The sequence below is a fragment of the Phragmitibacter flavus genome (assembly GCF_005780165.1).
Lineage (GTDB): Bacteria > Verrucomicrobiota > Verrucomicrobiia > Verrucomicrobiales > Verrucomicrobiaceae > Phragmitibacter > Phragmitibacter flavus.
On the sequence record NZ_VAUV01000004.1, the window covers coordinates 57672 to 115342 of the forward strand.

The following is a 57671-nucleotide window of genomic DNA, read 5'->3' on the forward strand; positions in this document are numbered from 1 at the left end:
ATGGGGTCAATGAAAGGGTAAGGGATCAGACCGGAAGACGGCACCTTTGTTGCCATTTTCACAAGGGTTTGCTTGCGATGGCGGGAAACAACGGTAGACGCAGGGGAATTCGTTTAACGCTAGAGTTTTGTTTTTTCCATGGCTATTCCTGTATTGATCAATCCCGCAGCCAACAGCACGAAGGCGGCGGGTCAGGTGGAACGTGTTCGAAGATTGTCGCCCGCAGCGGAGGTGTTGATGACGGAGGGCGTGGGTTCCGCGACGCGGATGGCGCTGGATTTGGCGCAGCAAGGGCATCGTCTGGTGGTGGCGGCCGGGGGCGATGGCACGGTGAATGAAGTCATCAACGGCTTGGCGGCGTTCAATGCAAAGGAACCTGATGCGGAGAAGCAGGTGAAGATCGGCATTCTACCGGTCGGGACGATGAACGTGATGGCTTTTGAGCTGGGACTGCCGGGGCGTGACCTGGAGGCTTGTTGGAAAGTCATTCAGGAGGGCAAGGTGCGTGAGGTGGATTTGTGGATGGCGAATGACCAGTATTTTGCTCAACTTGCCGGGGTGGGTCTGGATGCGGAGATCGTGCAGCAGACGCCGTGGGAGATGAAGCGCAAGTTTGGTCCGTTGAGTTATGTGATGACGGCGGCACGCGTGCTGGGTCAGGAGGCGCCTTTGTTGTCAGTGGAGATTGAGGGACGACCGCCGTTGTTTGGATCGATCGTTTTGGTGGGCAATGGCCGGCATTATGGGGGGCCGGTGCCGGTGTTTCGGCAGGCGAACAATGCCGATGGTTTGCTCGACATTGTGATTTTTCACAAACGCCGCCCGCTGGAGGTGTTTCAGTTTCTGAGCGCCATGGCGTTTGACGGGTATGAAGCTTGTGAAGACCTGGATTATTTGCAGGCGCGTGAGTTCCGGGTGCTATCGCAGCAGAAGCAAGAGGTGCCCTATGAGCTGGATGGAGAGCTGGGCAAAACGACGCCCGTAGTTTTCAAGCCGGCAGGGTTTCCGCTTCGGGTGGTGGTGTGAGTTAGGATGGATCGATGCGGTCTTCGCGCTCCAGGCGAAAGACGAAACAATCATCCTGTCCGAACTGGCGTCGCTCGACAAATTGGAAGCCGAAGCGTTCGTAAAAGCGATGGGCACGGGTGTTGTTGGCGAGAGGGTCAATGAGAATGGCAGTGACGGATGGGTCGGCGAAACAACGGGCGATGGCGGCGTTCATCATTTGGGTGCCATAACCTTGATTGAGATGGGTGGCTTCGCCGATCCAGATGTCGATGGCACGCAGGTTGGGCGCGGCATCGCCCCAGTAGTGCGAGTCTTCAAGAGCGGGGTCGATGATCTGGATGAAGCCAATCGGTTTGCCGTCGATCTCGGCGATGAGTTGTTCGCGCCAGGTGGGGTTGCGTTTCAATTCCGTTTCCCAGCCCCAGTCATCATGGGGATCGGCGTTGATGACATGGTCCTGGGTGTCCAGTGATTGAGCAGGTCGAGGTCAGCAATGGTGGCGGGTCGGAGATGCATGCCTTTTTATGGGAAGGATAGAACAACGCTGGAAAGTCTCGAAATTTTTCGATGCCCATTCAGTGTCATCGTTTGGGTTCATCAACCTATTCAACACACGGCGGAACCCAAATGACGCTGCTCCCTTCATTCCCGCTGACCTTCAGCACAAGGTTGATCTTAAGGACCTAGTGACTTATGGCGCGGCGGATTTGATCGAAGAAGTCGGAGTCGAGAGAATGGGGCAACAGCCAGGCAGCCACCATGCATCCAGAAGCGGTAACATATAACAGACCAATGATCCCCCATTTTTCAAACAAATGGTTGATGAGCAGGCGTGGTTTTGCGGAGGAATTGAAATGGACTTTTATGCGCTGGCCAACGGCAAAAGCCGGAGGCGACGACGCAAAAGTGCTACGCATCGTTTCCTCCGTTCCATCTGGAAGGGATACTTTGACCCACGCATAGACAGGATCTTCGTCTGAGGATTCAAGTTCGATCACCTCGCCTTCAACTACTTCTGATGTGCGCAAATGGAGGATTCTCGCACGATGTTTGTGGATAGCGATCACAAGGGTTGCGATGCCGATGATGGGCGAAAGGCGAAGACTCCACTCCATCAGGACGGCCAACCAATTCAGGATCAGACCGATCCATTCAAACAAAAAGTCCATGACATATTACTCAATCATGGAGCGCGCAATTTTGCACAGGTTTTCTTGGAATCGGTATATAAAACGCCGGACAAATTGAAGCCCTGTTTAGTATTTGGCATTTGTCCATTTCTGCACATTTTTCCTGAACACCTTTTTTCCAGAGGAACCCGAAAGGAACCCCTATGCTACTGGCTTCGCGCTTCTTCTATCATCAAACGCGCAAACATCTCGGCGTGGGGTTTGGGTCGCAAGACAGGAAGACCAATCACCACCGGGAAGCTGGCCAACTTCGGCGTAAATGGCATTACGACCAGTGTCTGCGGCAGGATACCGACGATGCCCTCGACTAAAATGGCGGCGGCATTTTGAGCTTCCAATTCGACGAAAAGAGTGGAAAAGCTATCGTTCACCAATGAAACAAATCGTGGCGTGATTCCAAAGGGTTTAAGCAGCTCACGGGCGCTCGTGACATATTCGGGAGAATTGTCCTTCGCCAGACCAATCAGTGGTAAACCATCCAGTCGCGCGACAGGGATTCGTTTCAGCTTCGCTAACGGGTGCCGCGCCGTCAGGACCAGCACCGGCTGCCAGCGATGTAGCTCGGTCCATTGAAATCCCGGAATCCCCTTCGCGACGGAAATTCGAGGAGTGATCACAAGGTCGAGCCGTCCCTCGCCAGCCATTTCATTGATCTCCCGCGATGACAGATCCGACAACTCGATGCGCACGCGTGGCGCGGCTGCCTGGAATTTTGCCAGCACAGTGGCAATGATGCCCGTGGTGATCGAAGAGGAGTAGCCCACACGCAAAATCTCTTTGCCCGTTTCCCCACGCACACGGCGAACTGCGTCGTCCGCGCGAGCGAGCACTTCCCGCGCTTCTTCATAAAACAGCTCACCCGCTTCCGTGAGCTTTACCGAGTTGGATCCGCGCACAAGGAGGGTTACACCCAGTTCATCTTCGAGATCCTTCACCTGCCTGCTGAGCGGTGGTTGGGTGAGGTGCAGAATCTCCGCCGCACGATTGAACGATCCATGGGAAGCGACAGCGACAAAGTAGCGCAGGTGGCGAAGGTCCATGGGCAAAAGGTAGCTCAACCTAAAAGGATGAGCGAGCCAAGAAACAAGGCATTGGGCGGTTTCCCGTTGATGTCTTATCCTCAACCTGTGCATCCGGAGCATCTAACTCGGGTGAGTATCCCACTGTCCGGAGGCACCCGAAATCACCACCCGCCATCCAAAAGGAAACACGATCATGAATAACAACAAGACCGGCATCAAAGCCCTCCTCCGCCCCGAAGACAGCATCCTTGTGTTGATCGATCATCAGCCCTACCAGTTCACCAACCTGAACAGCCACGAGCCGACCATGATCATCAACAATGTCATTGGCCTCGCCAAGTCCGCGAAGGTTTTCGAAGTCCCCACCATTCTCACCACCGTGATTGAGGAGCGCGGCGGTTATCTCATCAAGGGACTGCAGGATGTTTTCCCCGAGCAAAAGCCGATTGACCGCACTTTCATCAACACCTGGGAAGATCCGAAGGTCACAGATCTGGTGAAGAAGAGCGGGCGCAAGCAGCTCGTTCTCGCCGCGCTGTGGACCGAGGTCTGCCTCGCGATGCCGGCGATCCAGGCGCTCGGCGAAGGCTACGACGTTTTTATTGTCACCGACGCCTCGGGCGGCGTCAGCGCGGAAGCCCATGACATGGCCGTGCGCCGCATGGTTCAGGCCGGTGCGGTGCCGATCACATGGATGGCCGTGGCCGCTGAATGGCAGCGCGATTGGGCGCGCGAGAATACCGCCGCCGGACTTTCCAATGTCCTCCTTGAGCATGGCGGTGGCAGCGGGGTCGCCCTCGCCTGGGAAATTCAGCTCCTGGCCAGCGCCCAACAGGCAAGCAAGTGAATTGAAGGGTCGATGGAATGGCGAACCCGGTTCACGAGCATCTGGCATCAAGAGTGATGGAGGCGAACCTAACTCGCGCCTTGTTCAGCGAACAGGACGTGGGTTGACGCCTTATCAATTCGCACACTCGTTCATGAGTCTGTTTCTGTGATTCAGGGCAAAATACGAAGGGCATCTTTGCCTAACAAAGCTGTCACGCTTTTGCAAACTTCTCTGAATTCACTCCCCATTCCCTGAATCGTGGCCATGGCGCGGAGAAGTCCACGAACTTAAGCTGTTGAGGCGATCCCAAAAAATCAACGGTAGGGATGCGCTGTGTCGCGTCCCAAAATAAGTGGGCGGAGGAGGTGCGGAGCTTTGTAGTTTTGATGGGCATCGACCGTCGAAGGTCACTTCCGTCCCACCGCCTCCGTCCGTCCCCTGACAAATGGGAAACGACACAGCGCGTCCCTACCGTTGAAGGTGAAAGTGAGGATGATGTGGGCGGCAGGTGAAGATCGACAAATTGTCAATTTTTTGCACACTGACGTCATTTTTCTCGTCATTTTTCTCCAAATTGTCAATTTTTTGCACACTGACGTCATTTTTCTCACGGTCAAGGTAGCAATCGATGGCGTCAAAGCTGATGGCACTCTAATTGAGGCCAAGGGAAGTTACACTGACCAGTTCAAATACGGTTTCAAGAATGCAATGGACGGGCTAATCATCCAGGCTAGAAAGCAGATTATGGTAGCTGAATCAGCTGGCGTTAGGCTTGAATATCATTGGAAGAATGCATCAGAAGCGGATTCTTTTAGAGAATTATTGATAGAGAATGGTATAGACCCTTCTAAGATTGACATCATTCACACGCCAGCGGAATGGAAGTTTATGTCTAATATTTACATCGGGGTCTATTGGGGTAGTCGCCTCGAAACCGACGAAGCTATCGCTGCTAAAATTAAAAATGTGTTAACTGGTGTGGCCAGTATTAACCCACGCATTCACCAGTGGTTTGAATTGGATACACACAAGGGTAAACCGCCAATTCCTCTTGCCGTCGATATCGAAAACCTTCAGCGTATTTTACGTAAGAGGAGAGGAGGCAATGATTGCAAGGGTATCCAAGAAACGTTTAAATCAGATATTCAGTGGAATAAGAGCATCTCTGTTTCATTTGCTATGGGTCATCATAATGTGAGCGCAGGTCCTAATTCATGTGTTGTCAAGGCAAACGGCCAACGTGAAATTGTCGAGCCTCTATCCATGGAAGGACTTTGGGATGTTCTAAAATTATTAGTTGCTGTGATGTCGCCAGACGACGGTTTTGTTCAAGACCGGATATTCATTAATTCAATCGAGCATCTACGAAATAAACTTGCGTTTTTTGGATGGATTACATATAAGAAAGATATAGACTGCATCAAGCCACTACTGGGAAACGATCTCTCCCTGAGTGAGGGGAACTATCTTTTATTGGGTTGTGGACTTCCGCCCAAATCATGCGATGGGATGGATATTAATTTTCTGATGAAATTTCACGATGCCATGGCCCGTCGTGATTAGACACCGCCTCCAAGTTTCATTGAAAAAGTGATTGATTTGCCAGTTTCATAGTTTCAAAATTGATATCATGCATACATTTATAGAATAAACTGATGGCTAATATCTACACAACAGTAGTATGGTCTGCAAGGATGGAGACAGACGAAGAAATTGCTCTGAGTGTAAGGAAGACATTTGATGGGCTATATCATCTTAACCATGATCTGGATAAATGGTTCTCAAAAGAACGCCCAAAGAAGGGAGAAAAAATTAAGCCTCGAAGCCTCGAAGTGGAGTTTTTGAAAGACATTATTTCGAAAGATCGCGCGGAACTTAAATTCATAACTGAAGAATATGCAGAACCCCTTGAGAACCGCGGTGTCAATGTGGGTTTCAAATCAAATATTGACTGGCAAAAAAGTGTGGGCGTTAGCTTCAACATGGGATACACACAAGGCGCTATCTGCAATTCATGCACCATTGACTCTAGAGGAGATAATCATATTGTTGAACCGCTAAACATGGAGCATTTGTTCGCCGTTCTAAAGTTGATGGTTGAGGTGTTAGGGCCGGATTACGGTTTTGTGCAGGGTTCTTCATTTCGGGATTCCATCAAGCCTAAACCCAACTTTAACATTAATTTTGGATGGCTTACTTATGTGAAAGACATTAATCGAGTTAAGCATTTGGTTGGTGATAACTTGTCGTTGCTCGATGAATACTATCTATCTTTAGGACCAGGCTTGCCACCTAAATCATGCGAAGGCATGGATTTGGATTTTTTGATGGAGCTGAACTCTGCCATGGATCACCGCAAGTAATTACCAATCGATAAAACCAATAAAATTTTAGTTAACTTTTTTCCTGTTTGAATTTAGAATGGTTTGTCTGTCCCTTTATTGTATCCCGAACGGTGTCCAATTTTGGGAACGATTTTTCCTGCCAACCGGGGGTTTTTGAGGACTCTTGAAGGCGCAGGCGGGTCGCTGCATCAGGGATTCAAAACACTCCAACTAACTGAGGCGATGCCGTGCAGCACACTTAGTTGATGTTATCACTTGACGGTGTGGCAAGGAGGCCAAATTTTTTTATGCCCACTACCGCTACTCTCGCCAACGCCTTCTTTGCGCCACTTCATCTCGCTCTTCAGGCAAGCTCGTCCTCTCGTAGCTGCCCGTCACTTTCCGATCAAGACTGGCTCAGCATTGGCACTTTGCGCGTTCTCCAGGATCATCCCTCAGGTAGAGCTTTTCTTCTCCACCTCGCCTCTTCAAATTCATTGAAACCCATCGCCTCTTCCCTCTTCTTCGCCGGTCTGGCAAGCCGCCGTCGCGGCCTCCTCTGCGCTGAAGTTAACACTCACTTATGTTCCATTCTTGCACGTCAACTGCCTGATGAGCTGGCAGATTGCCCCTCGCTGGCTGGTTTCGATATTTATGCCGGGGATGGTCATTACCATGCCGCCGCCTGCCATGACATTACTGATGCGAAGAGCCAGAACCGACGAGCGGTGGGACATTTTTTTACGCTCAACCTGCGCAGCCATGCCCTGAGTTACCTCACCGGAGCAGATGCCGTCGGCCGCAAGCGTGAACATGACATGCGAGCCCTCAAACGCATGGACAAAGAGACGCTTCGCCACGACGCGCCTAAAGGACGAAATGTGATTTATGTCTGGGACAAAGCAGGTATTGACTTCAGGGCCTGGTATAACTGGAAACAGTCCGCTGGCATCTATTTTATCAGTCGAGAGAAGGATAACATGAAGTTAACGGTGAACGCCGTGCGTCCGTGGGATACCTCGTCCAGCATGAATGCCGGAGTGCAGGCTGATGAGTTGGCGGGCAGCTCCAACGGCGTTCAACTGCGTCGAGTGACTTATCAGGATGCGATGCAGGGAACGACTTACACATTTATCACCAATGAGATGACATTGGAACCCGGCGTGATAGCCCATCTCTACAAGATGCGTTGGGATATTGAGAAAGTCTTTGATGAGCTTAAGAACAAGTTACAGGAACGCAAAGCGTGGGCAAGCAGTGCGGTGGCAAAGGCTATGCAGGCACAGTTCTTGTGCATCACTCATAATCTTCTGATGTTATATGAGCAGCAGGTGGAACAGGAGCATGGCATCACCAATGAAGCGGAGCAGTCGAGGCGTGCAAAGCGGCTGGAGGAGGTGAAATCGAGTTTGCAAAACCGAGGTCTCAGTCTGCCTGCGTTGCAACAAAGCATCCAGCGCTTCACGCAGAGGAGTGTAAAGTTCATTCGTTGGATACGATGTTATCTGTTTTTCACGGGTTGTTATCAACAAGCTCTAAGCCATTTAAGGCGCGTCTATGCTACTCTGTGAAGCTGATTGTTGGACACCGTTCTGTATCCCTTAGAATTTAGAATGGTTTGTCTGTCCCTTTATTGTATCCCTTAGAACGAATCTTGTTAGCCGAACCGAATTAGGGTAGTTCGTCACCCTCTTGAACCGGTCCTTGTGGCACAAGAGACATCGCTTGGAGAAAGGCGTCTCTGGAGGATCCTTTTGCTCGCTCGGCGATAATGTCGTAGGTCTGCAGAGCGGAAAGCTTTTCTGCTACGGCCAAACTGATAAATTGATTGATGGAAATGCCATCGGCTTCCGCTGCGCTTTTAAGATTGCGGTGAAGTGAATCAGGGAGTCTCAAAGGTTGCCCATGGAAGTAGCTCGGAAGATTATTTTTCTTAGCAAATGGGAAGATTATTTTTTTGTCTCTCAACACGTGAAATTTATACAGCAATTATTTTCGCCTGATAATCCGCTCGTCTGGCGGTCGATTTTTGGCGTAGGACGACAGAATCAATTGGAAACGAGAATCTGCATTGTTAGAGAGCTCACAATGGAGTTGGTGTTTAGGTCCGTATATCGCTGCCTCTCCGCATCCAAAACATAAATGGAGCTGGTGCCTTTCTCCACTGGGTGACTCCCATTCAATCAACCAATCAGCATGAAATCCGCCGCAGAGCTTAGGGCCTTGATGCTTTACGAAAGACTGTGGATTGAGGATAAGGGTGTTTAGTATGGAGGCGTCGGTTTTTGAAGGAGTCAGTTTGTCGGCGTAAAAATGGTTCTCTTGGACCTTTCGAACGTTGGCGGTTGTCCGCTGCTGCTCATAGCTGTCAGTCTCCCAAAAGGAGTGAGGAAGGCCTTCGTAAATTTCGATCCGCGTCGATGTCGATTGCGCTTTTCTAAACTCGAGGAGAGCAGCTATCTCGGCCGCTTCGAATACGGGCACCTGGTTTTCGCGATCTTCTGGATGGTAGAACTGCGGAAAAGCAAAATACCAACACACACTCGCGACCAGAAGACCGGCGATGATCCACGTCACTGGGAGATTGCTGCGATTCATGACGGTAAAGCATTTCTAGCAAACCACCGTTGATGTGGAAGGGAAAACTATTTAAGAGTATCAAAGACCTTTTTCTTTGAAGTCCCACATGAGTTTCACTTTTCTTCACACGGCAGACTGGCAATTGGGGAAACCTTTTGCTTCGATGCGGGATGAGGCGAAGCGGCATCGGGTGCAGGAGGAACGGGTGGAGGCGGTGCGGAGATTGGGGAAGGTGGTGCAGGAGACGGGGGCGCGGATGGTGATGGTGGCGGGGGATTTGTTTGATTCTTCGAAAGCGACCAAAGCGACGGTTTCGGCGGCTTGTGCGGCAATTGGATCGCTGAAGGTGCCGGTGGTGGTGATTCCGGGAAATCATGATCATGGCGGGCCGGGGAGCATTTGGGATCAGGCGTTTTTTCTGCGTGAACAACGGGAGCTGGCACCGAATTTAACGGTGCTGTTGAAGGCGGAACCGGTGGTTTTTGAGGAGGTTGGCGTGGTGGTTTTGCCAGCGCCGTTGTTGAGGAGATTTGAGTCGGGTGATCCGACGGGGTGGTTGAGGTCGTTTGATTTTGACGGGATGGAGTTGCCGCGGGTGGTGCTGGCGCATGGGACGGTGCAGGGTTTTGGGTCCGCGCAGCAGCAGGAGGATGAAGAGGAAATGGGAGGATCGGTGGCTAACTGGATTGAGGTGTCGAGATTGCCGTTGGAGGCGCTGGATTATGTGGCGCTGGGGGACTGGCACGGAGCGAAGAAGATTGGCGACAAGGTCTGGTATGCGGGGACGCCGGAGGTGGATCGGTTTCCGCGTGGTGAAGGGAATGATCCGGGGAATGTGTTGAAGGTGACGGTGGCACGTGGGGATCTGCCGGTGGTGGAGAAGGTGGCGACTGCGAAGTTGCAGTGGCGGGAGATGGCGATGGCGTTTTCCGAGGATGCGGGGCTGGATTTGTTGGGGTCGCGGTTGGAAGAGATGGTGGGGACGCGCGGGGCGGAGTTTTTGCTGCGGTTAACGGTGGAAGGGGTGCTGGGGATCGAAGCGGCGGGGAGGCTGGAGCAGATGCTGGAGTCTTGGGAGTCGCGGTTGCTGCGGCTGAAGCTGGAGAACCGGGTAATGATGGCTCCGTCGGAGGAGGAGCTGGAGGGGTTGACGCGACGGGCGGATGATCCGTTGGTGGCGGCGGTGGCGGGTCAGTTGGTGGAGCAACTGGCGGGTGGCGATGAAGTGGCGCGAGTGGCGTTAAGGGAACTGCATGCGGCTTGTGTGGCGGTGCGGGGTTGAGGTGATTTTGACAATATGAGGCTGCTTTCGATCACGGTTAAAAATTATCGGATTCACCAGGAGGTGAAGGTCGATTTTGATGCGGCGCGGACGTTGATCGGCGGGGCGAATGAGTCGGGGAAAAGCACGCTGGTGGAGGCGGCGCACCGGGTGTTGTTTTTGAAGGCGAAGGTAACAGGAAAAGTGTTGCAGGGCATGAAGTCGACACTGCATACGGATCATCCGAAGGTGCTGTTGTCGTTTGAAGCAGGGGGAAAGGTTTGGGAGGTGGAGAAACGGTTCAGCGGGGCGTCGGGTCAGGCGCGGTTGAGTATCTTAGGGGGACAGTCGTGGCATGGGGAGGAGGCGGAGTCGAAGCTGGCGGAGGTGCTGGGGACGGACGGGAGTGTGAGCCGGGAGAAAGATTTATTGATGTTGTGGCCGCATCTTTGGGTGTGGCAGGGTCGGAGTGGGGATGATCCAGCAGATCAGGCGACGGAGCATCGGGATGCGCTGGTGCAGCGATTGCAGAGCGAGGGACTGGCGGCGGTGATGCAGTCGGACTTTGACCAGCGGGTGAAGGATCGGATCGCAGCAGCGTATGAGGAGTTGTTTACGGCGACTGGCAAGGCGAAAGCGGGGTCGAAGCCGGAGGTGGCGAGGTTGCGATTGGAAGAGATGGAAGCGGCGCTGTTGGGGGCCCAAGAGGCGGCGGGTCGACTTGAGGAGGCGGTGGGGGCGTTTGGTGTGGCGGAGTCGGTTTTGAAAGGGGTGGATGCGGTGTTGCCGGGTTTGCTGAAGGAGTTGAAGGCGACTCAGGAGAAGCTGGTGAAGGTGGGCGATTTGCGCGGGTTGGAGAAGGAGCAATGGCGGGTGGTGAAAGATGCGGAGCTGGCGCTGATGCAACTGCGCAAGGAGGAGGAGGGATTGCGGGAGCTGCGGCGTCAGGTGATGGAGACGGAGACGGTGTTGAAGCCGTTGGAGGAGCGGTTGCAGGAGCTCGAGGGGGCGTTGAAGGAGGCGGGAGAAGCGCGACAGCGGAGTGAGGTGAGGCATCGCGAGCTAGCGGAGGCGCTGCGGTCGGGACGGGCGCGATTGGATCTGGCGGTGGCGTTGGTGGCGGTGTTTGAGAAGGGCGAGGCGCGTGAGATTTTGGCCAAACGGGCGGCGGAGGCGGGTCAGGTGGCGGCGGAGATGAATGGGTTGCGCGAGGCGCTGGCGAGCTTGCCGAATCTGGCGGCGGCGGAGGTGGCGAAGCTGCGGAGTTTGGAGACCGATTGGCAAAAGGCGATGGTGGTGCGCGATGCGACGGCGGCAGAGTTAATGGTGTTGGTGTCGGACGCGGAGGAGGTGCGGGTGGATGGGGATTTGTTGAAGGCGGGCGAAGCCAAGGTGTTGGCCGAGGAGGTGGAGATTTCGATTGGGAAGGGCACGCGATTGCGTTTGAGACCGGGGGGCGGGACGTCGCTGGCGGCGGCGCGCTCGAACGTAGAGGAGGCGGAGAGGAAGTTGCGCGAGGCCTTGGGCAAATGGTCGGCGCGAGATGTGGAACAGGCGGTGCAGTGGTTTGAAAAAGCGGAGTCGTTGCGTCATGATGGCAAGCGCTTGCGGGAACGCTGGAATGGACTCGGCGGGGAAAAGGTGGCGGCGGATTTGGAAGCGGCGGAGATGGCGTGTCGGACCGCAGAGGCGGAGATGCTTCGGAGAAAGGAGGGGCTGACGATGGATGGGGAGACGTTGCCGGATTCGTTGTTGTCGGCGCGGTTGTGGGTGAAGGAGATGGAGGGGATGTTGTCGGAGAATGACAAGGCCGAGCGGGAGGCGCGGGCAATGGCGGATGAGGCGCGGGTGCAGTTGGAAAAGGTGGAGACGGGGCGCGGCAAGCAGTTGGAGATGTTGACCGAGAAACGTCAGCTTTTGGGGGAGTTGCGGTTAAGGATGCGGGTGGTCGAGGAGAAGTATGCGGACTCGGCGGCCCGTGAGGAGGCGATGTCGATGGCGGTGCGCGCGGCGGAAAGTTCGCAGTCGATGTTGGAGGGAACCCGGCGGTTGTTGGCGGAGTTGCAGCCGGAGTTGCTGGAGCGGGATGGGGAACGACTGGGGCGCTCGGTGGCGAATCAGGAACAGCAGCGGCGGACGGCGGAGACGCAGATGGCGGTGGCGCGGAGTCAGCTGGTTTTGGATGGTCGGGTGGACCCGGAGTCGGACGTGCAGCAGGCGCGGGCGCGGGTGGCGGAGGCGCGTGAGGTTTTTATGATGGAACAACGTCGGGCCAAGGCGGTGGAGCGGTTGTTCCAGCTTTTCGCGGAGTCGCGCGGGGCAATTGACCGTCGGTTGGTGCAGCCGCTGGCGAATCGGGTTTCGGGGTATTTGCAGTGTGTTTTTGGGCCCGGGGCGGAGTTGCGGGTGTTGGTGGCGGAAGACGGAAAGTTGGGATTTGAGATAAGCCGGTCGGGTGGCGGTGGGGCGTTTGGGTTTGAGTCGTTGAGTGGAGGAGCGAAGGAGCAGGTGGCGGCGGCGGTGCGGCTGGCGATGGCGGAGATTTTGGCGACGCAACACGACGGTTGTTTGCCTTTGGTGTTCGATGATGCGTTCGCTTATGCCGATCCGCTGCGGGTGCAGCAGATGCAACGGATGCTGGATCTGGCGGCGACGCGGGGATTGCAGGTGGTGGTGCTGACCTGCAATCCGGGGGATTATGCGGGGTTTGGCGGTGTGGAAGTGCGGATTGGATGATTGAAGCGGCGTGGGCGGAAGGGCGTCGAGAAGAGAGCCTCCTCACGTCGGCTGCTACGGGGAAATTATTCCAAAACCCGGGGAGGCGGTGAAGGAGGTGAGGAGTTTTTTCTCCTGGAGGTCGATGAGGTGGACCTTGCCGTTGGCTCCGGCAATGGCGAGCTTTTTGCCTTCGGGATGAAGGGCGAGGGCGTCGATGCGTTGGCCAAACGGGGGAAGGTCGAGGGGTTTATCGTCTTTCTTTTTGGTGATGTCGAAGGAGCGAACGCGGCCATCAATGGAGGCGAGAATGAGGCGGTTGTCGGCAAAGGCGAGTCGGGTGGCTTCGACGCGGCGACCAGTGATGACGGCGGTGCCGAGCTGGCCTTCGGGGTTGAGGGCGGCGGCGCGAACTTCGCCATTGTTGGCGGCGGTGAAGAGGCGTTTGCTGTCGGCGGAGTAGATGACTGAGGTGACCGGATTGCCGTGGGTGGTTTGAGTGTGAAGGACGTCGCCGTTACTTGCCTGGAAGGAGCGGGCGGTGCGGTCACGACTGGCGCTGGCGAGGAGTTTGCTGTCTGGAGAAAAGGCGAGCTGGGTGATCCAATCGGCATGGGCTTCAACCTGCCAGGCGGGAATCCAGCCTTTTGTTTTGATGACGTGGACGGTGTTGCTGGTGCCAGCGTAGGCGAGGAGTTCGCCGTTGGGGGAAAAGGCAACGGCGAGTTGGGTATCGCTGCCGGGGGGAAGGGTGTTGATGGGTTTGCCGGTGTTGAGATCGATGATGACGAGTTCACCGGATCGACCGGGGACACCACCGGCGACGGCGAGGGTTTTGCCATCGGGATGAAGGGCAAGGGCGAAAATGCGTTCAGGAAGTCCGGGGATGCGTTTTTTGAGTTTTCCGGTGTTGCTGTCCCACAGGGTGACTTCGTGATAGCCGCTGACGAGGAGCGTGGTTTGATCGGGCAGCCAGGCGAGGGCGGTGATGGGCAACGGTTGTGGGTATTGATCCGGGGCGCTGACGGCGGGCTTTTTCGGCATCAATGATGCGAGGGACTGCTGGGGATCTTTGCCGTCGAATTTGGCGCCCTCTGCGATCCAGCGTTTGAAAAGTTCGATCTGGGCGGCGGGAAGAGGGTCGTCCTTTTGCGGCATGCGATCATCTTCGTCATCAGTGATGAGGCGGTGGAAGAACAAGCCGGAGTCGGGTTTGCCGGGAGTGACCGGGGTTTCGTCGCTGTCGCCAGGTTGGAGCAAGGCATGGAAGGTGTCGACGCGGTAACCACCTTTGTCGTTATCCTCTTCGTGACAGCCGAGGCATTTGTCGGCGAGGATGGGGGCGAGGTCTTTGCTGAAGGAAACGGGGGCGGCGGTGAGTGGGATGGAGGTGGCGAAGTAGAGCAGGATGATGAGGGCGATTTTTGTCATGGACGAGGAGTTCTACGCTTGAAAGGGGGCCTCATCTGTCACAATAAGAGGCATGCCCACCCTTCCTGAAGCCACTGAGTTGTTGCGCGAGTTGTTGTTGAAAAAGTCGGTGATGCGCGGCGATTTCACGCTGGCATCGGGAGCGAAGAGCGATCTGTATGTCGACTGCCGGCTGACGACATTGGATGCGGCGGGCGGATGTTTGGTGGGCCAGGTGATGCATGCCCTGTTGCGCAAGGCGGAGGAAGAGACAGGGGTTAAGGTGGCGGCGGTCGGTGGTTTGACGATGGGTGCGGACCCGGTGGCGCTGAGTGCAGCGATGTTCTCGCACTTGAGCGACGATTCGGTGCCCGTGCCAGCCTACAGCGTGCGCAAGGCGGCGAAGGACCACGGTCGCAAAAAGCTGGTGGAAGGAAATTTCAAGGCCGGGGATGTGGTGGCGGTGGTGGATGACGTCATTACGACTGGTGGATCGACCATCAAGGCGATTGAGCAGGTCGAGGCCGAGGGTGGCAAGATTGGTTTTGTGCTGGTGCTGCTGGATCGCGAAGAAGGCGGCAAGGCGAACATTGAGGCGCGCGGGGTGAAGGTGTTCTCAGCGTTTACGCGATCGAGTTTACTGGGGTGAGTGAACGGTCGAACCGACCATGAGGCCGCGCTCTCGTTTTTGATGGCTACGACTGCCGCTGGTGGTGTCGGAATGTCGCGCTCTGAAGGGCTCGATGTTTCCAGGGAACACCAAATCTGATGACCAAATGCCGGGGCTGCCAGCGACCTGGTCAGAATCAAATCAATCCGGCTGGCCTGAACCCAAGTCGTAAACCATGCCCCAAAGCCGATCTATTTCACCCACTTCGATGACTTGGAGGGGTGTCATGCCTTCAAAAAAGGTGTTGCTTTCGTGCATCCAAACAGGGAGGCGTTCGAGGTGGATGACTTCCGCTAGTGCATCGAGCAGGCGGCGGATTTCATGGAGCCGACGTTTGGCGGGCTGGCTGGGAAGTTTACCGGAGGCCCATTGGGCAAGGGCACGAAGGGAGAATCCGGTGAGACGGCCGAGTTCCTCACGGGTGAGGCCATAGGTGTCGCAGAGGGTGGCGACGTCTGAACTGGTGCTGTCGACCTCACGAATCAATTTTGAGGCGAGCCGCCTCTCTTCTTCCACTTCAGGGGAAGGTTTGGGATTGCCTATGGATTTACGGTGTCGAAGGAAGGCTTTTTTAGCGGCTCTGTTGCGGCTGGTTTTGGAAATCGTGGATGACGTGACGGTGACGGTGTTTCCAGGCATGATGGGGGGCAGGATAATGGGGGAGAGAAGGTTGTCCAGCACATATGCATGCAAATGTGCACTTTATAAGCCGTGAACGAATGGGATGTTCGCTTCGTCCAGGGTTTGAATGAGACTGCCATCGCGTCGATGGCAGGGAAAATAGACGACGTTAACGCCGTTGCGGCGTCGGGCGGAAGGAACAACGAGTCCTTCGACGAGATGCTCGAAGGCGGCTCTTGCGATGGCCTGAGTGATGGGCTCGATGCCAGATTTTTGAGCGTCTTCCCAATTGCAACTGACGATTTGGGTGTGGGACACTCCGAGAAGGTCGAGGATGGTGGGCTGGGTGAGGTCAAGCACGGCCTGGAGCTCCCAGTGCATGCCGGCCCTGAGCTGGGCTTTGAAATCGGCGTCGGTGAATCCGTAACGCGTGCCTTTGTAGTAGAGTTCTTCGTTGAGGGTGATGGGATCCGTGCTTGCGTAGACGGAGGGCATGAGACGTTGAACGGTCCAGCGTCCGCCGGAGTGAACAGCACCTGCTCCTGTGAAGCGGTAGGGGCGAGCCATCCAGCGCGGGGCTGTCTGGCGGACGACGTTGCCATTCCAAGACGTGAAAGCATTGGCGTTGGACAATGCTTGGTAAAACTTGGAAAATTCGGGGTTGGGGCGTGTCATCGGCGGTGCGGAGTGGAGCTTTGATGGGGAAGGGGTTTCTAGCTCAGGAAGGGGCAAAGTAGAGCTTGCGGGGGCGGAGACAGGCTTTCATGCATAGATGGGAATAGTCTTAGTAAGTTGTAGGGCAAAAACTGAGCCAAAAAGCTCCTGTTTGTGCGATGGGAAATGCGAAGCCATCCTTGGGTCTGCAACCTTGGTGCTGCGTCTCGCGTCGGAACAACGTGCCCATGTGGAGGACTAGAAGTCGTTCCCGATGGCGCAGAGTGGGCCTGACAAACAAGGTCTGCAAGACCCGGCTCGAGCCTTCTACTCTAAGATTACTTTTTCTGCCAGAGGAGGGCGAGGAAGAGGGGGAATTCGTTCCGGGCACGGTTTTCAGCGCGGGCCTTGGGGCCGGGTTCGCTGGTTTTGTTGGAGTGCCATTCTTCCAAGCCGGTGAGGCTTAGACCGCTTTGAAAGCCGGGAAGAAGAAGGTTCTGCAGGCTGTGGTGGAAACTGACGGTGCTCTCGCTCTTTTCCTGCCCGGGGTGCATGAGGATGGGGATCTCCATTTCGGAACTGTAGGCGTCGAGTCGGCGGTATTGGATCTTGCGGTCGTCTTCCCAGCCCCAGGAGGACTGGCGGGGGATGCGGAAGGCGGGATGATTGAGGACCCACAGCATGCGGCCGCCGGGCTTGAGGATGCGGGCGCAGGCGCTGCTGACTTTGTCCAGATGGGGCATGTTCTGGATGCAGAGGATGGCGGAGATGGCATCGAATTCGCCGAGTCCATCGAGACTGGCGGCGTCGCGGGCGAAATATCGGATGTCTTTGGCACCGGGGTAGCTTTTCGCTTTGGCGATGAGGGTGGGTGAAAGATCGACGCCGGTGAGCTGGGTGCCGGGCGGTGTGGTAGATTGAATGGCGCGGGTGAAGACGCCTTGTCCGCAGCCGAGATCGAGAATGGATTCCGATTCGGATTTGCCTTTGGTTTGGCCGGGTTTGAGAAGTTTTAAGGCGCCGGGGATGACGACGTTTTGGTAGAGCTCGGACCCTTGGGCACCGATGAGTCGGTCATACCAATCGGCAGATTTTTCCCACGAGGTGTTTTGCGATGCTGGGTCGCCTTCGGGACGGGTGGTTTTTTTGGCGGATGGCTTGGGTTTACGCCAGGATGGTGCGGGCATGGGTTGAGGATACGGGGAGAGGCCGGATTGGCAAATGGAGGCTGTGGGAGAGAACGGAACGCCGGGCTTGGATCGGGCGAGGAGCCGTTCGGGCAGGCAAAATGCCTGCTTCACCCACAGGCTGCAAGCCTGTGTCACGGGGTTATTTTTTGCACATGGCGACGAGGGTGATGTCGTCGGTTTGAGGGTCGCCGCCCATGAATTTGGTGACGGCGTCGCAGAGGGCGTCGATGACGGCCTGAGCACCGTTCGGGGCGGCGAGACTAAGGACGGTTTTGATGCGGTCGACTCCAAAAAGGAGGCCTTTGTGGTCGGTGGCTTCGTCGACGCCATCGGTGTAGAAAAGCAGGACATCGCCGTGGTCCATGGGGACGCTGACATCGCGGGTGATGCGGTCAAAGACGTTGCCTTTGTCGACGCCGACGGCGAGGCCCGGGGCCTTGACTTCCTCGACCTGGCCGGTGGCGTGTTTCCAGAGGAGAGGACTGGTGTGACCGGCGCGGGCGAGCATGACGCTGTTGCCATCGGCGGAGAGGACGGCGTAGGCGGCGGTGATGAACATGTCTTCACGGATGTCCGGGAAGAGGTTGCGGTTCACCAGGCTCATGACTGCCGCAGGGCTGAGGATTTCACGGGCGTTGGCCCGCAGCACGCTGCGACACATGGCGGTCAGCAGGGCGGCGGGAATCCCTTTGCCACAGACGTCGGCGATGGCGACGCCGACGTGATCGGTGCCGATGGGGAAAAAGTCAAAATAATCGCCGCTGACGAGTCGGGCGGGAACGTTGCGGGCGGCGATGTCGAAGCCGGGGATGTCGGGAGCTTTTTCGGGAAGAAGAATGCGCTGGATTTCGCTGGCGTTGCGGAGTTCGGCCTCAAGGGCTTTTTTGGCGTTGGCCTCCTGGTGGGCCTGGGCGTTGCCTAGGGCGAATCCGCATTGCCGGGCCAGGGCGACGAACATTTCTAGTTCGTGTTCGCTGAAGGGAGTGGTGGTGTCGGAGGCGGCGGCGAGGACGCCGAGATGTCGACCGCCGTGATTGAGGGGTGCGATGAGGGCGGCGACGTGGCTTTGGAAGGGGTTGCTGGCACCTTGAAACTTGGGATGGTGGCGGAGATCAGGGATGTTTTCTTCGCGTTGTTCGGCCAGAACGGAGCCAATGACACCTTCGCCAGGTGCGATGCTGTGGAGGCGGAGAAAGCTGGGGAGGGTGCCGACGTTGCTGCGGGCCTGGTCGATGATGCGCTCGGGAAGCGAGATCAGCGGAGGGCAGTCCTTGGTGCAGTGGCGGGGCACGAGCGATTTGCCTTTTTCATCAAGGAGATAGAGGATGGCACCTTGGGATTGCACCACACGAACGGCACCTTCGGCAATGAGTCGATGGAGGGTGGTGTCGGACTGGCCGTGAAGAATGGCGTTTCCGAGGGTGTGCAGGACATCAAAAACGCGGCGGCGACGGCCGGCACGCTCGGTGTCGTCCTGGAGAAAATCTTTTAAGTCTTTGCGGGAGGCCTTGAGCGCCTTGTAGAGGGGCCAGCCGACGCCTGCCATGATGAGCAGGAGGATTGCGGCGATGATCCATCCGATCATAACAAGCAGCTGGGCGTGGGGTCAGCAACCACACCGGAAAAGGTTGAATCCAGAAGGATGTTCATGCCGTGGCACCGGATTTGGCGCGAAGTTCTTTTTCGAGAAATTCGATGACGTCCTTGAAGCGGCTGGCGTTTTCTTCGTTCGCCTGGGTGAGGGCTTCATGGGCGGCAAGGACGTGCTCGGCCTGTTCGGTTTTGTCGGGAGCGCCTCCTTCTTGCGGAATGGTGCTCAGGTCGGCACGGACAAGTTCGCGTTCTTCGCGATAGCGTTCGCCTTCGGTGTCGACTTCGAGAATGTGATCAAGGCCGAGGCTGGTCAGGAGTTGGTGGTTGCGGGCGTTGGCATTGATGATGCAGACTTCGCCTTCGCCTTTGCTTTGGAGATTGAGCGCGGCTCCGGTGAGGGTGCCAAGAAAGGTGCTGTCCATGATGGGACATCGTTCGAGATCAACGACAAAGTGGCGGCTGCCCTTCTCCATCATGGTTTGGAAACAGCGTTTTACCTGGACGCTGTTTTGGAACGAGCCTTTGCCTTCCACGCGGAGCCAGAGCAGGTTGCCAACTTGTCCTACGAGAATGGGTGCGGGTGGTGTCATGACAGGCTGAAGATCGCGGAAATGGGGCGGTGAATATTGAAATGAAATGAAGGAAAGTGTTCAAGCACAGGCGTGAATGAGGGAAATGGAGTGGAACGGCAGGCAGCCGGGAGATCCAAAAATTGATGAGGGGGACGCGCCCAGAGAGGCGTTGGATCGTGGAGTGGTTGATAATTGATTACGAACGGGTGATGGGAAAAGGTTCACATACGCAAAAAGGCGCGTGCCGGAAAGCACGCGCCCGATGGGGCAAAATTATTCCCAAAGGTAGGATTTGTATTCAACCAGGACTTCGCTCCCGCGAACGATGCTGGCACGCCAGGAAGTGACAGGTCCGTTGATCACATAATCTTCGCCGATGAAGGAAAATTCGGTGGAGTTCTTGCGACGGGGCTGCACTTCCTGCTCGACGACTTTGGTGGTCATGCCGGTGTTTTTCTGGCGATACTCAAAACGAACGGTGACTGGCTGGCTGCGGTCGCGAATTTTCCAGAAGATGTTGTAATAATTGCCCTGGCGTGCCTGACGTTCGACCGGAGAAATGGCTCCGTGAAGGCGATAGTTACGCTCGAAGGGAATGGACGGATCAGCAACCGGTTTGGAAGCGTTGACATCAGCGAGGTGGAAGGGGTTCACCTTGTAAATGGTCGCGCCGCCACCGGTGGTTTTGGTGCTGCAAGAGACGGCCACAAGAGCGAGGCCAGCCGCAAGCGACAATCGGATACATTGAGAGATACCGGTGACGTTCATAAACAGCGCAAGGTAGGGAGAAGGTGTTGGTGTGTCAACGTTGTGCGTCGGGAAATGCAAAACGTAAGACCTTGTCTATCTCACACACGCCTTGCGGTCTTGCAACGATGCCGTTGGGATTTTTTGAACGTTTTTCAAACCTCGCAGTAGAGACGTGTGACACGACGGCCAATTCCCGTGAAAATGTCCCATGCAATGGTGCCGGCTTTGTCGGCGAGCTCGACCGGCGTGATCATTTCGTCACCCTGCTGACCCAGAAGAACCACCTCGTCCCCAACGTGGGCATTCTCCGGGAGATCAGTGACGTCGACCATGATCTGATCCATGGTCACCCGGCCAAGCAGGGGACAGCGTTTGCCGTGAATGAGGACATGGGTGTCCTGATTGGAGGCTTGGCGCGGGTAGCCATCGGCATATCCACAGGCAAGCGTGGCGACCTGGCTGGGGCGTTGAAGAAGAACGCTGCGACCGTAGCTGACGCCATGTCCGGCGGGAAGCTGCCGCAGCAGGGTGATGCGGGTCTTCCATGTCAGGGTGGAGCGAAGGAGGGACTGCGATGGCGGAAGGGGCGAAACCCCGTAGAGAAGCAGACCAGGCCGGGTGAGGTTGCAAAAAGATTGTGGCTCTCTAAAACCGAGGATGCCGGCGCTGTTGCAAAGATGGGTCCAGTGCGGGCGCATGCCATGGGTTTGCGTAAGCTGCACCATCTCGCGAAAGCGGGTGATCTGCCGATGGGTGAATTCGTTGTCTTCATCCGCCACAGGCAGGTGCGAAGCAAAACCTTCCCAAGTGAGATGAGGCAGGTGGATGAGCTCGCGAATGGTGCCTTCCTGCCATTCGGTCTCCGGAAAACCCAGGCGGCCCATGCCGGTATCGACCACGGCGTGCACCTGAGCATGGATACCGATTTTCCCGGCTAGTTGATTAAGGGCATGAGCCTGGTCGAGGCTGTTGACGGTGAGATGGAATCGACCCTGCAAGGCGGATTCGTATTCCTCTTCAAGGCAGGCTCCGAGGAGGCAAATGGAGGTGTCGATCCCAGCGTCCCGCAATTCGATGGCCTCGCGAAGGTTGGCGACGCCGAACATGGCGACCTGGGGAACCAGCGCCTGGGCGACCCGCGCCACCCCGTGCCCGTAGGCGCCGGCTTTGACGATCGCCATGATCTCGGTGCCGCTTTCGCGACGCGCTACGTCGGCATTATGACGCAGGGCGTCGAGGTCCACTTCGACCCAGCTGCGCAAAACTTCGTTCTCAGTCGCGCTCATGAGGAGGCAATGCTGGTGGCTTCGCCGAGAAGGGTGCGGATGCTGGCGGCCTGCTGCTGCCAGGTGGAATCGTCGAGGACATCGGCGAGCTGGGATTCGAGTGCGATGCCTTCTTCGGGGAGGTTGACCCATGAGCGGCAGCCGCCGTAACCACGTTGATAGGGGAAGCTCCACGTTTGCGGAAGGGTGGAAACTCGCACCAGCGCAATGTGCAGGCAGCTCTCTTCGTTCCAGGCGAAACGCTCGCGCACGACCTCCTCCGTCCACACATGAAACGGGGCAAGGGCGGAGACTCGGTTCCAATCGGTGACACGCCATACCGCATGCATTTTGGCGAAATGGCGGATCTCGACCGATTCACGCATTTCATCCTGTGGAACCGTGACTTCGGCGGCGTTTGGCGGCAGCCAGTTCAGCTGGGCCTCCTGGGCATGAAACCCGGTGGGAAACAGCCAGAAGTTTTCATGGGAAAACTGAAAACCCTTTTTGCCCTCGTGAATGCCACCTTTGCGGAGGATGAGGGTTTGCACACCCTGACCAAGGGCCTCACAAACAAAGGACCATTCTTTAAAACCAACGGCGGCAGCGACAGCGGATGACATGGGAAAGGAGTGAACGGCTCGGACGGGGAATCGTCAAGGAGTGCTTGTGCCAGACTCCGGGCAGGTGGTGAGATTTGTGGATTGCACAGAAAGGTTGCTCAAAACGGGGTTCAGCCCGCGCTGATTAATGTGTAGATCCAAACCACGAGGAGGACGATGCCGGTGATCCACCAGAGAGGGCGCAGGCCACTGGGTCGCGGACTGGCTCCACCAAATTCTTCCTTGATGAATTCATCGTAGTCGAATTCCTCATCGGGAAGATTCAGACCGTCATTTTGATACGCGTCCTTTTTCCAGCCGGTGTTGTGGTCGGAACCACACTCAGGACAGGCCAGGGCTTTGGGCGGAACGTCCTCGCCACACACCGGACAAACCTTGGGATTGCGGGGTTTGCTGTTGAGGTAGGCCATGATGGTATGATGAAAACAGAAAATGGGGGCGTCAACTCAACTGGTTGAATCTTCTTGTCTGGAGGAGGGGCTTTCTCATAGGATGTCGGAAATTTCGACCTATGAGCCAGCCGCCGCCGATTCCATCCGATGTTCCTGTTGCTTCCAATCCGACGGGAAAGGTGATTCCGGGCACGGAGGGGATGTCGGTGGCAGAGGTGGAGCAGGAGGTGGCGGAGGGGGGGCGTTTTGTTCTTTTCAGTTATTGCGTGTCGATCCTGATTCTCACTTTTCGGCGCAGTTCATCGGTGCGTTTTTTGCGACGGGGTGTGGACGGCACAGGGGCGGCAGTGGGGTATAGTCTGTTGTCGTCGGTGGTGGGGTGGTGGGGTTTTCCTTGGGGGCCGATTTATACGATTGGCGCACTGATCTCCAACTTTCGTGGGGGAAAAGACGTGACCGTGCAAGTTTTGGAAGCATTGACAGGGCCGGGTCGTGCGGCGGAGGTGATGGCGACGAGACGGAAACCGGCCGCTGCGGGAACGGGGATGATGGTGTTCCGGTCTTTGATGGTGGCGGCACCGTTCGCGTTGGTGACTCCGATTGTTTTGGGGATGCTGAATGCAGAGAAACAGGATGCCTCGCGCAAAAGCGAGCCTGGGTATGCGGCGTATGATGAGGCAAACAAGAGCATTTCTGCCGATGTAAACAGCGGCAATACTTCCGAGGCGCGAAGGCTGGGAGATCAGATCAGCAGCAGCATGCAGAGGATGCTTGAATTCGCCGCGCAAGGTGAGAAGGGAAAGTCGTTGAACACGCGGTGTCCGGTGCGGTGTGATATGAATGGGGAGACCTGTATCGTGTTGATGAAGGTGCCGGATTTGCGCAAGTATGACAAGGAATCCAAGGACGCGTTGGCGGACGCCTTGTGGAAAATTTCGCAGAGTTGTCTTGAGGAGTCGGGAGTTGGAAAATCTGGGTTGAAGCTGGTGACAGGGCTGCGCGGAGTGGCGCTCTATGAGGCGGTGATGATGGGCGAGTATGGTGCCACGGGTGGCTCGGAGCCTCGTCAAAAGCTTGAACATGGTGAGGGGGTTGATCAATTGATCCAAGCGTTTCAAAAGGAGTCCTGAGGGGGAGAGGTTATTTGGTGGGCGGGGTGGTTTGTGGAAAGAGTGGGCGGAAGCGATTCGTTGCGATGGAACGATTTTGATTTATGCGCCAGACCCGCCGTTCCCACCTTCGCAGCCTCGCTCTGACTACCGGCAGCCTGATGGCCGCTCCAACCTTTGCCGCCACTTCTCCAATGCCGTTTGGAGAAGAATTCCCTGCCTTGGATTCACTGGCCGTGGGCGATTGGTGGACCAAAAAACCGAAGGGCAAATCCGCTCCACCATTGATGACCGTGCCCCGCGACAAGGTGGTGGCATTCGCCCTCTACACCCAGGATTCCGGGGTGTTGAAACTGACCGCCCAACTGTATCCGCTGAAGCCCGGCGAAGCCAGGGAGGCACGACTGGAATTTGAACGGGATGGTCAATGGACGGAAGCGGCCCGGGTGGAGGTGGTTTTTCCAGGATGGAGCGCCCATTTTCGGGTGGGAGGCTGGGATGCCTCGGTGAACGTGCCTTATCGGGTTCGGCACGGCGAGGCGGCCATGTTTACCGGGGTGATCCGTCGCGATCCGGTGGACAAGGACGAGATCGTCATCGCCAACATGTCCTGCAACTCAAGTCGCACCACCGGTTTCCGACCAGAGATCATCGACAACCTTCTGGCCCAGGACCCCGACCTGCTGTTTTTCGCCGGTGACCAGACCTACCGCCACACCGAGCACACTGCGGGATGGATCGAGTTCGGCCTGCAGTTTCGCGATGTGATGCGCGATCGTCCGACCATTTCCATTCCAGATGACCACGATGTCGGACATCCCAATTTGTGGGGTGAAAACGGCAAATTATCGACCCGTAAGGACAACGCGGACGGCGGCTATTTTTATCCGGTGGAGTATGTCAACATGGTGCAGCGTCAGCAATCCTGGCATCTGCCCGATGCTGTTGATCCCGCCCCCATTCAACGTGGCATCACCGTGTATTTCACGCGGATGCGATTGGGCGGAGTCGACTTCGCGATTCTCGAGGATCGGAAATTCAAATCCGCACCCTTTGGCAACATTCCAGCGATGGGACCGCGTCCCGATCACATCAATGACCCGAGTTATGACCCGGCCTCGATTGACCTGCCAGGCTTGCAATTGTTGGGGGATCGACAACTCAAGTTCTTAAGCGCCTGGGGCGAGGATTGGCAGGGCGCGGAGATGAAAGTCGTGTTGTCGCAAACCGCCTTTTGCGGTGCCGTTCACATGCATGGCAAACGGAACGACCGCCTTCTGGCAGATCTTGACTGCAACGGCTGGCCGCAAACGGGACGCAACCGGGCATTGGAAGCTTTGCGTCGTTGTCAGGCGGTGCATTTGTGTGGCGATCAGCATCTGGCCGTGGTGGTGAAGCACGGCATTGATGAGTGGGGCGATGCGCCTTATTCATTCACGAGTCCGGCCTTGGTGAACACGATTTACGGACGCTGGTGGCACCCATTGGACGAGAAGCCGGGCCCCAATCCCGTGCCGGACAGTCCCCTGCCCTGGACAGGCGATTTCAAGGACGGACTGGGCAACAAGATCTCCATGATGGCCTATGCAAACCCGCCCGACATTGAGGATGAACAGCAGCGCGCCGACGGCTACGGACTGGCACGGTTCGATAAGAAATCGCGTCGGGTCACCTTTGAATGCTGGCCGCGATTTGCCGATTCGAAAGATGGAGCAAATGCCCAGTTTCCGGGATGGCCAATTCAGGTGGAAATGGCGGCGAATGATGGACGCAAACCCGTCGCATGGTTGCCCGAACTGTTGTTCAAGGAGGCCAAAGATTTGGTGGTGCAGGTGCTCAAAGCCGACGGCAGCGAGATCATTTCCACCTTGCGGATTCAAGGGAACCGGTATCAAGCTCCCGTTTTCGCCGATGGCGAATACACCGTCAAAGCCGGCCAGGATCGACCCGAGAAAAGTGTGCTGGATAAGGTGAAAGCCACGCCAACAAAAGAAGCGGCCGGCACCAAGGAAATCACGCTTTGATTCAAGGCCTCACATCAGTCAGCGGAAGTCGCTTCATCGGCTTCCGATTCCGCTGCGGCGAGGGCTAAAGCTTCGCTTTCGCTGAGAACCACGATTTCATGCACATGCAGGAAACTGCCAAAAAACCCGCCTTCGCCCCACACTTCAATCTTCCAAAGAATGACCTGCTCCGGTGTCGTCTTGGATGACGGACCGTCGGAGGGGATGGTGAATTCACGCACTTCATGCCAGGTGTCGCCGCTCAGAACCCGCAAATGAAGAGCCTCCACCAAGGTTTCCGTCGAGACGATTTTCTCCGCCACTTGTTTGTATTTGTCGGTATTGCTCCCTCCGGTGGGTTTCCTCCAGGTCACATCCCGTTGCACACAAACGAGGTTGGCGCGCAGTGATCGAAGATGCGCCGGACCCGGCTGCACCAGCGCCACTTTGCATGAATGACCTTTCAAAAACGGCCTGGCCGAAACCTCGACCTGCGTGTGCGGCGTGCGGGACATCATCATCTGCTGGAACCACGACCAGATAATCAGCAACCCGACCAGCCCAAACACCCCGGCAAACACCTTGATGATCCATGCATCGTCTTCTTCTGGGTGCCGCCCGAGCATATAAAACCCCAGCCAGCAAATCCCAACAAAAAGCGCCCCCAATGCAAAGGTGCATCCCAAGTTCGGTGCCGACGAGGGAAGCCGATGCTCCAGCACGGAGGGTGGGGAAAGTTTTTGGCTCATGCGCGCTGATTGTCTCGATGATTGGAGAGGTCTCCCATGATCACCAAGGCACCACTTTACGCAAATTATTTTGTCGATGGAGCAAAAAACTCCATGCTCGCATCAAGGCGGTTAATGGTCGGCAGCCCGAACCAGATCAACTGGAATGATGATAGGTCGCCTGATCGTTTTGCTGCTGTTGCTGATAGGTCTGCGCCGCAGCCGCAGGGAGGTTGCCGACACTGCCACTCACCGATGCAATGGAAGTGACACCCGTCCCATAACCTGACATTGGATTGAACCAGCGCTCCTCTCCGGTCATTGCATCCAGGCCATACATGTAACCGTCCACCGCCACAATCAGCAGATCGCGGTCGAGGTGCAAGGTGACATATGAGGAACCCTTGGCCGCGCGCCACTCCCAGACAATGGTTCCGCTATGACGATCCAGCGCAGCGACGTTTTTGTTAAATCCGACGAAGACGAGTTGGGCGAGACTCATGATGGCGGAGTTTGACAGGGAAGTAGATGAAGAGCAACGGCGGATTTCCGGGAAGACGGAGGGTTGCTTTTTGACCCGACACTGATTTGCTGCCCAACATCAATGCCTGTCGAAATCGAACGTAAATTCCTGGTGGCCTCTGACGCATGGCGTGAGGGAGCCTCGGGAACCATGATGAAGCAGGGTTATCTGGCGCGCGACCCTGATCGCACCGTGAGAATCCGCATCGCAGGCGAAAACGCCTTCGTCACCATCAAGGGACGCCGAAGCGGACTGGCAAGGGATGAGTTTGAATATGCCATTCCACTGTCGGACGCGGAGGAGCTTCTCCGATTGTGTCTGCCACCGTTGATCGAGAAAACGCGCTTCATCGTTCTGCATGCCGGCAACCGTTGGGAGGTGGATGAATTTTATGGCGACAACGCAGGATTGATTGTCGCGGAACTTGAGCTGCCGTCAGAGGACGCCGCATTTGAAAAACCGTCATGGCTGGGCGCAGAAGTCTCGGATGATCCGCGTTATTTCAATTCACGACTGGCGCAACATCAATTCAAGGATTGGTAATCGTGACCGATTCCAAAACGCGGTAATAAAACTCCGACTCAATGCCGTTGAAGGCAGCAATTTCACGAAACAACGTCGGCGCTCGCAACATCTGGATGGCCTCCGGAAACACGCCGCTGTTGAACTGCACATGGCCATAAGCCACATACAAAGGACGCTGGGCATCTTTTGCTTCCTGCGCAAGCGCCTGTAGGTCGGCGAAAGAGTCGATCAAGCGCATGTTGGGTGCATACAGCGGCATGATTTCGCGTCCGTGTCCGAAGCAGGCGATCAACGCTTTGCCATCAGTCGCCGTGACTTTTTCGCTCATGAAGTCCGCAACATCGTGAATGGGAGCAATGGGACGCTCCATCAATACTTTCAGCTGCGCGGCCCATACCGGTGAGATCAACATCACCAGCACCATCGCCACGGGAACGATCCGCCAGTTAAAACCGGGTTTGTTCGAGCCGAGGACCAGACAGGTAAACGCCAACCAGACCGGCAACATGCTGATGACAAATCGCGGATAAAAGTAACCATCGGTAACCACCGACATCGCCACATACAACCCACTGCCAACGACCGGAGCTGCGAGCAGAAGCCAGGGGCCTTTCTTTAGTCCACCAAAGTCTTTCGGAGTAAAGAACCAAAGCGCGATAAGCAACACCGGCATCAACCAGAGAAATTCCACCGTGAGACCCCACGGCGCGGCGCTCGGATAACTCGTCGGCAACCCGGCCGCCTCCACCCCCGGCCCCCACCCATGGGCCACTCCCAAAAACAAATGGCTCAAAAGACTGTTGAACAACGACAGCGAAAATGGCTGCGAAACGGTTTCATTGCCCGCCCAACGCAAGGCCTGCATGGCATTGGGAAGGAACGCCTGGATGAACAGCGTCGCAGCCATGACATTGACCGCCACCACCCGACCCAGCATTGACCAACGCTGATCTTTCTCCACGCGCATCCACAGCAAACCAATGAGCACCAGGTTCACCATCAACAAATCAAACACCGCCTGCGGATACGCCCAAAGCCACACAAACTCTGCCAGCGCCAATCCCAGCCAGGCCCACCAACTCGTGCCCCTCGTTTGCACCAGCCGGGTGACGGCAAACAACGCAGCAATGCTCATCGGCAGAACGAACGCATAACCTCGCGCATCAACGCCATACCTCAGCGCCCAAGGATGCAGCGCCAGCAACATCGCCGCCCAAACCCCTGCCGCCGGTCGACCCCATGATCGCAACAAACACGCCAGTAACAACACCGACAGCGCCGAACTCAACAACGCTGGCACCCGAGCTGCCAGATCGCTGAACGCATGTGGCGGAGCACCAGTGAACAGACGCCATACCGACTGGCTCGATTTTTGTGCAACCGACATCGGCGCATGATTGGTCGGTTTTTGATAATACCACGCCGCACGTTTCCAGTCGTGACGTTGGAATTCCACCTTGTCAGGATCCTTGGCATCCACCTTCCACCGACCATGGCTCGCCTGCATCATCTGCCAGCTTTCATCCCACCACAAACTCTTGCTGGCCAGTGGTGCCCTCACGGCCACACCCAGCAACATCGCGAACAAAACCACCGGCCAAAACCACCGTGCCTTGTCTTCCCAAAGCGCCACTTTGGAAATCGCGTCCTTCGTGATCCCCCAAAATCCACTGGTTGCCAGCAGCACCGTCAACAACCCAAGATTGATCCACGCCGCATAACGAACCCCGATCGCCGCATCGTCCCACCAGTCGACTTTCTTCCCTGCATCCAACGCCTTCTCGATATCCTTCACATGATCCTTGCTGTCAGGACCAAAGATCAAAATCGCCACCGTCGCCAGCAACAGGGCAAGCAAAACGAGCCGAACAATACGTAGAGACATGCAAAAAATAAACGCGTTTTCTACAGAAGTTTTTTCCGTTTGGCCAGCCAGATCGGCACCACGGCAGACAACACAATGATCACCATCACCAGCCAAAACCCAAAAGGATTTCGCTGCGCCGGCAGATCCACGTTCATCCCATAAATGCTCGCGATCATGGTCGGCGGCAGGAACATCACACTCGCCACTGTGAATACTTTGATGATCTGGTTCTGCTGAATGCTGATCAAACCGAGCGTCGACTCCAGCAAAAACTGCATCTCCTGCGTCTGCTGGTTGGTGTAATCGTCGAGCGATTTCACGTCGCGCGCCACGCTGCGAAACTGCGCCGCCAGATCGCCACGCATCCACGAAGCCGCGTTGTTAAGAAAGAATTGCAGCATCCGCGCCACGCTCACCAAACACTCGCGCAAATCCGCCACCAAGGCATTGCGCCGACCTAGCAGCTTGATCACCTCATTCAAATCCGACTCTGAACTGCCATCGCGAGTGACCGCATTCACCCGGAAAATATTGCGCGAGACCCGGCGCAAATCCGTCTCGATGCTCTGCAGCGAATCCGCAATCCGCGCCACAATCAGCTCCACCAGCAAAAGGAACACCGCATCACTCGTCACCGGATGCGAACACTCGCGCCGCACATGATCATACAGCACCCGCCAGGGATGCGGATTGCCATAACGCACCGTCGTCAACGCCTCTGGATTCACCACGAAAGAGATCGCCGTCGTCTCCGGCTCCGACGAATCCAATCCCACCGGCACCCATGCCGTCATGTAAAGCGCCCCTTTTTCCGTATACAAGCGGCTCGATTCCTCAATCTCCTGCATCTCCTCGCGCGTCGGCAGACCGTATTCCAGCCACTGTTCGGCTTCCAGCTCCTCCGCACGGGTCGGATTCAGCAAATCCAAAAACACCAGGTTGTCGGGAAGCGGATGAAGCTTCTCGTCATTCCAATCAATCAATTGCGCCTGTTGGGTGATGATGCGGAGCATGGGAGCGAAGAGTCATCAGCAGAAAGCGCGTGCGGGCAACTCCGTCAACCCGCGAATTGGCAAACCTCTATTCCGCACCGAGCCCTGCCACCAGCACGATCAGTCGTTCGTCGGCCGCAACTTGAACAAATACTGCGTGAACTGCGGCTCCTCCTGCCCCCAAAACACCCCGCCTGCCTCAAACTCCTGCCCCTTCTCCAGTCGCGCCACCGCTTCCGGCATCGTCTGTTTCGCCAGGTCGCGATGGGAAAAATTCACATACAGATCCCGCTTCTCCGCCCTCGCCCTCGCGACCAGCGCATCAAAATCCGCATCCGTCGCCAAAGCCAGCATGCGCGGATCGTAAATCACCGAATTGCACCAAAACGCCCCAAACAGCGCCTCATGCGAAGCATAATGCGGATACACCGCCCCCCGCACCGCCAGCACCGGACCCCGCTCATCCTGCTTGGGCGTGTCCCTCCACTGCCAGGCCAACAACAGCGGCAGCACCAGCGCCAGCGCCCCGAATGGAACCTGCACGCGCCTAAACCCCGCAATCCCCACCCCCAACGCCGCCAGCACCCCCGGCAACGCATACAACCCATACCAGTGATGCAACACCTGCCCTTTGGCGACCATCGCAAACCAGGCAACCTCCACCGCCAGCGGTCCCGACACCACCAGCAACGCCGCCACCCCACCCTGCCGTAGCAGCCTCACCGAGCCGAACACCGTCGTCCCCACCGTCACCACCGCCAATACCGCAATCGTCCACGGCATCTCCAGAAACCAACGGCATACCGAGATGTTACGCGGATTCCACACCTGCCAGTCAAGCCCCCGACAACCCGCCAGCAGGTAGCCAAACATATCCGTCTGCCAGGTGGACCTCATCTCGCCCTGAATCCCCGCACCCTCCCTCAGCGTCAACAACAGCTGCGGCATCAACGGCAGCATCAATGGCAATGCCACCATCACCGCCACGATCCCCGTCACCACCGGACGCAACAACAACGGCAGCTCCAGTTCCCCCTTCTGCCAGCGCCAGCCCAGCCACGCCATCAACAAACCATTCTGCACCGCCAGAAAATAGATGGAGCCCGGAAAACTCCAGATCGTCAGGAACATCCCCAGACCATACCCCGCCCAATCCCGCCAGCGTCCGCTGTGCACCGCCCGATGCAGGAACCACCAGCCCAGGCAGACTCCCAACAACATCAGGCTGTATCCCCGCGCCTCCGTCGAATAACGCAAATGCCAGCCATGCACCGCCCCCGCCAGCATCGCCCAAAACGCCGCCCCATTTCCAGCCATCGAACGCACCGCAAACCCCAGCAATACCAATCCCGACAGACCCGCCAAGAACGCCGGCAGTCGCACCGCCAGCTCCTTCACCTCACCCTGCGCCGACCCGGTGATCCCGCGCCAGGCATCATAACTCAAGCGCGACAAAACCGAATGCGGCTGCGAGTTGTTGCCAATGTTGTTCAGCCACCAGGTTTCCACCCACTTCACCTCGCGAAACCGCATCACCACATCCGCATCCCGTTCCCTCCAATCCCCGCACACCATGCGCATGAAATTGAACGCCTCGTCATTGTAAAAACTCAGTTCCATCCGCGGCCAGCGCAACCACACCGCGAACACCAGCAACGCCAAAACCACCAGCCATCTTTTCAATCCAATCCGCTCCACCACCGGCAGCGAACCCAACGATTGGCTCCCACGCGTCCACCATCGCGACGTCAACGCCAGCAGCACAATCAAAACCATGTCGATCACCGCCGCCCACCATGCGTAGGTGTGAACATACGCAATGACCTTGGGTCGTTTCCCTTCCGCTGCCACGCTGGCCATCGCCCCAGGCCATTCCCCCGCCGTCGTCACCACAAAAAGCCCCAATCCAATCAACAAAAACCCCGCCAGCAACCAGCCTTTGCTTTTGACAAGCCACAACCATGCGGTTTTGTTCATCGGGCCAAGGTATAGAACAAAAACATTTCTATGAAAGTGAAAATATAAGAATTAACCTTATTTCATCAACCGCCAACTCTAAGTCATCCGAACAGCGATAGTTGCGAGTCATCCACCTCGACCACCGGCCTTCTTTTGCGCACCACCGGCTCCGTCTCCGTCTCCCTCATTATCGTAATCCCCTCATTCGGTGGATGCCCCGCCTCAAGGCGATCCAAAATTCCGCGCGCACGATGCAGCCCCCCCTCCGGCACCCCCGCCAGTCGCGCCACCTGAATCCCGTAACTCTTCTCCGCACTCCCCGCCACGATCTTGCGCAGGAAAATGATCTGCTGGTTCCACTCCTTCACCGCCACGTTAAAATTTCGCGCCCCCGAGCAAATCCCCGCCAGCGCCGTCAGCTCGTGGTAGTGCGTCGCAAACAACGTCCGGGCCCCGATCACATCATGCAGATGCTCCGCCACGCTCCACGCGATGCTCAACCCATCAAACGTGCTCGTCCCCCGTCCGATCTCATCCAGAATCACCAGACTCCGTTCCGTCGCATGATTCAAAATCAACGCCGTCTCGTTCATCTCCACCATGAACGTGCTCTGCCCCTTCGACAAATCGTCACTCGCCCCGATGCGCGTAAAAATCCGGTCCACCAACCCAATATGTGCCTCCGCCGCCGGCAGGAAACTCCCCACCTGCGCCATCAACGTCAACAACGCCACCTGACGGATATACGTGCTCTTCCCCGCCATGTTCGGACCCGTGATCACCATCAACCGGCACCCCTCCACCCCTTCCAGCTCCGTGTCATTCGGCACAAACCGCTCACCCGCCAGTTGCTGATCCAACACCGGATGCCGGCCATCACGAATGAACAGATCGCGCGACTCACTCAACGCCGGCCGCGCGTAATTGAACAACCGCGCCGTCTCCGCCAAAGACCCCAGCACATCCACCGTCGCCATCGCCTCCGCCGTCTGCTGAATCGACTCCAGCTGCGCCATCGCCCGTGTCCGCAATGCCACAAACTCCTCCAGCTCCAACGCCTTCGCCCGCTCATCCGCGCCCAGGATCTTGTCCTCCATCCGCTTCAACCCATCCGTGATGAACCGCTCCGCATTCGACGTCGTTTGCTTCCTCACATAATCCGCCGGCACACTCGACAGGTTCGACTTGGTGATCTCAATGAAATACCCAAACACCGCATTGTATTTGATCTTCAGCGACTTGATCCCCGTCCGCTCAATCTCATCGTTCTGCAACTTCGCCAGCCAGTCCCGCCCCTGCATCGAAGCCGAGCGCAACTCGTCCAGCTCCGCAAAAATCCCCTCCCGAAAAATTCCGCCGTCCTTGATCGTCGCCGGAGGTTCTTCCACCAACGCCGTCTCAATCTCCGCCGCCAGTTCTGTCAGATCAAACATCTGGCCATGCAACTGCGCAATCAACCCTTTCGCCGCTCCACCCTGCACTTCTTCCAACAACATCTTCAACCCCGGCACCAAATTCAGCGCCTGCGCCAGCGAAGACAAGTCCCGAGCATTGCCGCTGCCCTGACTCAACCTTCCCGAAGTCCGCTCCATGTCGCGAATCTCCTTCAACATCTCCCGCACCTGCCCCAACAAGCGACCATCCTTCAACAACGCCGCCACCCCGTCCTGACGCGCCACCAGCTTCTCCAAATCACTCAACGGATGCAACACCCAGCGCCGCAACAACCTTGCCCCCATAGGCGTGCAGGTCCGGTTCAGCGCATGCAACAAGGTGTGCTCCGCCCCGCCCCGACTCTGCACCAGCTCAAGGTGCGACTGGCTCGCCGCATCAATCCAAACCCCATCCAAACTGGACATCACCCGCAACCGCTTCAAATGCCCCACATCCTTGCGCAATTGAAACTGCAAATACTGCATCACCGCCCCCGCCGCACACACCCCCGCCGTCATCTCCCCGCAGCCAAACCCATCCAGCGACTGCACCGCAAAATGTTTCGTCAGCGCATGGAATCCCTGTTCCTGCAAAAACAAATAACCCTCACAAACCTGCGCCCCACGCGGCGTCCCCAAAACCTCCAGCAAATCCTTCTGCTCCTCCGCATACAACAGCTCACTCGGCGTCAAACGCGTCAACTCATCATGCAAAGCCTCCACCGAATCAAACTCCCCCACCTCAAACCCGCCCGTCGTCAGATCCACACACGCCAGTCCGAACTTCTTCCCTTCCTTAAAAATCCCTGCCAAAAAGTGCCCCTTGTCCGCTTCAATGAACCGACCATCCGTCACCGTCCCCGCGCTGATCACCTCCGAAACCTCCCGCTGCACCAGCTTCCCCGGAATCACCTCCCCCACCTGTTCCCCGATCGCCACCCGTTTGCCCGCCCGGATCAAACGCCCAATATAACTCTGCGCCGCATGATGCGGAACCCCGCACATCGGCACCCCGTTCCTTTTCGTCAGCGCCACATTGAGAATCCCCGAAGCCACCTTCGCATCCTCAAAAAACATCTCATAAAAATCCCCCAACCGGAACAGCAGCAACACATCCTCCGGCAGATCCCGCCGCATGGCGAGATACTGTTTCATCATGGGGGTGGCGGCTGCGTCAGACATTGAAGAAGCCCACCCTAGCGATGCCCGCCCGATTGCAAAGCAGGAAGTGACGGCTTCTCGCTCATCACCCATCCATCATCGACCTCGTCTCAAGCACAACAACATCAAGCCCAAGCCCAAAAGCATGGCGCGTCCAGGTTCCGGAACCGTCGTCGTGGGCGGAAATCCCGTCGGAGCCGCCATGCTGGAAGTTTGAAACACCAGTTGATCAATCGCCACCCCATCTTCGCGAGGGGCAAACCTCAACGTATAAATCCCCGGTGTGGCAATGGTCCACAACAAAGGATTCGAAGCCGCCCCTGCCAAATTCACCTCCGCCTCACCGCTGCTCATCCAGCGCGTCGTGTTAAAATCCCCATCGTTGGTCTGTTCCTTCTGGGTGATCTCATACCAATCAGGATGAACTCCTCCGATACCATCCGAAAGCTCCGCGATCGAAACAAAAAACGAATCACTGCCTCCCACCGTTCCGCTGTTGCTGTTGTTCACTTCCCAACTCAGGTAAAGCTGGTATTCCCCGGGAGTGGTCACCATGATTTCATAAGTAAGAAATGGACCACCCGTGGGCGAGCCTCCCGTCCCAGTATCCGGCAAATATTGCATGAACGATCCGGTCCGGCTGTTGGTGTGATTCCCGGCACTGGTGGCATCTGTCACCTGGGTCCAGCCCTGTCCCGTTGTCGCATTCGTTCCCGCCGAGGTAAAGTCTGTCGCCAAAGCCGTCGCCCGCCCATCCTGCACAAGAATCACTGCCGCCCCGCCCCATTCAGGCAAAACGCACAGGCTGATCATGGACGTCGCCAGAGCCAGAGCATGGCTTCGACGGAAAAACAGCGCGGTCATCTGGAAATCTTAGGTTATCCTGACGAATTGATCAAGATTTCCAGGGCAATTTTGTTATCTTTTGATGATGCACCACTCTTCCATCCTGCTGATCTCACTCCTGCTGTCCGCCAATCTTCTCGCCCAGGAGGTCAAAATTGAGAAAGATATTCCCTTCCTTCCCGAGGGCCGCAAAGAAAAAGCCGACCTCTACCTCCCTCCATCTTCCCTGTCCGGCAAATACCCCGGCATTGTCATCATCCACGGCGGCGGCTGGACCGGCGGCGTCAAGGATGCCAAACGCGAGATCAACATTGGCACCACCCTCGCCAACGAAGGTTACGTCTGCCTCAGCATCGACTACCAACTTCACGATCCCGCCAGCCCCATCTCCGCCTGGCCGCAAAATCTCCACGACTGCAAAACCGCCGTTCGCTGGTTGCGTGCCAACGCCGAAAAACTCAACCTCGACCCTGACCACATCGGCGTCATCGGCGGTTCCGCCGGGGGCCATCTCGCCGCCATGGTCGGCGTCACCCAACCCAAAGACGGACTCGACCCCACCTCCCCCTACGGCGACATTTCCTGCGCCGTCAATTGCGTGGTCGACCTCTACGGCCCCAATGACGTCAGCACCTGGAAAGACGTTGCCGTCCTCCGCAAAACCCGTACCGAAGACCCCGCCCTCTACGCCCAATTCTCGGTGCTTACCTATCTCGATAAAAACGACCCTCCTTTCCTCATCCTCCACGGCACTGCCGACAAAACTGTCCCCGTCGAACAATCCACAAAACTCGCAGAGGCCCTCACCAAACTCGGCGTCGAAAACCACGTTGAAATCATCGAAGGTGCGCCCCACACCTTCCATCTCCAGCCCAAACAGAAAGACCTTCGCCCCTTGGTTATCGCCTTTTTCGACAAGCACCTCAAACCCGGCAGCTGACCCAAATTAACCCGACTGCCGCGTCACTGCCGCGTCACCATCAAGCGCATGAAACACCGCTCCTGCGGCGAGGCAAACACCTTGCTTGCCTTGATCGTTTTCACCATCCCATCATCCGCCAACTCTTCTTCCACGATTCCCTCATCGCTCCAGCTTTCGCTGTCCAGCGTCATGCTGAACTGCGCCTCGTAAATCAAATCCACCGCCGCAATCACCCGGCGGTAAGTCAGGCTGCAGGTATTCCCATCCACTTCAAAGATTGGCCGACCCCACGTCCCCGCCGTTGCCGGATCAAGCCCCAGCGCATACTCCAGCACCGTGTCCAAACCGTCGTTGTCGAAGTCGACACTCCCCCCAATCGCCGGATCATTCGCCGCGTCCACACTTCCGAATTCAACCACCCGCCATTGATCAAACGGCAAGTCCTCAATGGTCACCGTGCCACTAGAACCCGCCCCCAAATCATAAGCCGCATCGCTCAACAAAGACATCGTCACCGTCTCCGCCCCCTCAGCCACGCTGTCCCGAATTGGCAACACATTCACCACCGCCGATGAAGCTCCGGTAGGAATGATGACCGTCGGCGGAATTGCCTCATAGTCGGCGCCCGCCTGCGCCGTTCCCGACACTGCCGCGGGCACCACCAGCGGACCGCCCGTCGCGCCTGTCCGGCTCACCGTGAACGATCCCACCTGAGGGCCAAACTCCGCCGCATTCGAAGCCAGCACATTCAAGTTCACCACCGGCTTCGTCACCGTCACTTCAAACGGAACATAAGTCTCCACCTCCCCATCGTCCCCATTGAGCTGAAACTGATACGACCCCGCCTGCGCCATCGTCACCTTCGCATTCAGCACCGACGGATCCTCAAAAACCGCAGCCACCGGCCCGCCCGTTTGAGTCCATGCATAACTGACCGTGCCCGGCCATCCAGGTTGGTCATCATCCGCCAACGTCGCCCCCATCAAATGCGGAATCTGAGTCGACGCCACCGATGGAGAAACCACCGGCCCCATCAACGGACCATGATTCTCTGGCGCACCCAGAATGCGCACATTGTCCACCAACGCATGATTGAAGCCCGCTGTGTTTGAAGTCACCACCATGCCCGCGAACGCGCTGGCCCCCATCGCAACCGTCTGCGAGCCTCCCTGCTGGGTCCACACCAACCCATCGGGCGAACGAAACACCGAAAATGCATTGCCCACCCGCGTCACCTTCACCCAATAACCCGGATAAATGCCTGTCGATGCGGTGATATTCAGCAAGTTGCCCCCGGTGGTGCTTCGAGAGTGCAAATTGCTTTGCCCGGACGCGTTCGGACCGACCGTCAACATCACACACCGCGCCCCTGACGCCGTGGTTTCACGAATGGCAACCCCGACTCTGGCAGAAGTGTTGGTGTTCTGCACCTGCCGGATTCTCGCCACGATCTCGCCATTCCCCACCAGCCGCCGGTAGCGGAAAAAATGCGTGTCCGACGTCCCGCCGAGCGACGTGCCGGTTCCTCCAAACACATGCAACCCATCTTGCGACATCGCACCGCTCTTTTCCTGCGACGACCCCAAATCCACATTGGCCCACGGCTGCACCACCGTGCCGACCGTCACCCCCACCGTCGCCTGCCCTGTGCCCAATCCATCGTTCGCCGTCAAACGCAGCGAATACACCCCTTCCGCCGAAAACGTCGCTCCAGTGGTTGCTTCATTCGGATACGTAAACATCACCGTCCCCGGACCAGAAACCTTGCTCCACACCAGCTCCACATCTTCCAGCGGACCGTCATCCGCATGCAGCGCCCGCAACATCAATCCCATGCCTGCAGGCACTCCCGGCGAAATCCCCTGCGGCGAAACGATCCGCACAAACGGAGGATCATTGTTCGTTCCATCTCCAAGATCAATCACCGCCGAACTCCCCACCCCCGGCAGACCAGGAGCAACCCCTCCAAGACTGACGACAATCGTCTCCGGAACCTCTGCCAACGCATCCGCCAGTCCCGTCACCGACAAAGTGGTCGAACTCTGCCCGGCAGGTATCGTCACGCTGGCCGGCAGCGCCACAAAATCCGTCCCACTCGTTGCTGTCCCGCTCACACCGATCGGCACCACCAATGCCCTGCCTGTGCTGCCCTGGCGGATAAACGTCAATAGCCCCTTGTCAGTTTCACCTTCGTAAGCAAACGGATCCGTCGCCTCCACCCTCACCCTCGGCTCATTGTCCCGGATGAACAAAACATGCTGTGATTTGACCGAACTGATCAGCGTGCCGCTCGCATGGCGCAGCTGCACCGCCACCGTCTCCATTTCCTCCGGCACCACATCATCGACGATTTGAATCACAAAGGATTTGCTCGTCTCCCCATCAGCAAAACTCAACACCCCCTGCGGTAGCCAGAAGTCCACCCCATGGCCCAGCGCCGTGCCCGACTGCACCCCATACTCCACCGTGCACGCCCCCACCGGTTGCACGCGATTCACCGTGATCACCACTTCCCCCGCATCCTCGGAAACCACCGAGTTCGGTTGGGCAAAACTCACCTGCGAAACAAACCCAAAATCATCATCCACGATCTTCAACGTCGCCGAACCAGTTTGGATACCATATCGACGCGGCGCCTGGACATCCGGCAAAATCGTCAACACCACCGTCTCCACCCCTTCTGCCGATGCGTCTGGATTGGTGTCGACGTCAACAAAAACACCCGCAGCATCCACAGGAATCGTTGCCGTGCCGCTCAACTCGTCATAATCCAAACCCGGCGTGGCGGTGCCAGTCACCGAGTAGGCCACCGAAAGCGCCGCCCCACTGGCCGACGGACGCGAAATGTAAAAGCTCGAACTTGAATTCTCCGTGACACTCGGAGCCGCCGCCGAAACACTCACCATGCTTCCAGAGTCATCATCCAAAATCACCATGGTTGCCGAATTTTGCAGATCCACCAGATAACCCGGCGAAGGCTGGATTGTCAGCACCACCGTCTCGGCATCCTCGGCAGTATCATTGTTGATTGGCGTCACGGTGATCTCCGCCGTGGCATTCGCACCCAGGCTGATACTGCCCGGCAAAGCCACAAAATCCACCCCGCTCTGAGCCGTCCCGCTGATCGTGTAATTGACCGTCACGTTGCCAGAGCCGCTGCCCGTCGAGGTAAACTTGAACTTGCCAGTCCCTGGAGTAACCCCTTCCGATACCACCCCGTCACTCACCCCCACCGTCACCACCCGCACATCTCCATCATCGAGAATCGAAACCGTCGCCTGCCCCTGCACACCAACCTGGTAAGTATTCGCGCTGCGCAGTTGGAGGATCACATTTTGCGTTGGCTCACCATGATCATCCTGATACGGAATCACCGGCACCGTCACCGAGCCAACCCCGGCGGCAAAATTCACAAACCCGGGCAGCGCCACATAGTCCGTGCCGTGAAGCGCCGATCCACCAACGGCATAATGCACCAGCAAAGGCGCGCTCAAATCCCCCGTCCTGCTGATCGTAAAAAGCCCTGGATCACCATTCTCATTCGCGCTGGCATCGGTGGCAGCAATCGTGACCACGGGCGTATCTTCATCAATCAATTTGATCGTCGCCGTCGGCGCAGGCGAAGGCAGCACATAGTTCACGCTTGAAGTGACGGTGAGAGTCACCAACTCCATTCCTTCCACCAGGTTATCGTTGATCGGAGTGATGGCCCTCAATACGCTGCTTGCTTCCGCCGGAATGATCACACTGACAAGAATGGACTCGTAATCCACCCCCGGGGTCGCAAAACCAGCCCCGCTGCCAATGGCGTAATTCACCATCAAAGGATTGGTGGTATCTCCCGTTCGCGTGAAACGAAAACTCGCCGTGTCCCCCGCATCATTTTCCGTCGCCTCCGCATCCACCAATTCGATGTTCACGCGAGGTTTCGTCGTGTCATTGTCATCGATCATCATCGTCACTGTTTGCGGACCCGTCGCAAGATAGGAATTGCTGCCGTTGATCAGCGAAATCACCAGTGTTTCCGCTCCTTCTTGTGCAGTGTCATTCGTGGCCGCAACCGTGATGTCCAAAAACGACGCCCCCGCCGGAATAACAAAGGATTCCAAAGGCGAAACCGTCGTATCAGCGACCGGTGACATGGTGAAATCAGCCGTGGTGGCCTGTCCAGAAAAATCCACATATACCGTCAAACTTTGAGTCGTGCCCCCCGTGCGCGCTAATCGAAAAACTCCCGCCGTCCCTCCCTCAGTTGCCACCTCAGCAATCGTCGACAGGCTTACGCGGGTGCCTAGAGTCCCCGTAAATTCCAGATTGGTCATGTTTCCAAATACAGAAACCGGATTAATGAATCCCGCCGTCATCGTGTATCCGGCCAGTGACGCAGACAAAGTCACCGTTCCCGCCGCCACATTGGTAATCTGGTAGAAGCCATCGGCATCCGTCATCGCCCCACGATAATTTGCCGCAGTGAGGCCATTGTGCACCCGCACCCCGGGCAAGGGATTCCCCCCCATCATCACCGTGCCACTTAAAGTATAAGTGGTCGGATTTCCCACCCTGACCAACAAAGTCTTCGTCACCGCTCCCCCCTTCATGTCACTTGCCGTGCATCTGGCCGTGTAATATCCTGCCGTTGCATAAGTCTTGGTTTGAGCCGGCAGATTGTCCATGCTGAAAGACGATCCGTGATAACTGGAAAGTTTATCCCCGAACTCCCAAAAATACGCCAAAACATCGCCATCCGGATCACTCGCCGTCGCCGAGAAGTTCACGGTGCCCCCCACCGCAATGGTCAGCGCATTCGCCGAAATACTCAACGTCGGAGGCTGATTCCCCGCTGCCATCGTGCCCCGGTTCACCACCACGTCCATCGACTGCGGCACCGTGCCCGCCTTGCCAATCGGCGTGACATGCACATCCGCTTCATAATCCGAAAACGTGCGCCCCATCGTCAGCGGAGAATCATTGCGATCATCCGCAGAGCCTGGCGTCATGTCCAACAACTGCGTGCCCCGGTTGCTGCCTTGCTTGGACGTGCTGTTGTTCACCCCCCATGGACTCCAGTTGATCGATACCCCATTGAAATACCACGGATTCGCAGTCAGCTTCTGCCGAAACTCCAGCCAGTAGTCCCGGTCTGCATCCTTCGCCACCCTCAACGCATAGCGTTTTGCCGGATCCTGGTTCACCTGGTCAAACTGAAACAATCGATAAGTGCCGCTTTGCAACACCGTGTGGTAATTTTCCGGCACGATCCACTGCAACTGCTCCTTCATGCTCGCATTGAAATGGCCGCCGCTGCTCGAACTGCCCATCACGTCATTGGTGTGCCCATACTCAACATTCGCTCCCGGCCCGATCACACTCGAACCCGCAGTGTTCCATGAATTCGAATGCCACACCCCAATGTTGTGCCCCACCTCATGATTCAGCACGCCCACGCTCGTGCTCTTCAGCCAGGTGCGCGGCCCGTTCACATTTCCCTGCCCGCCGAAATTGCCCGGCCCGCCAAAATACATCACCACAAAATGATCATAGTCTTCCGGTGGAAAGCCCAGCGACCTCGCCACCTCTTTCGCATCATCAATCATCGCATAACTCGCCCCGGCCGTCTTGAAGTCCTCAATATACCAGGCCGCCGTTCGTGGCGTCACAATCAACGGCGTCACCGTCCCCATGAAGGTGAGCTTTCCATACGAACTTTCCTGAAAATAGTCCGTCAGCGAACGGAGGTTGTTGTAGGCATCACGCTCCGTCTGGGCCTCCTCCATCCGATCTGGAAACACCACCCGCATGTAAAGAATTTTTCTGATCCCCGTGCTGTTCAAGCGGGAGATCGGAAAATACCCCGTCGTTGCCGTCGGACCTCCCGTTGCCCCCTCTGCCGCCAGCTGATCCTCTTCAATCTGCCGAATGTGACCGCCGTCACACAAATAAATGATCTGGTCCCCCGCTTCAATCGCCGGGGTCTCCTCCGTAATGGCTGGGAGCGACTCGCCCGCGCCGCGCTCCACCTTCGTAGTGATCTCTGACACCGGACAAACTTCCACCGCCTCCTTTGCCGCGTCCGGCACCTCCCCCACCTCCAACGCCCGCACCGGACTGTCATTAACCGCCATCAAGTTATCCACCGCGATCCCGTTCAACATCGCCCCCTCCGTCGACATCTGCCCACTGCGTTGTCCATAGGTGTAGGCCTGGAAATACCGACCATCCAAAATCGCCACCCTCCGAATCGGTGGCTCCGACGGATCACTGCCCGGAGAGACCGCCAGCACATCGAACGTCCCCACCCCGCTCAGCCGCTCCTCCAGCAACCTCACCACCTCCTGCGGCAATTGCTGCCTCAACACCATTGGCAGCGCCTGCTCCAACGCCGCACGCGGATCATCCACCAGCATCGCCTTCAAGGCTGCCCGATGAGCCTTCGCCAACACCCGCCCCTCCTCCACCAAACCCGCCCGCTCCGCCACCGTCGCCTGCGCATAACGCATCGCCCACTCCCGAAACGCTCTCACATCATCCCTCGCCCCGTCCGGCAGTGGCGTCACCGTCACCTTCGTCCACGGCACCTCCCCTCGAGCACCGAAACTTGCCGAGCCCGGTTGGTTCAAAGTTTCCGGACGCTCCTCCGACACGTTTTCCCCCGAACGAGGAGCTGTAGCAAGCGACTGATCCGGCTCCGGCCCTTCACTCCCATCCAAGTTCCACCAAACCGCCATGATCATTGCAGCTAAAGAAACCCCAACGATGGCAAAAACGTGTCGCTTCAAAAAGCTCATAAAACAGGGGGTTACAATTTCTCGAAATCGAAATATCTCACATTCCTATCGAAAATACCCACCTGCGGCAAGGTTAAACCATTGGCCGACCGCAAATAGGCGGGTAGCTGCCACGCCCGGGCAGTATCGAAATTCCATCTCCCCGCCAGATCTCCAACCAAGCCCTGTCCCGTCACGGTGGAACTCTCACTTTCAACCGCATGAAGCGCCGCCCCAGCAGGGCGTCATCGATTCGAACCACATCATAAATCGTGAACTTGGTGCGCTGCCCCGCCTGCGGTTCGAACGTCACCGAAGCCCCGCCCGTCCAATCCGAACCACCGGTTTTCGAAAGAATGGTGGCCCAACTGTCAACATCAAGGTCATCGGCAACCTGCACCTCATACACCGCCTCCGCAGGAGGCGCTTCCGGCAAATCCAATGTGATCGTCAACCGTTTGCCGCCCGAAAACACGGCGCTTCCCACCACCGGCAACTGGGTAACATCATGCGGAGCAGTATTTGAACTGCCCTGCCGGCCAAAAGCATATTCCATGGAGTTGGTCACGCCATCCTGATCCGCATCTTGCAGCATCCCCCGTTGACCAGCAGGCAAAGCCGCAGCCCATGTCTCAAACGGCGTCGGCAGTCGTTCAATAACCACCGGATCCGAATAAGATTGCCAGTTACCGCCCACCATGGCACGCGCCCGATACGCATAAGTGCCCACAGGTTTGTTGCTGATCAATCGATTGTTGATCGCCGACGAGGCATAACTAGCAATCGCCCAAGAATGATAGGTGGGCATCTGAATCCCACTCATTCGAATGTAATCCACGGCAAAGCCATAACTTGGATACCCCGACCAGCCCCACACCTCTCCCATTCGTGTGGCCAACCTCAGCAGACAGCGATCCCCTGACACAAAGCCTTTCGTGGCCAGCGACGCAAACGAGTAGGACTTGGCTGTCCAGGAATCTTGATAACCCGCGATCTTGTCGATGGAAATCCAGGTAAGTCCGCCATCCTTCGAGAGTTCAACACTCAGGTAACCACTGCCGACAACCACATGCGAAAGCACATAAAAACTAATCAAACTGGTCGGCGTAAGAACAAAATCCTGGTTCAACTGCATGCTGTGCGGACCCGCCATGAAATTCACCACATCATCGTCCCACGGTGCCATTCGATAGGAGTGGCTCCCAAAAAACGCCCCCGCATCGGAACGCAGCACCAAGCCTGTCGTCGTCCACGAACGCCAGAACGTCTCCTTGGATTCCGTATCATCGAGAAACAGGTTGGTCGTTCCCGCAATGCCTTGCTGAAGTTCATAAGCGGTGGCATCCGAAGATACATTCCAGCTCACCGCGTAATTGGCCGACGCCACGGATTGCGGCAAGACCGTTGGCACCACCGTTTGCAAATCATAACTCATCACCGCCGAAGCCGCCGAAAAGTTGCGCATGCGGATTTTTGAATGACTTCCCGATGAATTGATGCGGGTGTAATATCGCCCCCCCTGATACCTCATCGCATTGGTGTTCTCACTGCCCGTGGTATCGGTAAACCCACCCACCAGGCCATTCGCGCCATGCCACAAATGCGCGGCTGTCGCATACCTTGAAGTGGCCAGTGTGTCGCCACCTGCAGCCTCCTCAAGCCGCACTGCTGGATGCACGGCCTCAGAAGAATCGTTGTCCCATTCGCTCGATAGAATGTGCCAGATCAGGATGCCATCCCCAGGAAGTTGTGAATCAAATCCCACCCGCCGCCGATTCTCCACCAAAAAATACTCATGGTTTTGTTGATAAGTCCCAGTCATTGGCACCACCAAATGGGCCGCCGCATTGGTGTTGATATCCGGCAGGTCGATCCGCTCCGAACCGAAGACCGCCAACGGTTTGATGAACCCCATCAAGTGCCGGCAATGCGCGGAAAAATTCACCGGCTGCCTCCCATCACCCGGACTCGATCCCGCTCCCCAGCAACCGTATCCCATGCAACACCAGGTGCCCACGCCCTGATACTCGAGGCTGGTGTCATACAAGTCGGGCAATCCGAACTGATGGCCGATCTCGTGACAGATCACCCCGATCGTCGCAATGCTGGTGCTGGTAGCGACCGACCCCTTGATCGCCTCACTGGTGCTGAACAAATTCAACTGCAGCCCATCCCGGGTGATCGAATCTTCCAACTGCCACTGTCTCGGCCAGATCGCCGTGGACGGATTGCCACTCCATGCCTCGGAATGCCCGGAGTAAATCACATGCAGCAAATCCACAAACCCGTCGCCGTCCGCATCGGACTGGCTGAAATCAAAACCCGCGGCATCAGCGGCATTGATGGCATCCAGCGCCAGTTGTTTAAGTCGCTGCTCACCGGCAATTTCATGGGCATTGTCCCCATACCACGCCTGCGTTTGCGGCAGCTTCACCCAGATGGTGACCTCTGACTCAATCGTCATCTCACCATAAGAATTCTCCAGGTAAAAATCCTTCACCGATCCAATGGCTCCCCCGACGCTGTAACCCGTCTTGTTGAACAGATCGATGAATTCCCCTCTCGGTCTCCCTTCCGCATCCTGGACCTTGTTGTTGACGTTGTCCCAGTGATCACTGAAGGCGGCGAGAATGACCACGCACTTGACCGTCCGCCCCCACGGACCCGTCGGCCCGCTGCCCACCGGTGCCTCCTGTCCCCCAGGTTGTGGCTCTGCCGCTGGAGAGGCAGCAGATGGATTTGCGCCGCTCGAAGGGTTTCCCCCACTTCCGGACGTGGGAACTCCGACTCTTGATCGCTCCAACAATTCGTCCAACTTCACAGCCCGCCTTGGAGACCGGCCCTTGCCTTTCAACGCTTGGACTTGATCGCGAATCAAATTCCGCCCCGGCAAAGACCTCTTCTGCAACCCCAAACTGCCAGGGTTCACTCGTCCAACCACCGCGTGCCGCAAAGGTTCCAACTCGGCAGAGGACAACTTCGGCTGGCTGTATTTCCAAAATCCATCGTCATCTTTGGCCACCACATATCCCTCTGGAGTCTCGTGCCAATGAAACCACTCATCACCCGCATTGCGAAGCCGCACCTTTTGTCCGTCAGGTTGTAAAAACTCTGACTCACCGCCACTCGCACTCACGGCATGAAGAGTCGAAAAGGACAACCCCAACGCCACTGCTGCCAACATGCCCGCGAGAACGCTTTTCATAAGGATTTTCCTCATCGTAAAAGCCCGCAGGAAAATTGTCAATTCCTGAGCAAATCCCGCTCTTCTTCAACTCGCTTGGCTTCGTGCCGTCGAATGAGTCCCAAACCCTCGCTCATCATCGCCAATTCTTTCCCCCTTCCAGCGCACCATGCGCAACAATTTCGCCCAAATCCGCACCACCCCACGCGGTCTGCTGCGCATTCGTCCCAGTTCCGCCCTGGTTCGCTCATGCCGCCGCACCTCCCGCTCAAGCTGCGCCTCCAGTCTCGCCTCCCTCCGATTTAACTGACGAATTTTCGAACGCAGTTGGTCGAATTCTGCGTCGCGAAAATACCTGGATGACGGTGACTCACCCCCAATCATTCCAAAAATGGCCCGCCGCTGCCAATCAGTGGCCCCCTCCAGATATGGCTGAATCGCCCTTAGGTGATTAAAATAATTCGACGTCGAACGACTAAATCCTCCCTCGGCATGACGATAGAAAAACAGCACTTCCGGCACCACATCCAGTCGATACCCTTTCAGAGCAAGCCGCGCCAGCAACTCCCAATCTTCACAAGATGTGCCACGCTCCTCCCCAAAACCACCCACCTCCTCGAACACCTTCCGCCTCAGAATAAAATTGGCGTCGCCAAAGACGTTGTCGAGAAATCCCGCCTCCAGGCAAGGTCCCACCGGCATGTAACCATACTTCACACTCAGCTTGTCTTCCCCCGGAAAACACTCTCCCTCAAACGCCAGATAATAACTCGCCAGCCCATCACATCCCGAACGTTCCATGGCCCTTGCGAATCCTTCCACCATGCACGGCCGCGCCACATTATCGGCATCCATGAACATCAAAAACTCCGTCGACGCCTGCTGCGCCGCCAAATTCCGAGTCTTCCCAATCCCCTCATTCTTCTTTCTCAAAAACCGCCAGCCCCGCCCCTCATAAACTTTCGCCAGCGATTCAAAAGCCTCCACGGAATCTTCATCCGTCGAACCATCGTCCACCACCACCACCCCAAAACCTTCCACCGTCTGATCCTCCAGCGATTTCAACAACTCCTTCAATCCTGCTCCATGATTGAAATGCGGCACACAAATCGTCACCCGCTCCGCCCCCCCCAGTTCAGGCACCGCCCCATTTTCTCGACTGACCAAGAAACCCATCCCCTCGAAAAAACCCTCCCACTGCTCCCGCACGTTCGTCAGGTCATATCGTGATTTCGTCCCACCGCTGGCCACTGCCAGTCGACGCCTCAATGCTTCACGCAAAGCCCGCGAGGTCGGTTCCACCAGAGACTCCTCATCGTCCACCATCTCAGGAATGCCTCCAATCCTGCTCGTCAAAATCCGCTGTCCCAACTGCAAACATTCCAGCACCGCAAATGGATAGTTGTCCTGCAAAGAAGGCATCACCACCAACGCATTGGGCCGCTCGCACAACAAAGCCTGACACGCCACATGATCCAACTGGTCAATCACCTCAATCCCTACCCTGTCCCCAATCCGTGCCTTCAAACCTTGCAGGTAAACCCCCGCCCCTCGTCCCCCTGAAACCGAACCCTGTTTGCCCAAAAACGTCACCCTGCACCCCGGCGGCCACGCCCCCTCCTCCACCATCCCGCTCACGGCTTCGCAAAAAATCTCCAGCCCCTTGCGAGTCTCCAGCCTGCCAAAAAACACCACCTCATCCGGCACCATCTCCACAACCTCGGCACGCAACCCTTCCTCAATCAAATAAGGCATCACCAAGCACCGTTCCGGCATTTTCCAACCATGCCCGGCAGCCCAGTCAAACATGTATTGCGAAGGACTCAACACCATGTCCGCATGTTCCACGGCATACCGTTCCGCATAATCCTGCACCATCTCCTCCATTGACCCCCTGCGGAACAACCTTGCCCCCTCGGCAATCCATTCCGAACTGCTGTGCAGCATCACCGTCATCACCACATCCTTCAGAACCCCCATCGTTCTCCGCCGCTGCATCGGCACAAACCCGTTGCCCTGCCACTCCTGAAAATGAACCGCGTCAAATCCCCCAAGCTCCAAAAATTCCGCCACCGCCCTGCTGCGTCGTGTGCATCCGAAGCTCCCATTCCACCGGTGCCCCCCGCCCACCATGGCCAACTCAACAAACTCAATCTGTTCCGTCTCCCCTAACCGACGCTTCCAATACTCTCCATCCTCCACTTCAAATGGACCTGTAAACAATACCGTCACCCTGTCCCCACGCCTCCTAAGAAAACGGGCAAGATGAAAACAGTGAGTGCCAATTCCCCCATTCTTGATGGGTCCAGGGAAATCGGGGGTGACAATGCAATGGGCTAAATTCAACCCACCAAAACTTCATTCAAATATTCGAAAATCAACTACCCTGAGCAAAAAACTCATTGCTCCAACCACCACCTCTTCAACCGTTCTGAAACCCTGGTTTCGTCACCAAAAAAAAGTGGGGCAGCCATGATCCACGGCCACCCCACGTTCAAACTTGATCAAACTCCTCCCCACTGATTTCTCACTTCACGCTCTTCAGCGCCGCCGCATAACCTTTGCTCACCTCATCCCAGTTCACCACGCTCCAAAACGCCGTCAAATAATCCGGACGCTTGTTCATGTATTTCAAATAATAGGCGTGTTCCCACACATCCACTCCGAGGATCGGCGTTCCCTGCTCGCCTTCAGGCACAAATTCCTTCATCCACGGATTGTCCTGATTCGGCGTCGACGTCACCGCCAGTTTGCCGTCTTCCTTCACGATCAACCACGCCCAGCCGGAACCAAAGCGCTTAGCGCCCGCTTCGTTCACAGCCTTTTTCAAATCGTCCAAACTCCCGAAACTCGCCTCAATCGCCGCCCCCAAATCTTTGTCAGGCGCGCCCGACTTCTCCGCAGGCGTCAGCCATTTCCAGAACAAACTGTGGTTCACATGCCCGCCGCCATTGTTGCGGACCGCCGTCTGGATGTCCTCGGGCAAACCAGAAATCCCTTTCAACAGCACCAGCGTATCGGTCGCCTCCACCTTCGCGCCTTCCAGCGCCTTGTTCAAATTGGCCACATACGCCGCATGGTGTTTTCCATGGTGAATGTTCATCGTCATCGCATCAATGTGCGGCTCCAAGGCCTCCGCCGCATACGGCAGCTCTGGCAGACTCAATGGAAAACTGCTGCTGCCCGCTGCCGCCGCCGCAAAACCGCTGGTCGGGAAAGAAGATGCGCCAGCCGCCATCGCGGCTCCGGAGGTGGTGAGAAAAGTGCGTCGGTTCATGATCTAAAAATATCTGGGTGTTAAGTGTTTTCGCCTCGGGGACAGAGAACGGATGTAAATAAAACGCCACACAGGCAATCGCTATTTCCGTTCTTCCAGCAAACTCATCCGTTCTTTCATCAAACACCCCCCTTTCCATCGCGTTGCGTTTGACAGCCCGCCTCCCTCCATGGTGGAGTAGGGTCAATAACGCCATGAAAAAATACAAAGTTGGAATCATCGGATACGGATGGGCCGCCGGCGCCCACATCGCCGCCATCAACGCCACCAGCCAGGCCCAGGTCACCGCCGTCTACTCCACCCGCAAACTCGACAACGTCGAACTCAGCGCCCGCCACGGTTGTGTCATTGCCACTTACACCGACTTCGACCAGTTCCTCGAAGCCAGCGGCGTCGATGTCGTCGACATCTGCTCCATGCCCAGCTTCCACCACCAGCAGGCGGTCGCCGCCGCCAAGGCCGGCAAGCACATCATTCTCGAAAAACCCATGGGCATGACCCTTGAGCAATCGCGCGACATCGTCGCCGAAGCCGAAGCCGCCGGCGTCAAAGGCTGCGTCTGTTTCGAATGCCGCTACTCCAGCCAGTTCCTCTCCACCAAGGCCGTTCTCGATCAAGGACTTCTCGGCGACCTCCACTACGCCGAAGTCGACTATTACCACGGCATCGGCCCTTGGTATGGCCAGTTCCGCTGGAACATCGGCAAAGAAAACGGCGGCTCCTCCCTGCTCACCGCCGGCTGTCACGCCCTCGATGCCCTGCTCCTCTGCATGGGTGAAAATGAAGAAGTCGACACCGTCACAAGCATCTCCACCAAGTCCTCCAGCGACACCTTCGCCCCCTACGAATTCGACACCACCAGCGTCACCCTGCTCCACTTCAAGAGCGGCAAAATCGGCAAATGCGCCTCCGTCGTTGACTGCCTCCAGCCCTACTACTTCCACACCCACCTCGTCGGCAGCGAAGGCAGCCTTCTCGATCACAAATTCCACTCAAGAAAACTGCACACCGACAAAAACCACTGGAGCACCCTCTCCATGAAGACCCTCGATAGCGGCGACGTCTCCGACCATCCCTATCAAACCCAGTTCCAGGCCTTCTTTGACGCCCTCGACCAAGGACAAGACATGCCCCTCACCAGCTTTAAAGACGCCCTCCGCACCTGCGAAGTCCTCTTCGCCGCCGACCAAAGCGCCGCCTCAGGAGGCAAACCCGTCAAACTAGGCTAAGCCGCCCACTTCCCACTTCCGACCTCCCACTTCCGACTTTCAAAATGTCTCGCAAACTCAGCCACATCGCCCCAGACTGGTGGGACTACACCACCCTCGAATCCGACCTCATCAACGATGCCGCCCGGCTCACCGAGCGCGACCTTAAACAACTCAGCCGACCCGGATTCAAAGTCGTCTTCTACGACACCCTCGAAGACTTCTACCTCGCCGAAGCCCTCGAATACCTCCACGCCTGGCAACAGGCCACCGCCGACAACCCCGTCGGTATCTGCGGCCCCATCGGCCCCACCGAACAACTCCCGCTCGTCGCCCGCCTCGTCAACGAACTCGGCATCAACCTCAAACACGCCCACTTTTGGGGCATGGACGAGTGGTATGATCCCGATACCCAAAAGGAAGTCAGCACCCAACACCCCCTCTCTTTCGAAAAGGCCGATCGCGAACTCCTCTTCAACCGCATCCACAAAAAACAGGCCATCCCCGAGTCCAACCTGCACTTCCCCAAAGCCGACACCGCCGACTTCATCAAAACCTGGACCTCCGGCATCCGTTGCGCCGTCATGCAAGGCGGTCAGGGCGACATCAAACACTGGGCCTTCAACGACCCCCTTAAACGCAGCGGCAAATACAAAAACGAACCGCCATCCCCCGCCGAATACCGCAAACTCGGCACCCGCATCGTCGAGCTTCATCCCATCACCCTTGCCCAGAACGCCCGCACCAGCGGCGGCGGCAACATCACCATGGTGCCCAAAACCGCCATCACCGTCGGCCCCGAGGAAACCTGGCTCGCCGAAAAAGTCAGCATCTGGCAGGCCGGCGTCCACGACAACCCCCTCGGCCAGCGCCTCACCGCCTTGATGATCTCCAAAGGCCTCGCCGACTCAGCCGTCCCCATGTCCCTCCTCGCCGACCATCCCAACGTCCAGTTCAACTACTACCGCGGCGGCCTCGGCCAATGCGCCGTCGAAATGCACTAGGGGAGCGGGGAGACTCTTCTCCGCTTCAATTGCTTCAGTTCAGTTGCCATCCCCCCACTTCCGCGCAAGGTGACCACCCACCTTCCGTGAATTCCACCGCACTCACACTCCCCCCCTCCGCCCTCGCCCTCTACACCGAGCGCGAAAGCCGCTACGCCGCCCAGGCCAGCGTCGCCAAACAAGCGATGAACCGCTGGAGCAACTTCCGCCTGTTCATCTTTCTCGCCGCCACTGCCGCGATTATTTGGACGGTCAAAAACAACCAGCCCCTGCTCGTCCTCTTCTCGATCATCGTCGGCCTCAGCGCCTTCATCTTCGCCATCATCCGCCACAACCACCACACCCGGCTCCACGAACGCGCCACCCGACTCCAGCTCCTCAACCGCGAAGGCATCCAGCGCTGCACCGGCACCTGGCAGCAACGCGACATGCTTGGCGAATCCTTCCTCGACAAAACCCATCCCTACTCCTCCGACCTCGACCTGTTCGGCAAAAACTCCCTGTTCCAGTGGTTCAACACCGCCCGCACCCTTGCCGGTCAGCAAACCCTCGCCCGCACCCTCCTCAACCCGTCTCCCCTTGCCCAGCTCCCCGACCGCCAGTCCGCCCTGCGCGAACTCGCCTCCAAACTCGACTGGCGCCAAACCCTCGAAGCCGAAGCCTTCGCCGTTCAGGGCAAAGACCTCACCCCTCTCTTCACCTGGGCCGAAAGCCCGCTCTCTCCCTTCCTCCTTTCCAAACGCGCCACCTTCCTGCGCTACCTCCCCATCCTCACCGCCCTCCTCTGGGCGCTCACCCTGCTCACCAACTCCCACCTGCTTTCCCTCCTCGCCGTCATTGCCCTCGCCCTGCAAACCCTCTCCGCCGGCACCCTCAGTCGCGCCTTTCAAAACCGACTGCAAACCGCTCTCAACTGGGAAAACGAAATCGCCACCTGCAAAACCCTGCTCGCCACCGTCGATTCCGAAACCTTCACCTCCCCGCTCAACCAATCCATCCAAACCTCCCTGCGCACCCAAAACGGCACCACCGCCTCCGCCACCTTCGCCCAAATCGAAACCCATCTCAGCTGGCTTTCCCTGCGCAACAATCCCATCGTCCATCTAGCCTTCAACTCCCTCGCTTACTGGGACCTCCAATGGCTCATCACCATCGAAACCTGGCGACGCGATCACGGCGCTCAGCTCCGGCCCTGGCTCCACCATTTCGCCGAGATGGAAACCCTCGCCAGCCTCTCCGTGATCCCTTTTGAAAACCCCACCTGGGCCTACCCCGAACTCAGTGCCACCACCTCCATCCGCGCCCAACAACTCGGCCACCCACTGCTCCCTCCCGACCGCCGCATCACCAACGATTTCGCCATCGACCACCCCAGCGCCGTCGCCCTCATCACCGGGTCCAACATGTCCGGCAAAAGCACCTTCCTGCGCACCGTCGGTCTCAACCTCGTTCTCGCCAACACCGGTGCCCCCGTCTGCGCAAAAACCTTCACCTGTTCCCCCATGCAGCTCTTCACCTCCATGCGCATCGCCGATGACATGAGCTCCGGCGTCTCCTCCTTTTACGCCGAACTTTTGCGCATCAAAATGATTGTCGACGCCGCCAAAAGCGCCCCCGTCCTCTACCTCGTCGACGAAATCTTCCGCGGCACCAACTCAGGCGACCGCGTCGCCGGCGCCATCGAAGTCCTCAAATCCCTCATCAAAACGAATGCCGTCGGACTCGTCTCCACCCACGACCTCGAACTCTCCAAACTCGCCCAATCCCACCCCGAAAATTTCACCAACTACCATTTCTCCGAGCACTACACCGACAGCGGCATCGACTTCAACTACACCATCCAGCCCGGCCCCGCCACCACCACCAACGCCCGTCACCTCATCCGCATGGTCGGCATCGACGTCTAAAAACATTTACCATCGCCGACGTTTCGTCGTCATCATCCTTCAGTCGGACCACCGACGTGTCGTCGGTCTCGCATTCCATCACTCCACCACTCCCCCCTCTCAAAGATTCCCGCATAGAAACCCCTTCCCGCCCCCGTTCACTTCCACTCCACATACCATGAATCGCCGCACCCTTCTCACCCTCGGACTCCCCGTCCTCGCCGCCGCCAGCGTCTTTCTCCTCGCCGCCAACGCCCAGGACCCCGCCCCAACTCCAATCAAACCCGCCGCCCTCAAGGTGCTGATGATCACCGGCGGCTGCTGCCATGATTACGAAGCCCAGAAAATGATCCTCAGCGAAGGTCTCAGCGCTCGCGCCAACGTCGAATTCACTGTCATTCACGAAGGACCCGGCCCCAAAGAAAAAGACGCCCGACTCCACAAAATCAGCATCTACGAAAAAGACGACTGGGCCAAAGGTTACGACCTCATCCTGCACAACGAATGTTTTGGTGCCGTCACCGACAACGCCTTCATCGAACGCATCGCCAAAGCCCACTTCGATGGCGTCCCCGCCGTGATGCTTCATTGCTCCACCCACAGCTACCGCGCCGCCACCACCGACGAATGGCGCAAATGCCTCGGCATCACCAGCATGAAGCACGAGAAAAACCACGACATGCTCATCAAAAACGCCAATCCCGAGCATCCCGTCATGAAAGGTTTCCCCGAAGAATGGCTCAACCCCAAAGACGAACTCTACATCAACGACAAAGTCTGGGAAAACACCGTCACCCTCGGCACCAGCTTTGGTGAAGAAGTCAAAAAAGACCACACCGTCATCTGGGCCAACACTTACGGCAAAGGCAAAATCTTCGGCACCACCCTGGGCCACAGCAACGACACCATGCAAGACCCCGTTTATCTCGACCTCGTCGCCCGCGGCCTCCTCTGGGCCGCCGACAAACTCGACGAAAACGGCAAACCCAAGGTTGGCTACGAAGGTCAGGTGAAGAAGTAATTTCGCGTCAAACCCCCGTTTAAATTGCCCTGCGTGTGGACGCCTTCCAGAATTGAATCGCACAGCATTACGCTAAACCTGAGCGCGTCGGAACAAGGATGTCGCACGGTGCATCAGGTGCTGTGCGATGATGTCATCATCTGCAACGCAGTAGAAAGTATCGACTGGTCGGATCTTCCAATTCAGTTTTTTTTGTGCGAAGATTGCCTCATCCCAGGATGCGGTGGGGGAGGACGAGTAACTATTCGATATTGTAATGGTGAGATTCTCATCATCCCAGATTTTAACGCCATGCTCCAAGGCGCTTGGGAAGAGACTGAGTATGCACCCCCGCCTTGGATGAAGAAACGTGGTTGTCTTTCATTCTTGCCGGAGCACTGGAATCGTCTTCGCTCATTCTGTCCAGCAGCACCATCACTTAATGCCATCCTGCCGATCACCACAGAAGAGTTATTACGTCTCTACCATTTCCAATCTCCTCGTGCCTTTTTACCCGATTACCTGACACCCACTCATGTGAAATGGGACTTAATTCTTTGCACAAATGGCCCAGATTCATCGGCTGACATTTCGAATCTGAAGCATCTTTTTTCCGATCCAACATCTGTTTCTGGACATGTTTTTTGTATTCCGGCCCCGGATAGCTACCCCGTTTCCGCGTTCCTTGACCTCCCATCAATTGCAGAATGGCCGATTTTCAGCTCTGAACCTGAGCCTGTCGTCAGCCTTTCCAACACAATTCATATTAAGTTTCTAAACACGGACTAACGAGTCTCACCCCACCTCCACCACCGTCGCCGCACGATCCCCAATCCGCGCATACACTTCCTTTCGTTGCGAGCTCTGCTCCAGCAAATCCGCCTCAAACACCACCCGGCCCGGCTCAAAAATCGTGATCACACACGAGCCGCCAAAAAGAAAATAGCCCTTCTCATCGCCCTTCACCACATGCTTGCCCGGCTCAAAAGTCGACACCACCGTGCCCACACAGGTCGCTCCCACATCGAGCAGCAGCACCTCGCCCAGCAAATCCGTCTGCAATCGCGTCACATACCGCTTGTTCTCCCATAACAAGGACTGCCGCCGCCGCAGCGCGATCGGACTCACCGAATACAAATCCCCGCCAATCAAACGCGGCTCCCCGGGAATCCCCTCCCACGGAAAATGAAAACGGTGATAATCCACCGGACACAATCTCGAGATCAACATCGATCCATGCGCAAACCGCTTCGCCAGCGTCTTGTCCCCCAGCAACTCCAGCAGATTAAAGCGCGTCCCCTTCACAAAAATCCCGTCGTTCTCGGCAATGTCCGGAATGACAAAATGCCGACCGTCCGCCGGAAACACCACCGCATCCGACGCCGCATCCACCGGCCTCGCCCCCGCATTCAACTCCCGTGCGAAAAACGCATTAAAATGCTCGAACTCCCCCGGCGACCGCTTCATCTCGCCCACATCAATCCCATAACGCTCAATGAACGGCGCAATCAAACCCCGGCTCTTCGCCTGGTTCATCCGCCACCCATACCATTGCGAAAAACACGCCCGCTTCACCAGCACCTGCGTTGCCACTCTGCCAACCGCATGCTCATACGCCCAGCGCAAAAACCCCTCTCCATACACCACCTCCGTCTCAAGTTGCTGCTTGTAACGATCAAAAAAAACAATCGGCTCGGCCATCTCTCAGTCTCCAAAAATTAACTTCACATTTGATCACCCAATCCCAATCGACGCAGCGCCGCATCGGAATCCAATGATGCGCAGACCTCCGCCCCCAACGCCCCCTTGGCAAGCGCCAATACGTGAAACGATTGCCCCAAATGATGTGGATGGGTCAACATCTGAAACTGCCGGACCCATGACGCCGAAGCCACAAACCCCGGCTCGCCCATCTTCGCCGACGCCACGCGCGTCAAAAATCGACCCTGCTCCACAAATTCCACCACCCGCCAGCCCAACGCCAGCCCCTCCGACGCCAGCCTGGTGAAATTCACATGCGAGGTCAGATCACACTCCCCCAGATCCTCCAGCACCCGACCATCACTCCGATGCCCCATATACCGGCGCAAGGTCCCCTCCATCCGTTCCGCCGCCAGCAACTCGCGCTCCGGCAAGCCATAATCCGCCACCAGCATCACTCCCTCAAATCCACTCCCCGAAACCTCTCGCAACCACTGCACCATCGCCACATTCACTTCGATCAACTGCCCCTCCGCAAAATCCCCCTCCAGCAACGCCGCCTCCATCGCCAATGCCTGCGTCGACAACTCCCCCTCAACAAAAACCAGTCCGCCCCCAAACTTCTCCTCCTCTTCCACCCACAACTCCCGCCAACCCTTGCCCACGCGCTTCAACCAATGCACCGCAAACGCATCCAACAATTCATTGCAGAAAATCAACCCTTGCCCCCTGATCTCGCTCCAATCCTCCACCCAACGGACCCGATCCCCCGCCAAATCCCCAATATTCTCCTGCTGTGCCCGTCGCAGTTCCCCATCCGGTTCCACCAACACCACCCGCAACACCTCAAAAAACTCCGCATCCTCCCTCCTCGCCCCCTCCAAAAAATCCCGCATCAACTGCCCATCAT

44 protein-coding genes and 1 pseudogene (1 of these 45 only partly in view) are annotated in these 57671 nt (G+C 57.0%); 17 read left to right on the forward strand and 28 right to left on the reverse strand.

Translation table 11 applies throughout. From position 1 onward, the window contains the following. The first annotated feature begins 138 nt into the window (after positions 1-138). Complete coding sequence (locus FEM03_RS05470; protein ID WP_138085189.1) at positions 139-1026, forward strand: diacylglycerol/lipid kinase family protein; 888 nt, start codon at positions 139-141, stop codon at positions 1024-1026. A gap of 1 nt (position 1027) precedes the next feature. Here the strand turns inward: FEM03_RS05470 and FEM03_RS05475 are convergent. From FEM03_RS05475 to FEM03_RS05485, 3 genes and pseudogenes are all read right to left on the reverse strand, one after another. Further along, a pseudogene (locus tag FEM03_RS05475) lies at positions 1028-1524 on the reverse strand (GNAT family N-acetyltransferase). A gap of 167 nt (positions 1525-1691) precedes the next feature. Then, entirely contained in the window at positions 1692-2177 is a 486-nt protein-coding gene (locus tag FEM03_RS05480) for a DUF3592 domain-containing protein (protein WP_138085190.1), read from the reverse strand. Positions 2178-2344: 167 nt separating this feature from the next. Next, on the reverse strand, positions 2345-3238 hold the full coding sequence (locus tag FEM03_RS05485) for a LysR family transcriptional regulator (protein ID WP_166442644.1): 894 nt from the start codon (positions 3236-3238) through the stop codon (positions 2345-2347). Between the two features lie 175 nt (positions 3239-3413). On the opposite strand from FEM03_RS05485, the gene FEM03_RS05490 reads away from it, so the two are divergent. The 4 genes from FEM03_RS05490 to FEM03_RS05505 all read left to right on the forward strand — a co-directional run bounded on the left by FEM03_RS05490 (position 3414) and on the right by FEM03_RS05505 (position 7944). Then, complete coding sequence (locus tag FEM03_RS05490; protein WP_138085192.1) at positions 3414-4067, forward strand: hydrolase; 654 nt, start codon at positions 3414-3416, stop codon at positions 4065-4067. Positions 4068-4541: 474 nt separating this feature from the next. Continuing rightward, on the forward strand, positions 4542-5612 hold the full coding sequence (locus FEM03_RS05495; RefSeq protein WP_166442645.1) for an Imm52 family immunity protein: 1071 nt from the start codon (positions 4542-4544) through the stop codon (positions 5610-5612). A gap of 92 nt (positions 5613-5704) precedes the next feature. Continuing rightward, positions 5705-6412, forward strand: coding sequence for an Imm52 family immunity protein (locus FEM03_RS05500; protein ID WP_138085194.1), 708 nt, complete (start codon positions 5705-5707; stop codon positions 6410-6412). A 269-nt stretch (positions 6413-6681) separates the two neighbouring features. After that, complete coding sequence (locus tag FEM03_RS05505; protein WP_166442646.1) at positions 6682-7944, forward strand: transposase; 1263 nt, start codon at positions 6682-6684, stop codon at positions 7942-7944. A 100-nt stretch (positions 7945-8044) separates the two neighbouring features. On the opposite strand, the gene FEM03_RS05510 is transcribed toward FEM03_RS05505, so the two are convergent. Further along, positions 8045-8344 carry a toxin-antitoxin system HicB family antitoxin gene (locus FEM03_RS05510; protein ID WP_206170884.1) on the reverse strand — a complete coding sequence of 100 codons (300 nt, stop codon included), beginning with the start codon at positions 8342-8344 and terminating at the stop codon, positions 8045-8047. A gap of 18 nt (positions 8345-8362) precedes the next feature. Further along, positions 8363-8971 carry a hypothetical protein gene (locus FEM03_RS05515; RefSeq protein WP_138085196.1) on the reverse strand — a complete coding sequence of 203 codons (609 nt, stop codon included), beginning with the start codon at positions 8969-8971 and terminating at the stop codon, positions 8363-8365. 88 nt (positions 8972-9059) lie between these two features. On the opposite strand from FEM03_RS05515, the gene FEM03_RS05520 reads away from it, so the two are divergent. Together FEM03_RS05520 and FEM03_RS25520 are read left to right on the forward strand one after the other, a co-directional pair. Then, positions 9060-10235: a metallophosphoesterase family protein gene (locus tag FEM03_RS05520; protein WP_138085197.1), complete on the forward strand. Its 1176-nt coding sequence runs from the start codon at positions 9060-9062 to the stop codon at positions 10233-10235. A 15-nt stretch (positions 10236-10250) separates the two neighbouring features. Beyond that, the gene (locus FEM03_RS25520) at positions 10251-12950 is read left to right on the forward strand and encodes an AAA family ATPase (RefSeq protein WP_138085198.1); all 2700 of its coding nucleotides are present in this window, start codon (positions 10251-10253) and stop codon (positions 12948-12950) included. Between the two features lie 54 nt (positions 12951-13004). Here the strand turns inward: FEM03_RS25520 and FEM03_RS05530 are convergent, their stop codons facing one another. Continuing rightward, positions 13005-14360, reverse strand: a complete 1356-nt coding sequence (locus FEM03_RS05530) for a WD40 domain-containing protein (RefSeq protein WP_138085199.1) — start codon at positions 14358-14360, stop codon at positions 13005-13007. 52 nt (positions 14361-14412) lie between these two features. Here FEM03_RS05530 and pyrE point away from each other — a divergent pair, with 52 nt between their 5' ends. After that, a complete protein-coding gene (pyrE, locus tag FEM03_RS05535; RefSeq protein WP_138085200.1) occupies positions 14413-14988 on the forward strand; it encodes an orotate phosphoribosyltransferase in 576 nt (191 codons plus the stop codon). 162 nt (positions 14989-15150) lie between these two features. Here the strand turns inward: pyrE and FEM03_RS05540 are convergent, their stop codons facing one another. From FEM03_RS05540 to FEM03_RS05580, 9 genes are all read right to left on the reverse strand, one after another. After that, positions 15151-15648, reverse strand: a complete 498-nt coding sequence (locus FEM03_RS05540; RefSeq protein WP_138085201.1) for a hypothetical protein — start codon at positions 15646-15648, stop codon at positions 15151-15153. Positions 15649-15711: 63 nt separating this feature from the next. Continuing rightward, the gene (locus tag FEM03_RS05545) at positions 15712-16305 is read right to left on the reverse strand and encodes an RES family NAD+ phosphorylase (RefSeq protein ID WP_138085202.1); all 594 of its coding nucleotides are present in this window, start codon (positions 16303-16305) and stop codon (positions 15712-15714) included. Positions 16306-16622: 317 nt separating this feature from the next. Then, positions 16623-17471, reverse strand: a complete 849-nt coding sequence (locus FEM03_RS05550; RefSeq protein ID WP_138085203.1) for a class I SAM-dependent methyltransferase — start codon at positions 17469-17471, stop codon at positions 16623-16625. Between the two features lie 142 nt (positions 17472-17613). Beyond that, positions 17614-19059, reverse strand: a complete 1446-nt coding sequence (locus tag FEM03_RS05555) for a GAF domain-containing SpoIIE family protein phosphatase (RefSeq protein ID WP_138085204.1) — start codon at positions 19057-19059, stop codon at positions 17614-17616. Positions 19060-19120: 61 nt separating this feature from the next. Further along, positions 19121-19657, reverse strand: coding sequence for an STAS domain-containing protein (locus FEM03_RS05560; RefSeq protein WP_138085205.1), 537 nt, complete (start codon positions 19655-19657; stop codon positions 19121-19123). 255 nt (positions 19658-19912) lie between these two features. Further along, a complete protein-coding gene (locus FEM03_RS05565) occupies positions 19913-20374 on the reverse strand; it encodes a hypothetical protein (RefSeq protein ID WP_138085206.1) in 462 nt (153 codons plus the stop codon). A gap of 167 nt (positions 20375-20541) precedes the next feature. Then, positions 20542-21675: an alanine racemase gene (alr, locus tag FEM03_RS05570; protein ID WP_166442648.1), complete on the reverse strand. Its 1134-nt coding sequence runs from the start codon at positions 21673-21675 to the stop codon at positions 20542-20544. Continuing rightward, positions 21672-22277 carry a DUF1802 family protein gene (locus FEM03_RS05575; RefSeq protein WP_138085208.1) on the reverse strand — a complete coding sequence of 202 codons (606 nt, stop codon included), beginning with the start codon at positions 22275-22277 and terminating at the stop codon, positions 21672-21674. Before FEM03_RS05575 ends, alr begins: the two co-directional genes overlap by 4 nt. 110 nt (positions 22278-22387) lie before the next feature. Next, on the reverse strand, positions 22388-22687 hold the full coding sequence (locus FEM03_RS05580; protein WP_138085209.1) for a zinc ribbon domain-containing protein: 300 nt from the start codon (positions 22685-22687) through the stop codon (positions 22388-22390). A 101-nt stretch (positions 22688-22788) separates the two neighbouring features. Between FEM03_RS05580 and FEM03_RS24695 the strand changes: the two genes are divergently transcribed. Then, a complete protein-coding gene (locus FEM03_RS24695; protein WP_206170885.1) occupies positions 22789-23799 on the forward strand; it encodes a hypothetical protein in 1011 nt (336 codons plus the stop codon). A gap of 83 nt (positions 23800-23882) precedes the next feature. Then, positions 23883-25802 (forward strand): alkaline phosphatase D family protein, encoded by a 1920-nt coding sequence (locus tag FEM03_RS05590; RefSeq protein ID WP_138085210.1) that lies wholly within the window; start codon positions 23883-23885, stop codon positions 25800-25802. 14 nt (positions 25803-25816) lie between these two features. Here the strand turns inward: FEM03_RS05590 and FEM03_RS05595 are convergent, their stop codons facing one another. Both FEM03_RS05595 and FEM03_RS05600 read right to left on the reverse strand, forming a co-directional pair. Continuing rightward, positions 25817-26530, reverse strand: coding sequence for a hypothetical protein (locus FEM03_RS05595; protein ID WP_138085211.1), 714 nt, complete (start codon positions 26528-26530; stop codon positions 25817-25819). A 136-nt stretch (positions 26531-26666) separates the two neighbouring features. Continuing rightward, the gene (locus FEM03_RS05600; RefSeq protein ID WP_138085212.1) at positions 26667-27011 is read right to left on the reverse strand and encodes a PQQ-binding-like beta-propeller repeat protein; all 345 of its coding nucleotides are present in this window, start codon (positions 27009-27011) and stop codon (positions 26667-26669) included. Positions 27012-27074: 63 nt separating this feature from the next. Between FEM03_RS05600 and FEM03_RS05605 the strand changes: the two genes are divergently transcribed. Continuing rightward, entirely contained in the window at positions 27075-27575 is a 501-nt protein-coding gene (locus tag FEM03_RS05605; RefSeq protein ID WP_240772683.1) for a CYTH domain-containing protein, read from the forward strand. Here FEM03_RS05605 and FEM03_RS05610 read toward each other — a convergent pair. The 5 genes from FEM03_RS05610 to FEM03_RS05630 form a co-directional block, all read right to left on the reverse strand. After that, positions 27562-29442 (reverse strand): glycosyltransferase family 39 protein, encoded by a 1881-nt coding sequence (locus FEM03_RS05610; protein ID WP_138085213.1) that lies wholly within the window; start codon positions 29440-29442, stop codon positions 27562-27564. The two genes, FEM03_RS05605 and FEM03_RS05610, sit on opposite strands and share 14 nt — an antisense overlap. Positions 29443-29462: 20 nt before the next feature. After that, entirely contained in the window at positions 29463-30437 is a 975-nt protein-coding gene (locus FEM03_RS05615; RefSeq protein WP_138085214.1) for a magnesium transporter CorA family protein, read from the reverse strand. A gap of 99 nt (positions 30438-30536) precedes the next feature. Then, positions 30537-32393: a glycosyltransferase family protein gene (locus FEM03_RS05620; protein ID WP_138085215.1), complete on the reverse strand. Its 1857-nt coding sequence runs from the start codon at positions 32391-32393 to the stop codon at positions 30537-30539. An 83-nt stretch (positions 32394-32476) separates the two neighbouring features. Beyond that, the gene (mutS, locus tag FEM03_RS05625) at positions 32477-34990 is read right to left on the reverse strand and encodes a DNA mismatch repair protein MutS (protein ID WP_138085216.1); all 2514 of its coding nucleotides are present in this window, start codon (positions 34988-34990) and stop codon (positions 32477-32479) included. A gap of 75 nt (positions 34991-35065) precedes the next feature. After that, positions 35066-35833, reverse strand: a complete 768-nt coding sequence (locus FEM03_RS05630; RefSeq protein ID WP_138085217.1) for a hypothetical protein — start codon at positions 35831-35833, stop codon at positions 35066-35068. 64 nt (positions 35834-35897) lie between these two features. Here FEM03_RS05630 and FEM03_RS05635 point away from each other — a divergent pair, with 64 nt between their 5' ends. After that, a complete protein-coding gene (locus FEM03_RS05635) occupies positions 35898-36755 on the forward strand; it encodes an alpha/beta hydrolase (protein WP_138085218.1) in 858 nt (285 codons plus the stop codon). Between the two features lie 23 nt (positions 36756-36778). Here the strand turns inward: FEM03_RS05635 and FEM03_RS05640 are convergent, their stop codons facing one another. From FEM03_RS05640 to FEM03_RS05655, 4 genes are all read right to left on the reverse strand, one after another. Next, a complete protein-coding gene (locus FEM03_RS05640; RefSeq protein WP_206170886.1) occupies positions 36779-43468 on the reverse strand; it encodes a Calx-beta domain-containing protein in 6690 nt (2229 codons plus the stop codon). A 226-nt stretch (positions 43469-43694) separates the two neighbouring features. After that, a complete protein-coding gene (locus FEM03_RS05645) occupies positions 43695-46706 on the reverse strand; it encodes a M6 family metalloprotease domain-containing protein (RefSeq protein WP_166442649.1) in 3012 nt (1003 codons plus the stop codon). 66 nt (positions 46707-46772) lie between these two features. Continuing rightward, a complete protein-coding gene (locus FEM03_RS05650; RefSeq protein ID WP_138085221.1) occupies positions 46773-49031 on the reverse strand; it encodes a glycosyltransferase in 2259 nt (752 codons plus the stop codon). Between the two features lie 181 nt (positions 49032-49212). Continuing rightward, positions 49213-49962, reverse strand: coding sequence for a superoxide dismutase (locus tag FEM03_RS05655; RefSeq protein ID WP_138085222.1), 750 nt, complete (start codon positions 49960-49962; stop codon positions 49213-49215). 194 nt (positions 49963-50156) lie between these two features. On the opposite strand from FEM03_RS05655, the gene FEM03_RS05660 reads away from it, so the two are divergent. From FEM03_RS05660 to FEM03_RS05680, 5 genes are all read left to right on the forward strand, one after another. After that, positions 50157-51191, forward strand: a complete 1035-nt coding sequence (locus tag FEM03_RS05660) for a Gfo/Idh/MocA family protein (protein WP_138085223.1) — start codon at positions 50157-50159, stop codon at positions 51189-51191. A gap of 44 nt (positions 51192-51235) precedes the next feature. After that, positions 51236-52174 (forward strand): sugar phosphate isomerase family, encoded by a 939-nt coding sequence (locus tag FEM03_RS05665; RefSeq protein ID WP_138085224.1) that lies wholly within the window; start codon positions 51236-51238, stop codon positions 52172-52174. Between the two features lie 86 nt (positions 52175-52260). Beyond that, complete coding sequence (locus tag FEM03_RS05670) at positions 52261-54081, forward strand: MutS family DNA mismatch repair protein (protein WP_138085225.1); 1821 nt, start codon at positions 52261-52263, stop codon at positions 54079-54081. A gap of 157 nt (positions 54082-54238) precedes the next feature. After that, positions 54239-55081 (forward strand): ThuA domain-containing protein, encoded by an 843-nt coding sequence (locus FEM03_RS05675; RefSeq protein WP_138085226.1) that lies wholly within the window; start codon positions 54239-54241, stop codon positions 55079-55081. A gap of 33 nt (positions 55082-55114) precedes the next feature. Further along, on the forward strand, positions 55115-55849 hold the full coding sequence (locus FEM03_RS05680; RefSeq protein ID WP_166442650.1) for a hypothetical protein: 735 nt from the start codon (positions 55115-55117) through the stop codon (positions 55847-55849). A 6-nt stretch (positions 55850-55855) separates the two neighbouring features. On the opposite strand, the gene FEM03_RS05685 is transcribed toward FEM03_RS05680, so the two are convergent. Both FEM03_RS05685 and FEM03_RS05690 read right to left on the reverse strand, forming a co-directional pair. After that, positions 55856-56761 (reverse strand): phosphatidylserine decarboxylase, encoded by a 906-nt coding sequence (locus tag FEM03_RS05685; protein ID WP_138085228.1) that lies wholly within the window; start codon positions 56759-56761, stop codon positions 55856-55858. A gap of 23 nt (positions 56762-56784) precedes the next feature. After that, positions 56785-57671: the 3' portion of a class I SAM-dependent methyltransferase gene (locus tag FEM03_RS05690; RefSeq protein ID WP_206170887.1), read on the reverse strand. Its footprint extends 265 nt past the window's final position; 887 of the gene's 1152 nt are visible here — the last part of the coding sequence; its start codon lies beyond the right edge, outside the window; it ends in the stop codon at positions 56785-56787.

Bases quoted from the DNA above. Each gene is read 5' to 3' on its own strand.
- FEM03_RS05530 (WP_138085199.1), bottom strand. From the start codon at position 14,360: ATGACAAAAATCGCCCTCATCATCCTGCTCTACTTCGCCACCTCCATC.
- FEM03_RS05675 (WP_138085226.1), top strand. From the start codon at position 54,239: ATGAATCGCCGCACCCTTCTCACCCTCGGACTCCCCGTCCTCGCCGCC.
- FEM03_RS05645 (WP_166442649.1), bottom strand. From the start codon at position 46,706: ATGAAAAGCGTTCTCGCGGGCATGTTGGCAGCAGTGGCGTTGGGGTTG.
- FEM03_RS05615 (WP_138085214.1), bottom strand. From the start codon at position 30,437: ATGCTCCGCATCATCACCCAACAGGCGCAATTGATTGATTGGAATGAC.
- FEM03_RS05555 (WP_138085204.1), bottom strand. From the start codon at position 19,059: ATGATCGGATGGATCATCGCCGCAATCCTCCTGCTCATCATGGCAGGC.
- FEM03_RS05580 (WP_138085209.1), bottom strand. From the start codon at position 22,687: ATGGCCTACCTCAACAGCAAACCCCGCAATCCCAAGGTTTGTCCGGTG.
- FEM03_RS05635 (WP_138085218.1), top strand. From the start codon at position 35,898: ATGATGCACCACTCTTCCATCCTGCTGATCTCACTCCTGCTGTCCGCC.
- FEM03_RS05480 (WP_138085190.1), bottom strand. From the start codon at position 2,177: ATGGACTTTTTGTTTGAATGGATCGGTCTGATCCTGAATTGGTTGGCC.
- FEM03_RS05485 (WP_166442644.1), bottom strand. From the start codon at position 3,238: ATGGACCTTCGCCACCTGCGCTACTTTGTCGCTGTCGCTTCCCATGGA.
- FEM03_RS05520 (WP_138085197.1), top strand. From the start codon at position 9,060: ATGAGTTTCACTTTTCTTCACACGGCAGACTGGCAATTGGGGAAACCT.
- FEM03_RS05630 (WP_138085217.1), bottom strand. From the start codon at position 35,833: ATGACCGCGCTGTTTTTCCGTCGAAGCCATGCTCTGGCTCTGGCGACG.
- mutS (WP_138085216.1), bottom strand. From the start codon at position 34,990: ATGTCTGACGCAGCCGCCACCCCCATGATGAAACAGTATCTCGCCATG.
- FEM03_RS05495 (WP_166442645.1), top strand. From the start codon at position 4,542: ATGATGTGGGCGGCAGGTGAAGATCGACAAATTGTCAATTTTTTGCAC.
- FEM03_RS05540 (WP_138085201.1), bottom strand. From the start codon at position 15,648: ATGCCTGGAAACACCGTCACCGTCACGTCATCCACGATTTCCAAAACC.
- FEM03_RS05660 (WP_138085223.1), top strand. From the start codon at position 50,157: ATGAAAAAATACAAAGTTGGAATCATCGGATACGGATGGGCCGCCGGC.
- FEM03_RS05545 (WP_138085202.1), bottom strand. From the start codon at position 16,305: ATGACACGCCCCAACCCCGAATTTTCCAAGTTTTACCAAGCATTGTCC.
- FEM03_RS05610 (WP_138085213.1), bottom strand. From the start codon at position 29,442: ATGTCTCTACGTATTGTTCGGCTCGTTTTGCTTGCCCTGTTGCTGGCG.
- FEM03_RS05500 (WP_138085194.1), top strand. From the start codon at position 5,705: ATGGCTAATATCTACACAACAGTAGTATGGTCTGCAAGGATGGAGACA.
- FEM03_RS05600 (WP_138085212.1), bottom strand. From the start codon at position 27,011: ATGAGTCTCGCCCAACTCGTCTTCGTCGGATTTAACAAAAACGTCGCT.
- FEM03_RS05590 (WP_138085210.1), top strand. From the start codon at position 23,883: ATGCGCCAGACCCGCCGTTCCCACCTTCGCAGCCTCGCTCTGACTACC.
- FEM03_RS05560 (WP_138085205.1), bottom strand. From the start codon at position 19,657: ATGACACCACCCGCACCCATTCTCGTAGGACAAGTTGGCAACCTGCTC.
- FEM03_RS05490 (WP_138085192.1), top strand. From the start codon at position 3,414: ATGAATAACAACAAGACCGGCATCAAAGCCCTCCTCCGCCCCGAAGAC.
- alr (WP_166442648.1), bottom strand. From the start codon at position 21,675: ATGAGCGCGACTGAGAACGAAGTTTTGCGCAGCTGGGTCGAAGTGGAC.
- FEM03_RS05620 (WP_138085215.1), bottom strand. From the start codon at position 32,393: ATGAACAAAACCGCATGGTTGTGGCTTGTCAAAAGCAAAGGCTGGTTG.
- FEM03_RS05640 (WP_206170886.1), bottom strand. From the start codon at position 43,468: ATGATCATGGCGGTTTGGTGGAACTTGGATGGGAGTGAAGGGCCGGAG.
- FEM03_RS05515 (WP_138085196.1), bottom strand. From the start codon at position 8,971: ATGAATCGCAGCAATCTCCCAGTGACGTGGATCATCGCCGGTCTTCTG.
- FEM03_RS05685 (WP_138085228.1), bottom strand. From the start codon at position 56,761: ATGGCCGAGCCGATTGTTTTTTTTGATCGTTACAAGCAGCAACTTGAG.
- FEM03_RS05665 (WP_138085224.1), top strand. From the start codon at position 51,236: ATGTCTCGCAAACTCAGCCACATCGCCCCAGACTGGTGGGACTACACC.
- FEM03_RS24695 (WP_206170885.1), top strand. From the start codon at position 22,789: ATGAGCCAGCCGCCGCCGATTCCATCCGATGTTCCTGTTGCTTCCAAT.
- FEM03_RS05575 (WP_138085208.1), bottom strand. From the start codon at position 22,277: ATGTCATCCGCTGTCGCTGCCGCCGTTGGTTTTAAAGAATGGTCCTTT.
- FEM03_RS05550 (WP_138085203.1), bottom strand. From the start codon at position 17,471: ATGCCCGCACCATCCTGGCGTAAACCCAAGCCATCCGCCAAAAAAACC.
- FEM03_RS05470 (WP_138085189.1), top strand. From the start codon at position 139: ATGGCTATTCCTGTATTGATCAATCCCGCAGCCAACAGCACGAAGGCG.
- FEM03_RS25520 (WP_138085198.1), top strand. From the start codon at position 10,251: ATGAGGCTGCTTTCGATCACGGTTAAAAATTATCGGATTCACCAGGAG.
- FEM03_RS05655 (WP_138085222.1), bottom strand. From the start codon at position 49,962: ATGAACCGACGCACTTTTCTCACCACCTCCGGAGCCGCGATGGCGGCT.
- FEM03_RS05505 (WP_166442646.1), top strand. From the start codon at position 6,682: ATGCCCACTACCGCTACTCTCGCCAACGCCTTCTTTGCGCCACTTCAT.
- FEM03_RS05595 (WP_138085211.1), bottom strand. From the start codon at position 26,530: ATGAGCCAAAAACTTTCCCCACCCTCCGTGCTGGAGCATCGGCTTCCC.
- pyrE (WP_138085200.1), top strand. From the start codon at position 14,413: ATGCCCACCCTTCCTGAAGCCACTGAGTTGTTGCGCGAGTTGTTGTTG.